Source organism: Nocardia sp. NPDC005745, from assembly GCF_040630775.1.
GTDB lineage: Bacteria > Actinomycetota > Actinomycetes > Mycobacteriales > Mycobacteriaceae > Nocardia.
In genome coordinates this window covers 1-40373 of record NZ_JBEXYF010000048.1, presented here as the reverse complement: position 1 = coordinate 40373, position 40373 = coordinate 1, and the positions used below count along the sequence as shown (strand labels likewise).

The 40373-nt window shown below is 68.8% G+C and carries 34 protein-coding genes and 1 pseudogene; 8 read left to right on the top strand and 27 right to left on the bottom strand.

Annotated features, from left to right (window positions below):
- Positions 1–562 precede the first annotated feature (562 nt).
- Complete coding sequence (locus tag ABZ420_RS33195; RefSeq protein ID WP_357131305.1) at positions 563–3556, top strand: hypothetical protein; 2994 nt, start codon at positions 563–565, stop codon at positions 3554–3556.
- A 154-nt stretch (positions 3557–3710) separates the two neighbouring features.
- Here ABZ420_RS33195 and ABZ420_RS33190 read toward each other — a convergent pair whose 3' ends face one another.
- The 3 genes from ABZ420_RS33190 to ABZ420_RS33180 form a co-directional block, all read right to left on the bottom strand.
- Positions 3711–5864 carry an MMPL family transporter gene (locus tag ABZ420_RS33190; protein ID WP_357131302.1) on the bottom strand — a complete coding sequence of 718 codons (2154 nt, stop codon included), beginning with the start codon at positions 5862–5864 and terminating at the stop codon, positions 3711–3713.
- 43 nt (positions 5865–5907) lie between these two features.
- Positions 5908–6378 carry an EXLDI protein gene (locus ABZ420_RS33185; RefSeq protein WP_357131299.1) on the bottom strand — a complete coding sequence of 157 codons (471 nt, stop codon included), beginning with the start codon at positions 6376–6378 and terminating at the stop codon, positions 5908–5910.
- Between the two features lie 187 nt (positions 6379–6565).
- A complete protein-coding gene (locus tag ABZ420_RS33180; protein ID WP_357131296.1) occupies positions 6566–7021 on the bottom strand; it encodes an NUDIX hydrolase in 456 nt (151 codons plus the stop codon).
- Positions 7022–7225: 204 nt separating this feature from the next.
- On the opposite strand from ABZ420_RS33180, the gene ABZ420_RS33175 reads away from it, so the two are divergent.
- Positions 7226–8119, top strand: coding sequence for an IS5 family transposase (locus ABZ420_RS33175; protein WP_357131293.1), 894 nt, complete (start codon positions 7226–7228; stop codon positions 8117–8119).
- A gap of 26 nt (positions 8120–8145) precedes the next feature.
- Here ABZ420_RS33175 and ABZ420_RS33170 read toward each other — a convergent pair whose 3' ends face one another.
- Together ABZ420_RS33170 and ABZ420_RS33165 are read right to left on the bottom strand one after the other, a co-directional pair.
- Positions 8146–8592, bottom strand: a complete 447-nt coding sequence (locus tag ABZ420_RS33170; RefSeq protein ID WP_357131290.1) for a PIN domain-containing protein — start codon at positions 8590–8592, stop codon at positions 8146–8148.
- Entirely contained in the window at positions 8589–8813 is a 225-nt protein-coding gene (locus ABZ420_RS33165; protein ID WP_357131287.1) for a CopG family transcriptional regulator, read from the bottom strand. Before ABZ420_RS33165 ends, ABZ420_RS33170 begins: the two co-directional genes overlap by 4 nt.
- 88 nt (positions 8814–8901) lie before the next feature.
- Here ABZ420_RS33165 and ABZ420_RS33160 point away from each other — a divergent pair, with 88 nt between their 5' ends.
- Positions 8902–9807, top strand: a complete 906-nt coding sequence (locus tag ABZ420_RS33160) for an NAD-dependent epimerase/dehydratase family protein (protein WP_357131284.1) — start codon at positions 8902–8904, stop codon at positions 9805–9807.
- Positions 9808–9809: 2 nt separating this feature from the next.
- Here the strand turns inward: ABZ420_RS33160 and ABZ420_RS33155 are convergent, their stop codons facing one another.
- The 12 genes and pseudogenes from ABZ420_RS33155 to rpsJ all read right to left on the bottom strand — a co-directional run bounded on the left by ABZ420_RS33155 (position 9810) and on the right by rpsJ (position 16093).
- Positions 9810–10631 carry a phosphatase gene (locus tag ABZ420_RS33155; protein ID WP_357131281.1) on the bottom strand — a complete coding sequence of 274 codons (822 nt, stop codon included), beginning with the start codon at positions 10629–10631 and terminating at the stop codon, positions 9810–9812.
- Positions 10632–10843: 212 nt separating this feature from the next.
- Positions 10844–11092: pseudogene (gene rpsQ, locus ABZ420_RS33150) on the bottom strand (30S ribosomal protein S17); the annotation flags it as partial.
- A gap of 20 nt (positions 11093–11112) precedes the next feature.
- Complete coding sequence (gene rpmC, locus ABZ420_RS33145; protein ID WP_040864843.1) at positions 11113–11352, bottom strand: 50S ribosomal protein L29; 240 nt, start codon at positions 11350–11352, stop codon at positions 11113–11115.
- Positions 11352–11768 carry a 50S ribosomal protein L16 gene (rplP, locus tag ABZ420_RS33140; protein ID WP_040864842.1) on the bottom strand — a complete coding sequence of 139 codons (417 nt, stop codon included), beginning with the start codon at positions 11766–11768 and terminating at the stop codon, positions 11352–11354. Before rplP ends, rpmC begins: the two co-directional genes overlap by 1 nt.
- Before the next feature lie 3 nt (positions 11769–11771).
- Entirely contained in the window at positions 11772–12566 is a 795-nt protein-coding gene (rpsC, locus tag ABZ420_RS33135; RefSeq protein WP_040774085.1) for a 30S ribosomal protein S3, read from the bottom strand.
- Positions 12567–12971 carry a 50S ribosomal protein L22 gene (rplV, locus tag ABZ420_RS33130; RefSeq protein WP_040864841.1) on the bottom strand — a complete coding sequence of 135 codons (405 nt, stop codon included), beginning with the start codon at positions 12969–12971 and terminating at the stop codon, positions 12567–12569. It abuts the gene before it with no gap.
- Positions 12968–13249, bottom strand: coding sequence for a 30S ribosomal protein S19 (rpsS, locus tag ABZ420_RS33125; protein WP_039795442.1), 282 nt, complete (start codon positions 13247–13249; stop codon positions 12968–12970). The genes rplV and rpsS overlap by 4 nt, the downstream gene beginning before the upstream one ends.
- A gap of 15 nt (positions 13250–13264) precedes the next feature.
- Entirely contained in the window at positions 13265–14101 is an 837-nt protein-coding gene (rplB, locus tag ABZ420_RS33120) for a 50S ribosomal protein L2 (protein WP_040864840.1), read from the bottom strand.
- A gap of 33 nt (positions 14102–14134) precedes the next feature.
- Positions 14135–14440: a 50S ribosomal protein L23 gene (rplW, locus tag ABZ420_RS33115; protein ID WP_029923608.1), complete on the bottom strand. Its 306-nt coding sequence runs from the start codon at positions 14438–14440 to the stop codon at positions 14135–14137.
- A complete protein-coding gene (rplD, locus tag ABZ420_RS33110) occupies positions 14437–15111 on the bottom strand; it encodes a 50S ribosomal protein L4 (protein WP_357131278.1) in 675 nt (224 codons plus the stop codon). The genes rplW and rplD overlap by 4 nt, the downstream gene beginning before the upstream one ends.
- Complete coding sequence (rplC, locus tag ABZ420_RS33105; protein ID WP_062971941.1) at positions 15108–15773, bottom strand: 50S ribosomal protein L3; 666 nt, start codon at positions 15771–15773, stop codon at positions 15108–15110. The genes rplD and rplC overlap by 4 nt, the downstream gene beginning before the upstream one ends.
- A 14-nt stretch (positions 15774–15787) precedes the next feature.
- Positions 15788–16093, bottom strand: a complete 306-nt coding sequence (rpsJ, locus tag ABZ420_RS33100; RefSeq protein ID WP_003938093.1) for a 30S ribosomal protein S10 — start codon at positions 16091–16093, stop codon at positions 15788–15790.
- Positions 16094–16525: 432 nt separating this feature from the next.
- On the opposite strand from rpsJ, the gene ABZ420_RS33095 reads away from it, so the two are divergent.
- On the top strand, positions 16526–17002 hold the full coding sequence (locus ABZ420_RS33095; protein ID WP_357131276.1) for a hotdog fold domain-containing protein: 477 nt from the start codon (positions 16526–16528) through the stop codon (positions 17000–17002).
- Between the two features lie 53 nt (positions 17003–17055).
- Here the strand turns inward: ABZ420_RS33095 and ABZ420_RS33090 are convergent, their stop codons facing one another.
- Genes ABZ420_RS33090 through ABZ420_RS33080 form a run of 3 tightly spaced genes read right to left on the bottom strand, consistent with a single transcriptional unit; the run spans position 17056 to position 19717 of the window.
- On the bottom strand, positions 17056–17709 hold the full coding sequence (locus ABZ420_RS33090) for an ABC transporter ATP-binding protein (RefSeq protein WP_357131274.1): 654 nt from the start codon (positions 17707–17709) through the stop codon (positions 17056–17058).
- Positions 17710–17759: 50 nt separating this feature from the next.
- Complete coding sequence (locus tag ABZ420_RS33085; protein WP_357131271.1) at positions 17760–18695, bottom strand: alpha/beta fold hydrolase; 936 nt, start codon at positions 18693–18695, stop codon at positions 17760–17762.
- A 17-nt stretch (positions 18696–18712) separates the two neighbouring features.
- Complete coding sequence (locus ABZ420_RS33080) at positions 18713–19717, bottom strand: alpha/beta hydrolase family protein (RefSeq protein WP_357131268.1); 1005 nt, start codon at positions 19715–19717, stop codon at positions 18713–18715.
- A gap of 228 nt (positions 19718–19945) precedes the next feature.
- On the opposite strand from ABZ420_RS33080, the gene ABZ420_RS33075 reads away from it, so the two are divergent.
- Entirely contained in the window at positions 19946–21172 is a 1227-nt protein-coding gene (locus ABZ420_RS33075) for a lycopene cyclase family protein (protein WP_357131265.1), read from the top strand.
- Here the strand turns inward: ABZ420_RS33075 and ABZ420_RS33070 are convergent.
- Genes ABZ420_RS33070 through ABZ420_RS33060 form a run of 3 tightly spaced genes read right to left on the bottom strand, consistent with a single transcriptional unit; the run spans position 21169 to position 23848 of the window.
- Positions 21169–22047 carry an ABC transporter permease gene (locus ABZ420_RS33070; protein WP_357131262.1) on the bottom strand — a complete coding sequence of 293 codons (879 nt, stop codon included), beginning with the start codon at positions 22045–22047 and terminating at the stop codon, positions 21169–21171. The two genes, ABZ420_RS33075 and ABZ420_RS33070, sit on opposite strands and share 4 nt — an antisense overlap.
- A complete protein-coding gene (locus ABZ420_RS33065) occupies positions 22044–22826 on the bottom strand; it encodes an ABC transporter permease (RefSeq protein ID WP_357044570.1) in 783 nt (260 codons plus the stop codon). The genes ABZ420_RS33070 and ABZ420_RS33065 overlap by 4 nt, the downstream gene beginning before the upstream one ends.
- Positions 22827–22864: 38 nt before the next feature.
- Positions 22865–23848 (bottom strand): ATP-binding cassette domain-containing protein, encoded by a 984-nt coding sequence (locus ABZ420_RS33060; RefSeq protein WP_357131259.1) that lies wholly within the window; start codon positions 23846–23848, stop codon positions 22865–22867.
- A gap of 364 nt (positions 23849–24212) precedes the next feature.
- On the opposite strand from ABZ420_RS33060, the gene ABZ420_RS33055 reads away from it, so the two are divergent.
- Entirely contained in the window at positions 24213–25739 is a 1527-nt protein-coding gene (locus ABZ420_RS33055; RefSeq protein WP_357131311.1) for an aldehyde dehydrogenase family protein, read from the top strand.
- A gap of 9 nt (positions 25740–25748) precedes the next feature.
- Here the strand turns inward: ABZ420_RS33055 and ABZ420_RS33050 are convergent, their stop codons facing one another.
- Positions 25749–26987: a helix-turn-helix domain-containing protein gene (locus ABZ420_RS33050; RefSeq protein WP_357131256.1), complete on the bottom strand. Its 1239-nt coding sequence runs from the start codon at positions 26985–26987 to the stop codon at positions 25749–25751.
- Between the two features lie 127 nt (positions 26988–27114).
- On the opposite strand from ABZ420_RS33050, the gene ABZ420_RS33045 reads away from it, so the two are divergent.
- The gene (locus ABZ420_RS33045; protein WP_357131253.1) at positions 27115–27930 is read left to right on the top strand and encodes an enoyl-CoA hydratase; all 816 of its coding nucleotides are present in this window, start codon (positions 27115–27117) and stop codon (positions 27928–27930) included.
- A gap of 48 nt (positions 27931–27978) precedes the next feature.
- Positions 27979–29004, top strand: coding sequence for an SDR family oxidoreductase (locus ABZ420_RS33040; RefSeq protein ID WP_357131250.1), 1026 nt, complete (start codon positions 27979–27981; stop codon positions 29002–29004).
- 22 nt (positions 29005–29026) lie between these two features.
- Here ABZ420_RS33040 and ABZ420_RS33035 read toward each other — a convergent pair whose 3' ends face one another.
- The 3 genes from ABZ420_RS33035 to ABZ420_RS33025 all read right to left on the bottom strand — a co-directional run bounded on the left by ABZ420_RS33035 (position 29027) and on the right by ABZ420_RS33025 (position 40349).
- Entirely contained in the window at positions 29027–30268 is a 1242-nt protein-coding gene (locus ABZ420_RS33035) for an Nramp family divalent metal transporter (RefSeq protein ID WP_357131308.1), read from the bottom strand.
- Positions 30269–30415: 147 nt separating this feature from the next.
- On the bottom strand, positions 30416–31405 hold the full coding sequence (locus ABZ420_RS33030; RefSeq protein ID WP_040870159.1) for an alpha/beta hydrolase family protein: 990 nt from the start codon (positions 31403–31405) through the stop codon (positions 30416–30418).
- A 238-nt stretch (positions 31406–31643) separates the two neighbouring features.
- Complete coding sequence (locus ABZ420_RS33025; protein WP_357131247.1) at positions 31644–40349, bottom strand: amino acid adenylation domain-containing protein; 8706 nt, start codon at positions 40347–40349, stop codon at positions 31644–31646.
- Positions 40350–40373 lie beyond the last annotated feature (24 nt).

Sequence of the window (40373 nt, the reverse complement as noted above, 5' to 3'; positions counted from 1 at the left end):
GGACGCGGGGGAAGCGTCGGCGGACGCGGCGGCCGCGCAAACGCGAGCCGGGCCGCGAACGGCGGATGCTCGGTCTCGCTTCGCTCGGAACCGGGAGTTGCGGTGCGCTGGGCGCGGGAGTGTGGAAGATACGGACAGTGGCTTGCGCAGGATCAGGTGATCGGTTCAGGCACGTTCGGTACGAGCACGGCAACCATTTCGGACGCGAACGACGCGGGCTTGGTGTCGCTACGTTTCCACGACGCGGGCGCGGCTGGCGGGGTGGGTCGGCGTTCGGCTGAGGCATAGGTGTGCGGGAACGTTGTAGCGGAGAATTTCACGCGTTTGTCATGCGAGGATTCGAACGGAGTTTCGACACGCGGACAGTACCGATGAAAGCGCCGCTCATCCGGATTTTCGAGCCGGGCCACGAATTTCGCCTGTTCGGCGTGTCGCCTTCGGCCCGCAGACCGCCACATTGACCACGAGCAGAGGTCGGTTTAGTCTCACTCCGATCACACATATGTTCGAGCACTCATGTCTCCACCACCCGACATGACACCTGCTCTTGGGAAGGCTCGCGATGCCCGACGAACCCTCGAACGGTAGTTCCGAGATTGCCGCGCTGGCACAGCAAGTCGAGACCGCGCGCGGCAAATTGCCCCTGCAATTGGATCCGGCACTGTTGGAAGTGCTGTCCGAACGCGAGATCACCGCGGAGCGCGAACTCGCGGAATGGATTCGTGCGCAGCGACGCAAGCAGCGGCGCCGGGAAATCGAGGCGGAGCTGGCCGCCGAGCAGCGTGATCGGAAGTCGGCGGCGGCGTTGCGCCGCTCGGAGGAAGCGGACGACCGCTGGCACCGGCGCGCGCTGGCGGCGCGGCGGCGGGCCTCCAGCGAGGACGCGCGCCTGGCGCAGCTCTACCGGCGGGCGGAGTGGTCGTCGCGCGCCTTGATCGCGGTCGTCGTCCTCGGCATGGTGTGGGCCGGGGTCAACGTGCAGCACAATCTGGTGCCCAGTGGCGACATGTCCGATCCGCTGTACTGGTTGAGCTACGGCATCGAGGCGATGATCTCGATCCCGATCATCACCATCATGGTCGCGGCCACGACCGCGGCGCGGTGGGGCCGCGAGCTGGCGCGCGGCAAGGTGCTCTTCTTCGAGGCGGCGCTGCTCGGCACCACCGTCGCGCTCAACACCGGACCACACCTCGCCGCGGGCGACCTCGGCCGCGCCGCCGAGTACGCGATCGCGCCGGTGATGGTCGGCGTCGTGATCTGGCTGCACGCCTGGGTGGCCGCGCGGTACGCGGTGCTGATCGACGGCGCGCCGGTGATCGAGCGCGACCGGCAGATGATCCGGATCGACGCGCAACCTGCCACGGGCATGCCGGATGGTGGCTTCCACACGCTCGACGCAGCGGCGAACGGCGGCCGACTTCCGTGGGAAGAGACCAGCACCACCCGCGTGAACAGCGGCCACGGTGAACACGACGCGGTGCTTGGAGTTCGAGCGGACCGGCTGGGCGACCCCGATGTCCATCATCGTGGACTAGACGCTCACCCGCGCTCCGCTCCAGTCGACCCGACCGCTGGTGACCGTGAGGTCCGGCGCGACGAGTCCACCGGTTCGGACATCCCTGTCAGCCCAACCCATGGTCACCCCGTCGATTCGCCGCACAACGGCCGCTCGATCGCCCAATCGGCCAGTGGTCACCAATTCGAGCAGCAGCCCGTGGCCGACCGCACGCCGGTCGCGGCGGCGAACCCCAGGAACGGCGAAGCGCGCATGCCCTCTCCCGCTTCCGCGGCCGACGAGCGTTCCACCAACGACTATGCGGTAGACCCCAGCCCGAACGGTGCCACAGTTCCGCAGGCCCCGACCGGCCACCCGCTCCAGACCACAGTCAACGGCCACACTCCCGACCTCTCGGTGAACGGCCACACCGTCCGGCCGGTCGATGCGAAGACCAGCGACTCCCCCGTCAACGGCAACGCGCACCACCCGCGCATCAACGGACAGACCGTCCATCCGGCCACGAACGGCCACACCACCGACGGCAACGCCCAATCCCCGCAGATCAACGGACACACACTCCACCCGAACACCAACGGCCACACCATCGCGACCCCGGCCGACGGCAACGACCATCCTCCGCAGATCAACGGGCAGACATTCCACCCGACCACCAACAGCCACACCGTCGGGTTCCCCGCCAGCACCGGCAAAGCTGCTCCCGAGCAGGTCCCCAGCACTTCAAAGGCCAACGGCCGCAACGTCGAGCGCGCCGGCGACAGCAACGCACACCCCTCGCAGATCAACGGATACACCGTTCGACCGGCCGCCGACATCGCTGCTGCCCCTGCCAACGGCAATGCACACCCCGCGCAGGCCGACGACAACCACACCGCCGGCGCCCCGGCCGAGACCAACGTGCAGCACTTGCGGGCCAACGGTTATCCGGCTCGGCCCACCCCCAACGGCCACACAGCCGAGTTCCTCGCGAACGGCGATGCTCCCCACGGGCGGATCACCGGCGTCCACGGGATAAACGGCCATACGGTTGCCGCTCCCGCAGGCAATGGGCACAACGTTGGTCCGATCACCAACGGTCACACCGCCGACATCGGTCCGCACCCTCTTCCGGTCGACAAGCACACCGCTTCCATCACCGCGGAAGACCACCTGGGCACCCACGCTGCCGACGAGAGTGCGACGGCGTCTGTTGTCAGCGGCCAAGAGGCGCCGTCATCCGAGCCGGTCGCGTCGATCGACGATCGCGTCTCGGATGTCCGCACCGACGGACACCTGAGCCGAGCGGCCCGCCCGGAAGCGGCACAGTCCTTCCCGGTCGATGCCGAGCACGCCGCGATCAGCGGAGCAGACGCGTCTGCGCCCGTCAGCCGGAAGCCGCGTCTCGAACCCGCGCAGCCCGGTGCCGCCCAGCAGATCTCGCTCGCCGACCTGCACGACGGATTCGGTTTCGACGAGCGGTCGGCACGGGCGAATACCGCGACACCACCGCATGCGAACCAACATCCGAGCGAACATTCGATCGAGCGCGCACTTCGTGGCGACGACGTGGCCCGGCACCCGGGCTCCACCGAACCCATCCGCACGCCGACCGCCGCGACCGCCGACACTGCCGCACAGGTGCACCCGAACGCCACCGCTCCGCGCGCGGCGAAGCGCGGAAAGTCGACGTCCGCCGAGCAGAACGACCGCTCCGCCGACGCGGAGAGCGAACAACTGGCCCTCGAGGAAACCCCCCAGCCCACGCACCCGCGCGTCGAACCGATGCCGATCCTCGATGCCGACGACGAGGACGACGAATTCCCCACCGAGCCGGAGGAAGCCGACACCGACGACGACGAGATCTCCGCGATCGCGCGGGCCATCACCGACCGGCGCCTGTCCGCCCTGCCGATCGAGGAGGTCAGGGAGATCCTGACGCTCGCCGATCAGGGCGGTTCGACCCCCGCCATCGCGAACGAACTCGGCGTCTCCCGCTCCGCGGTCACTCGCGTGCTGGACTCGGCGCTCAAAGTCCACCGCCCCTACGCGGCCATCGGCTGAGCGCCCGCCCGGACGGCCGGTCGCTTCCGGCTCGCCGGAGTCGCGGGCGAGTTCCTCCGACGACGTAGCACCGTTCGCCGCCCGAAAAGCTGTGCACCCGGTGGATCCGGGTGCACAGCTCTGTTCCGGGTCGATCACCCGTGCCCAGCGGCTCCTATTCCGATCGGCTCACACCGACGGCGGGTTCCACGACGCGAGCGCCGGTTCCCGAACCTTCGGGCTTCTGATCACCATGACCCGGCCACCACGCCTTGTGCCCGATGATCGCCGTGAGCGCGGGCGTGAAGAACATGGCCATGACGAAGGCCGCGATCGCGATACCCACCGAGATGGCGAAGCCCATCTGCGCGAGGACGTTGTTACCCGCAAGCATCATCGACGCGAACGTTCCCGCCAGGATCACGCCGGCCGCCGCGATGGTGGGTCCGGTGTGCCGCAGAGCCAGTGCCGCGGCCTGTTTCGGCTCGTTGCCCTCGCGGGCCTCTTCCCGCAGCCGGGCGACCATGAGGATGTTGTAGTCGGTGCCCAGCGCGACGACGAACAGGTACATGATCACCGGCAGCGTGAAGATCAGGCCGGTCTCGCCCCGGAAGTGCTGGAACACCAGCACCGCGGCGCCGAGCGTGGCGGCGAAGCCGAGGAATACCGAGGCCATCAGATACCACGGCGCAACCAGACTGCGGAGCAACAACCCGAGCACGATCATGATCAGGATCGCCGCCACCGGGAAGACGATCGCGTAGTCCCGCGCCATCGCGTCCTGGAAATCGACGAACACCGAGGTCAAACCGCCGACCGCGGCGGTCGTACCCGCGGGCGCCGCGGAGTGCGCGGTGTCGCGCAGCGGCCCCTTGACGGTGTCCAGGGCGGCATCCGACTCCGGCGCGGCATTCAGCGTCACCGCGAAGTCGGCGATCGTCTTGTCGGCGGACAACTTCGGCTCGGCCACCTGTCCCACACCGGGCACACCGGCCAACTCGTTGCGGTAGGCGGTGAGCTGCTCGGCGGTCAACGCACCGTCGGATCGCAACAGGACATCCGAAGGCTGGGTGGTCCCGGCGGGCAATCCCTTGACCAATTCCTTGCTGTAGACGACGGATTCCGACGCCTCCGAGGTCGACCCGGAGCTGAGATCGAAGGTCGGGTGAAAGCCGAGGGCGAAGAGCCCCAGCACCACCAGCACACCGCCGGAGGCCGCGGCGAACACACCGGGCCGACGACCGAGCGCGTTGCCGAGGGCGGTGAACCGCGCGCCCTTCGGTTCGGTGCGCCACGCCTTGGACGGCCAGAACACCTTGGTGCCCAGCAGCGAGACCACCGCGGGCACCAGCGTCAGCCCCGCCGCGAGCGCGATCGCCACCGCGATCGCCAGTGCCGGGCCCATGGCGCGGAACATGCCGAGCGTGGACAGCACCAGCGCCATGAACGCGATGATCACCGCGCCCGCCGCGGACGTGATCGCCTCGCCCACCCGGGTGACGGCGCTGACCATGGCGGTCTTCGGATCCTCGCCCGCACGCAGCCGTTCGCGGTAACGGAACATCAGGAACAGGATGTAGTCGGTGCCGACACCGAACAGCACGACCACCAGGATGGCACTGATCGATGCGTCGATCTCCAAGTCGAAGGCCTTGGCCACCACGGCGATCAATCCGTTGACCATGCTGGAGATCGCCCCGATCACGACGATCGGCAGCAACGCGATCACCGGGCTGCGGAAGATGATCAGCAACAGCACCAGGATCAGCACCACGGTGGCGATGCCGATGATGGCCATGCCCTTGTCGCCGGATTCGCGCTGGTCCAGTACCTGCGCCGCCTGGCCGGTGATGCCCGCCTTCAGTTCGGTATCACCGACGCGCTCGGTCAGTTTCGCTCGCAGCGCCTTGACCGCTTCGCCTTGGGTGGTGTCGTTCGGATTGGTCACCTTCGTCATCTGCACCGCGATGATCTGGATCAGGCGATTCTCCGACGGCGGCGTCGGTTGCATGCCGATGACGTCCTTGATCTGCGCGTTACGCAGTTCGTTGCCGATCGACACGACCGAAGCCGCGTCCGCGTCGGTCAACGGCGTGCCGTCCTCGCGGGCGAACACGATGATCGCCGCGGGAGCTGAGCTGTCCGGGAAAGCTTTCTGCTGTAGCTCCAATGCCTGAATGGACTCGTAATGGGAAGGCAGGAAGGCGGATTGGTCTGTCGTTGATTTGAGTTCCGGCGCCGAGGCCACCACCGCGATGGTGAGCAGCAGCCACAGGCCGATCACCTTCCACGGATTGTGGACGACCACGGCCCCCAGTCGTGCGAACATCTGCGAAGAAATCCTTTCCGGATTCGCCGAAAGCGGCGGTGTCTCAGATCTGAAGGTCTTGCGAGGTCGGGTTCTCGGCGATATCGACGACCGTCCGGTAGATGTGCTCCGGAATCCGGCCGTCCAGTTCAGCGGGCGAGTCCACGATCTCCACCGTGTAGTCACCCCATTCGCGCTCACCGCCGCCGACCCCCAGCAGCTCGCGCCAATTCTTCCAGTCGGTCCAGTCGATCGCGCCGAACATTTCGCGCCAGTTCGATTCCCGCCGGTGCACCACGTACTTGCCTTTACGGCTCACGTAGACGCGCACCACGTTCATCCCGGCCTTGTCGTAGTCCCGCGACTCACCGAGCAGCCTGCCGACGAACCGCTGCCTGCGCCCGCCGCCCGGACCCACCCGCAACACGATCTGGCGGAGGTCACCCGGTTCGGCGGGCGCTTTCACGATGGTGACGCCGGATTCCCGCTCCTCGACAGTGCCGGCTCCGCTCAGGTCGTTCGGATCGGTCGTCATGATGTTCCCCGTTTCATAGATCAGTGCGCATCCAGGCATGCGTCTACCACAGACCGGCCCGTTCCGAATCCGCCTCTCCGAGCACGAAATCCATGTTTCCAGACAGGCCGAGCCGCCGTCTCACTATAAGTAGATGTATACGTATAGCGCAAGCCCTGACCCACCAGCTCGCCGAGGCCGCGCGCAGCTAATCGACCGGCCCGAGCGGACGGCCGTGTTCGAGGTAGCGAGGCAAGCCATCGATGTGCGCCAGGTGCGCCTGCCGCACGCGCCGGGCCAAGCGCGGGATCGCGACCTCACCGACGTCGGCGATCGCCACCCAGCGCCAGGCGTCGAGTTCCGATTCCCGCAAGCGGATCGCTCGCTCATCGGCGCCGAGTTCGCCGCAATCGAAGACGTACAGGACCTTGTCACCCTCACCAGGATTCGGCGCCCAAGCGTGTACCAGCAGCCGACGAGCGACCCGGTCGATCCCGAGTTCCTCACCGACCTCCCGCCGACAGGCCGCCGCCGGTGCCTCCCCCGGCTCCACATACCCGCCCGGCAGATCCCACCCATCGCCATACGTCTTGTGCACAAGCAGAATTTCGTCACCTCGAACGAACAAAGCCCCCGCAGCCAACCGCGCTCGCCCGACGTTCATTACCCGCGCAAATCGCCGAACCCGCGGTCAGGACGTTGTCCAGCACCGGGAGTCGCACTGTCGCCGAACATGTGGCACATCTAGGCAGTGTCTCGAAGTAGCGCTGCAGGTGTGAGACTGTTTGGCAGGCTGGGGGTTTGAGATATGGCGAGGTCTCCGGTAGTTGGTTGATCGACCAAGATTCAACTGAACACCGGAGACCTCGTGACCACCCTAGCGGTGACCGCGCGAGCGGACCTGTCCGATGCCCAATGGGCACGGCTGGAACCGCTGCTACCCACCCCGAAACGACCCGGCCGTCCCTCGAGATGGACCCGACGTCGCCTGCTCGACGGTATCCGCTGGCGGATCCGGGTCGGCTGCCCGTGGCGGGACATCCCACCGCAGTACGGATCCTGGCAGGCGATCTACGCACTGTTCCGCCGCTGGACCCGAGCTGGGGTGTGGGCACATGTGCTGCGGCAACTTCAGGCGATCGCCGACGCCGCCGAACAGATCGGATGGCTGGTCAGCGTGGACTCCACGATCATGCGCGCCCACTCCCACGCCGCCGGAGCCCGCCGCGACGGCGACCGCCAGGCCGAGCCACCCGGCGGCCACCGCAACGAACCGGCCGATCACGCACTCGGGCGGTCCCGGGGCGGATGGGGAACCAAACTTCATCTGGCCTGCGAACACCGCCTGCGTCCGTTGTCGCTGCTGCTCACCGCCGGTCAAGCCGGTGACAGCCCCCAGTTCGCCGGGGTCCTCGACGGCATCCGGGTCCCGCGCCGGGGTCGCGGCCGGGCACGCGTGCGTCCGGACCGGGTACTGGCGGACAAGGCGTATTCCTCGGCCGCCAACCGCGCTTACCTTCGCGAACGTGGTATCCCCGCCACGATCCCGGTCCCGGCAGATCAAGCAGGACACCGCCGCAATCGTGGCCGCGCGGGCGGGCGACCACCGGCGTTCGACCGTGAGATCTACCGGCACCGCAACACCATCGAGCGCGGCATCAACCGACTCAAACAACACCGCGCGGTCGCCACCCGCTACGAGAAACTCGCCACCCGCTACCTCGCCGTCATCCAGATCGCCGCCATCGACCAATGGCTGTGACCTCGACACCTACTTCGAAACACTGCCTAGGTAGCGGGCCGCCAATCGTCCGGCAATATCCGGAACGCCGAGTAGCGACCGAGCGGACGCAAGGTTCGGAAGTCGCGGCGGTCGAGCGTGAGGATGGTGTCGGTATCGAACTCGTCGGCCAGAGCCACACACACCGCATCCACCAGGTCGAGATTCAGGTTGCCGTATTTTCCACGGACATCGACCGCAGTATGCAACTGTGCCGCATCGACGCCTGAGATGACGATCCGCGTCGACGCCACTCGGTCAGCTATCAAACCGAGGATGCCATCGGCCACCTTGCGTCCGGCGCGAGCACTTGCAACATGATGCACCTCGGTCAGCGCCAGCGGAGTGACGACAATGGCGCTCGCTGAATCTGCGGCTCGGCGCACCGCGAAATGCTCAGGATCCGAACGATTGAAAAGCGCGAGGATGCCCGAGGTGTCTGCGATGACGATCATGCGGGCCGGTTCATCGCATTATGTATGTCATCCTTGCCGATGGGACCGCCTAGATCGAAGGTCTCGTCATCACCGAGCAACGGCGAATCCCACTTGCGATGGCGCATGAGGTACGCCCGGACCGCATCGCGAGTGATCTCATGTTTCGAGCGCCCCTCGGCATCCGCTTGCGCATTCAGGGCCGACTCTTCGTCTTCCGGCAATCGCATGGTCCAAGCCATATCACCATGGTATCAGCTCTGATATCAGAGGAGTCGTCTTCTTTCGCCCCCATCAATAGCTAGTTCTGCTAGATGACAAGATCGTGTGGTGCGCGTTCTCGTCACAGGAGCGAACGGCTATCTCGGCCGGGCGGTCGTTCACCTGCTGAGCAGAGCCGGGCACGAGCCGATCGCGATGGTTCGCAAGCGAATTTCGCCCTCGCAGACGGCGGCGCGAGTCGCCGACCTGCTGGATGACGCCGCGCTGCGCGAGGCGCTGGACGGCGCGGAGGCGGTGTGCCATCTTGCCGGGCTCACTCGCGCGCGCGAGTCGATGACCGAACCCTTGCGGTACTTTCGCGTCAATACGGGCGGGACCATCTCCTTGCTTGAGGCCATGGCCGCGGCCGGAGTGTCGCGGATCGTCTTCGCCTCGACCGGCTCGATATACGGGACGCCGGAGCGTCAGCCGATGACGGAAAGCCTGCCCGACGCACCGCCGCACCCGTACGCGGCAAGCAAACTGGCCGCAGAGTGGGCGCTCCACGCACAGGCGGGCACCGGACGCTTGTCGGTTGCCGTACTCCGTTTGATGAACGTGGCAGGCGGCGCCGACCCCGACCCCACACGCCTGATTCCCCGCACGTTCGCCGCCGCCATGAACGGTTCGGCATTGGAGGTGAACGGCGACGGCAGCGCGGTACGCGACTACCTGCACATCGACGATGCCGCAGCCGCTTTCGCCGCGTGCCTCGAGAAGACACCGCCGGGCGGGTTCTCGCGGTACCTCATCGGCAGTGGGCAGGGCAGCAGCGTCCTCGACGTCGTCGCCGCCGTCGAACAGCAGACCGGCCGTCGAATCCAGCTGATCCATCGTCCACCGGCGCCGGAACCGGCCGCATTGGTCAGCGACCCCGCCAAGGCTGCGGCCGAATTAGGTTGGTATCCGAGGCATTCCGAGCTCGAGAGCATAGTCCGCGACATCTCCGACGACGACCGGCGTAATTCGCGCTGACGTCATCGGCCCAGACCCGCCCGGTCGAGCAGGTAGGTGGTCAACGGCTGGTAGTGGTCGGGGCGGATGCCGTCGTCGAGGGGCACCGTGACGGCGATCTTTCCCTCGGCGTGGCCGGCGAACAGGGCGGGATCGTTGCTGTCCGCGAAACCGACGGTTTCGATGCCCGCTTCCCCCGCCGCACCGGCCCATCCGTGGTCGGCGACGACCAGGTCGGGCCAGTGGTCGGGCTCGGCATCGCGCAACTCCCGGAGCATCGCCCGCATCGGGTGCGGGTCATGCGTGTGTTCCAGCGTGTCGTCGGTGCCGAGCGCGGCAACACCCGAGGTATAGATGATTTCGCGATTCTGCGGTCCGAAACGGGTAGTCACCCGGTATGACCATCCGGCGGCGGGTGCGAGCACCACGCACCCCGCCGCACGCAACGCATCCTCGACGGCACGATAGACGCCCAAGAGCGTGTGGGGATGCCCGGTCGCCAGGATCACGGTCTCCTGACGGCGGGCCGCCTGGCCGATCCGCGCCCCCATCGCGTCGAGCGCGTCCAGGGTGAGGTCGACGTCGATGGTGTCGGGCCCCCGCCGATGATGTGGGTTCGGGTCGACACCGCACAGACGCGCCATCATCTCCAGGGTTTCGGCGAACGTCCAATCCTTCAGCGTCAGGCCGAACTGGTACCCCGGATCTTTGTCCACCATCTTGCGATAATTCGAGAGATTCCCCTCCCGAGGCGTCGCGACATCCCCCGCGATCCGCGTCCTCAGCAGATGCTCCCGCAGCAGCGCTCGGTCATCGGGCCGGCCGGGTCGATTCCCATATGCCACCGCTCACACCTCCACATCGGCCTTCGCTCGCCGTATCGGTCAGGCCACGAGCCTGCTTGCGGCGTGCTCGATCGGTGCACGCAACACAACCACGACAGTACCCATAGAGGGGTACTCCACCGCGATTCCGTGATTCGGACATGCCCGGATACGGCGAAGGCCCGCCTCCCGGAACGGGAAGCGGGCCTTCGGGTTTCATGCCGTGGAAGGGCTTACTTGGCCCTCTCCAGGACCTCGACCAGACGCCAGCGCTTGGTGGCCGACAGCGGACGGGTCTCCATCAGCTGAACGCGGTCGCCGATGCCGGCGATCTCGTTCTCGTCGTGCGCCTTCACCTTCGAGGTGGTGCGAATGATCTTGCCGTAGAGCGGGTGCCGGTGGCGGTCTTCCAGCTCGACGACGATCGTCTTGTTCATCTTGTCCGAGACAACGTAACCGACACGCACCTTGCGGGTGCCGCGCTGCCCTTCTACTTTGTCGCTCATGCGGCATCTCCCTTGCCAGCGGGTCCGGTGGCCAGACCGAGCTCGCGCTCACGCATGACCGTGTAGATGCGCGCGATCTCGTGACGGACGACGCGCAGACGACGGTTGTTGTCCAGCTGACCCGTCGCCATCTGGAAGCGCAGGTTGAACAGCTCTTCCTTGGAGTCGCGCAGCTTGGCCACCAACTCCTCTTCGGTGAGCTCGCGGAGCTCTGCGGCCGGTGTTCCGGTAGCCATCAGAACTGCTCCTCCCTGGTCACGATCCTGCACTTCATCGGGAGCTTGTGCATCGCGCGGCGCAGGGCCTCACGAGCGGTCTCCTCGTTCGGGTAGCTCATCTCGAACATCACGCGACCGGGCTTGACGTTCGCGACCCACCACTCCGGCGAACCCTTACCGGAACCCATGCGGGTCTCGGCGGGCTTCTTGGTCAGCGGGCGATCCGGGTAGATGTTGATCCAGATCTTGCCGCCACGGCGGATGTGGCGAGTCATCGCGATACGCGCCGACTCGATCTGCCGGTTGGTGACGTACGCCGGCTCCAGCGCCTGGATGCCGAACTCGCCGAACGCCACCGAGGTGCCGCCCTTGGCCATGCCGGAACGACCCGGGTGATGCTGCTTGCGGTGCTTCACCTTGCGAGGCATCAGCATGCGTCAGCCCTCCTGTGTCTCTGCCGGCGCGTCGGCCACCGCGGTGGCGGCGCGCCCGGCCTCGGTGCTGGTCGCGGTGGTGCCTGCGGAACCGGAACGACGCGGACGGCTCGGCCGCTCCCGGCGCGGACGCTCGGGCGCGGCGGCAGCGGCGGCGAGCTCACGCTTGCCACCGACGATGTCGCCCTTGTAGATCCAGACCTTCACGCCGATGCGACCGAAGGTGGTCTTGGCCTCGTAGAGGCCGTAGTCGATGTCGGCGCGCAGCGTGTGCAGCGGCACCCGACCCTCGCGGTAGAACTCCGAGCGCGACATCTCGGCGCCACCGAGGCGGCCCGAGCACTGCACACGGATGCCCTTGACGTTCGGCGAACGCATGGCCGACTGGATGGCCTTGCGCATCGCGCGACGGAACGCCACACGGTTGGACAGCTGCTCCGCGACGGCCTGGGCGACCAGCTGCGCATCCGACTCGGGGTTCTTCACCTCGAGGATGTTCAGCTGCACCTGCTTGCCGGTGAGCTTCTCCAGCTCGGCGCGGATGCGGTCGGCCTCGGCGCCGCGGCGGCCGATCACGATGCCGGGACGCGCGGTGTGGATGTCCACCCGAACGCGGTCACGGGTGCGCTCGATCTCGACCTTGGAGATGCCCGCCCGCTCCATGCCGGTGGCCAGGAGCTTGCGGATCGCGACGTCTTCCTTCACGTAGTCCGCGTACTGCTTGTCCGCGTACCAGCGCGACTTCCAGTCGGTGGTGATACCGAGGCGGAAGCCATGGGGATTGATCTTCTGTCCCATTTACTTTGCCCCTCCCTTCCGGCGGTTACGAGTGGATCCACCGGCGGTGGGGATGCTCTCGACCTCGATGGTGATGTGGCTGGTGCGCTTGCGGATGCGGAACGCACGGCCCTGGGCACGCGGCTGGAACCGCTTCAGGGTCGTACCCTCATCGACGTAGGCGGTCGAGATGACCAGCGTGGCCGGGTTCAGGCCGAGGTTGTTCTCGGCGTTGGCGGCGGCACTGGCGACGACCTTGGCGACCGGCTCGCTCGCGGCCTGGGGCGCGAACTTCAGCAGGGCGAGGGCGTCCTCGACGCGCTTGCCGCGGACCAGGTCCACGACACGGCGTGCCTTCATCGGGGTCACGCGAACGTGCTTGGCGGTCGCGCGCGCAGTCGGGTTCTGAGTCTCGGTCGTCGTCATCGCCGCTTGCTCTTCCGGTCTTCCTTGACGTGGCTCTTGAACGTCCTGGTCGGCGCGAACTCACCGAGCTTGTGCCCGACCATGTTGTCCGAGACGAACACCGGCACGTGCTTGCGGCCGTCGTGCACCGCGAACGTGTGTCCGATGAAATCGGGGATGATGGTCGAACGACGCGACCAGGTCTTGATGACCTGCTTGGTGCCCTTCTCGTTCTGCACGTCCACCTTCGCGAGGAGGTGGTCGTCGACAAACGGGCCTTTCTTGAGGCTGCGTGGCATTTCTTACCTCCTCCTTCAGCGCTTCTTGCCGGTCTTGCGACGGCGGACGATGAGCTTGTCGCTCGGACGGTTGGGCTTGCGGGTGCGGCCTTCCGGCTGACCCCACGGCGAGACCGGGTGGCGACCACCGGAGGTCTTGCCCTCACCACCACCATGCGGGTGGTCGACCGGGTTCATGACGACACCACGGACCGTGGGGCGGCGACCCTTCCAGCGCATACGGCCGGCCTTACCCCAGTTGATGTTCGACTGCTCGGCATTGCCGACCTCGCCGACGGTGGCGCGGCAGCGCACGTCGACGCGGCGGATCTCACCGGAGGGCATACGCAGCGTGGCGTAGGGGCCTTCCTTACCGAGGAGCTGGATGCTCATGCCGGCCGAGCGGGCCAGCTTGGCGCCGCCGCCCGGACGCAGCTCCACCGCGTGGATGGTGGTACCGGTCGGGATGTTGCGCAGCGGCAGGTTGTTGCCCGGCTTGATGTCGGCCGTCGGGCCGGACTCGATGCGGGTGCCCTGCGTCACGCCCTTGGGGGCGATGATGTAGCGCTTCTCGCCGTCCACGAAGTGCAGCAGCGCGATGTTCGCGGTGCGGTTCGGGTCGTACTCGATGTGCGCGACCTTGGCCGGGATGCCGTCCTTGTCCAAACGACGGAAGTCGATCAGACGGTAGGCGCGCTTGTGCCCGCCACCGCGGTGCCGGGTGGTGATCCGGCCGTGAGCGTTGCGGCCGCCGGACTTGGACAGCGGGCGCAGCAGCGACTTCTCCGGGGTCGACCGGGTGATCTCGGCGAAGTCCGAGACGCTGGCGCCACGACGGCCCGGCGTAGTCGGCTTGTACTTACGGATTGCCATGAGTTCTTCTCTACTTTCTGGATTCCCGAGCGCTTACGCGACCGGGCCTCCGAAGATCTCGATGGGCTTGCTGTCGGCCGAGATGGTCACGAGCGCGCGCTTGGTGCTCTTGCGCTTGCCGTAACCGAAGCGGGTCCGCTTGCGCTTGCCCTGACGGTTGGCGGTGTTGACGCTGGTCACCTTCACACCGAAGACCTTCTCCACGGCGATCTTGATCTGCGTCTTGTTCGAGTCCGGGTGCACCAGGAAGGTGTAGGTGCCTTCCTCGATCAGTCCGTAGGACTTCTCGGAGATGACCGGCGCCAGCAGAATGTCGCGGGGGTCGGCGATGGTGGTCACTTGCTCTCCTCCTGTGCAGCCTCGGCCGGGCCGTGCACGAACGCGTTGAGCGCCTCGACGCTGAACACCACGTCGTCACTGTTGAGGACGTCGTAGGTGTTGAGCTGGTCGGGGGCGATCGGGTGCACGTTCTGCAGGTTCGCCAGGCTCTTCCACGCGGCGACGTCCTCGCGGCCCACCACGACCAGGAACTTCTTGCGGTCCGACAACTCGGCCAGGAAGCTCTTGGCGGTCTTGGTGGACGGGGTCTGGCCGGCCACCAGTTCGGTGATCACGTGGATGCGCTCGTTGCGAGCCCGGTCGGACAGGGCGCCACGCAGGGCGGCGGCCTTCATCTTCTTGGGCAGGCGCTGGGTGTAGTCGCGCGGCTGCGGGCCGTGCACGGTGCCACCACCGGCGAACTGCGGCGCGCGGGTCGAACCCTGGCGGGCGCGGCCGGTGCCCTTCTGCCGGTACGGCTTCTTGCCGCCACCGGAGACCTGGCCACGCGTCTTGGTCGCATGCGTGCCCTGGCGGGCCGCGGCCTGCTGGGCCACGACGACCTGGTGCATCAACGCGATGTTGGCGGTCACGTCGAAGATCTCCGCGGGGAGATCGACGGTGCCGTTGGTCTTGCCGCCGATCTCCTTGACCGGCAGCGTCAGGTTGGCCTTCTTCTCGAGGCTGGTCATGCGTGCGCACCACCCTTCACGGCGCTCTTGACGATCACGACGCCGCCCTTGCGACCCGGGATCGCTCCCTTGATCAGCAGCAGGCCGTTCTCGGCGTCGACCTTGTGCACCGAGAGGTTCTGCGTGGTGACGCGGTCGTTACCCATCCGGCCCGACATGCGCATGCCCTTGAACACGCGGCCGGGGGTGGCACAGCCACCGATCGAACCCGGACGACGGTGCACGGCCTGCGCACCGTGCGAGGCACCCTGGCCACGGAAGCCGTGGCGCTTCATGGTGCCCGCGAAGCCCTTGCCCTTGCTGGTGCCGGTGACGTCGACGTAGCTGCCCTCTTCGAACACGTCGGCGCTGATCTCCTGGCCGACCTCGAAGGTGGAGGCGTCCGCGACGCGGATCTCGGCGACATGGCGGCGCGGGGTGACACCGGCCTTGGCGAACTGGCCGGAGACCGGCTTGTTCACCTTGCGCGGGTCGATGGCGCCGAAAGCGACCTGGACGGCGCTGTAGCCGTCGCGCTCCTCGGTGCGGATCTGGGTGACGACGTTCGGCCCGGCCTTGATGACGGTCACGGGAACGACGCGGTTCTTGTCGTCGAAGACCTGGGTCATGCCGAGCTTGGTGCCCAGGATGCCGGCGGCCGGCCTGTTCTTGTTGTCAGTCATGTCTCGAGTCCCCGTCACTGAATGTTGACGTCGACGCTGGCCGGCAGGTCGATGCGCATGAGCGCGTCCACCGTCTTCGGCGTCGGGTCGAGGATGTCGATGAGGCGCTTGTGCGTACGCATCTCGAAGTGCTCGCGCGAGTCCTTGTACTTGTGCGGCGAACGGATGACGCAGTACACGTTCTTCTCGGTCGGCAACGGCACCGGGCCGACGACGCGTGCCCCGGTGCGGGTCACCGTCTCCACGATCTTGCGCGCCGATGCGTCGATCGCCTCGTGGTCATAGGCCTTGAGCCTGATGCGGATCTTTTGTCCCGCCACGCTAAGTGTCCTTTTCTCCGCTTTCCTTCGTGATCCGGAAGCCGGCTACGCCGGTCCGCTGGACCACCCTCATTTGCACAGCCCGAACACACGAAGACGTCTCAGTGGAGACTCATGACCGGGCATGCCCGATCTCGCCGCTGTTCATCTGTCATGGTTCTCCGGTCCACGCGGTCGGGCGTGTCGCCCGTCCGCTCATTCCTCGGCCTCGGATCGCACTGCGCCTCAGACCTGGAACACTGTCCCGGACGTACCCACGCCGGAAACCCGGCGAGGTACTTGATGGGGTACTGCTCGCCCCGCCCGACCGCCCGTTTCACTGGGAAACAGACGTGGCCCGGTGCAGGGCAACCCGAACAGTATGCACGACCCCCGGGAGTCACTTCAAATCGGTGGGGTGTCGAGAAACTTACTTTTGAGTAAGATGCGCGTATGGCGAAAGAGACCGCGACCTACCGCGGGTGGAAGAAGCTGCCCGACAACCGGCTGGGGCACGCCCTGTTCTCGCTCGGGATGGTGGCTCGGGTGCCCTACTTCGGCACCGTGTTGCCGAACGTGGTCCGGCTCGAACCGGGGCTGTGCGAGGTGACCTCGCCGAAGTGGTTCGGAATCCACAATCATCTGGGCACTTTCCACGCCATCGCGGCGTGCAATCTGGCCGAGGTCGCCATGGGCATGCTCAGCGAGGCGACGGTGCCTTCGACGCACCGGTGGATTCCCAAGGCGATGAACGTGCGGTACCTGGCCAAAGCCGAGACCGCGCTGCGGGCCGTCGCGAAGCTGCCGGAACTCCCGGATTTCGCGACTGTCACCGAGGGCCGCGAGATCGTGGTGCCGGTGTCGATCTACGACAAGCACGGCCTGGAGGTCGTGCACGCCGATATCACCACCTGGGTCACGCCCAAGTAGTCACGAGCCCGCGGTCGGCGCGCGAAAGCCGCGGATGCGGCGAGATCGAGCCGTCACGCGGTAGCGACGACTCGACCGTGATCGATGCGCAGAATCTCCTCCGCGCATCCGGCGAGGTCCTCTTCGGCACAAGCCGAAACGACGATCGTCATACCCTGCTGGGCGAGGGCCCGCAGCATTCCGGACAGATAGCGCCGGCCTTCGTCGTCCAAATCGGCCGTCGGGTTGTCCAGCACGAGCGCGGCGGTACCGGCGGCCAGCGCCGCGGCCAGCCCCAGCCACTTCTTCTCGCTCCGGGAGAGGCGGAGAACGGGCGTCGAAGACGAATCGGTCAAACGAGCGAGATGCAATGCCCGATCGACGAGTTCGGCGGCCGCGGCTCCGGTGTGACCGGCGATTTTCGCCGAATACTCCACCACTTCCCGGATCGACCAGGTCTCGGCGCCTTCGTAGACGTCGGGAACCCAGCCGACCCTGGATCGGACCACCCAAGGTTCGACGCTCGGATCAGCGTCCTCCACGCGCAAATGTCCTCGGTGCGGCCGCAATCGACCGGCGAGCATCGACAACAGGGTCGTCTTTCCCGCGCCGTTCGGTCCGACCACGCCGGTGACTCGGCCCGCGGGAGCACGGAATGTCACGTCGTCGACCACGACGACTCCCGCGAATTCGCGGCGCAGGCCCCTACAGGTGATGCCGAGACCCACCGCGGTTCTCCATCTTCGTCTCGAATGATCGTGTCCGGCCCGGGTCCGGATCAGCAGGGCAACGCTCGCTGGTCTCCGGCGAGCGCGGAGAGCACGGCGGCGGCGGCGCGCGGGTCTTCCAGCATGCCGCTGTGGTCGGCGGTGTTGCCGGGGCATCCGTCCTGTAGCCAGACGTTGCGGTCGGCGGCGCCGGGCGCGGCGAGCACGGCGGTGTCCTGCGGCGTGATCACCCGGTCGGCGCGGGAGGCGATGGCCGTGTACCGGACACCGGGCACGGTCTCGCCTCCCGCGTTCAGCCGGTTCAGCAGCGGTGACCCGACCACCTGCTGTTGCCCCGGAGTTCCGAAGACCTGGGCCGCGATCTGCGCGTTGCCCAGGCCGAGTGCGGCCAGATCCGGGTAGCCCGCGCGCAAACCGTCCCAGGTCGTGCCCCGGTACGGGGTGCCGAGCGTCACCACCCGGGACACCGCCTCCGCGCCGCGAGCGCGCAGGTACTGCCGGATCACGGTGCCGCCGGTGGAGTGGCCGACCAGCGCCACCCGGCTCGCACCCGTGGTCTCCCGCACCGACCGCACGACTTCGGCGAGTTCGCCCGCCATCCGATCGATGTCGGCCACGCCGTAGACCGCGCGACCCAGCAATGCCGCGCCGATCGGCCCGATGCCGGTGGAACTGGAGCCGGTCTGCCCGCTCACCGCGTCGACCACACCCGGAGCGGCACCGAGATTCGCGGCGAATACGCAATGCCCCTCGGCCCGGATGGCGGGCGCGAGCAGGGGGAAACTGCGGCCGATATCGGTACCCGAGCCGTGCACGAGCACCACCGGCTCCGGCCGTGCCCCGGTGGGCCTGCACGACCGATCGTTGGCGCCGTCCAGCGCCGGTGTCTCTGGGGCGGCGCCCGCGCTCGGCGCGTGCGACAGTGCCGCGCAGGCCGCGACCAACAGCAGACCGACGACTCGCGCGGCCCGGGAGCGAATAAGCATCTCTTTTTCCCGACGAATCAGATTCCCAATGGACCGGCGAGAGTCGGCCACGAGTCCTTCAGCGCGTCCTCCCAATAACCCCAGGAATGAGTGCCTTCCGGGCGGAAGTTGTATCGCGCCGGAATGCCGAGGCTGTCCAGCCGGTCTTTCATGTTGTGCGAGCAGTAATTGGTGGCCGCCTCGATGACGCCGCCGACCACCAGTTGATTGGCGAAACCCCACGGACCGTTCAGCGAGTATTTTCCGCCGTACTGGTCGTAGACACCGGGCATGCCATTCCCACTGGCGATGTAGATGGATTTTCCGCGCAGTCCCTCGGCCTGCACGTATGGATCGTTGGCCACCCATTGCTGGTCGCCCGCGGGCCCCCACATGTTGTCCATTTCCGCGAGACCCCATTCCTCGACCGTCAGCCGGACGAACTCGCGGCCGACCGGATCGCTGGTCTGCGCGCAACCGCTGTAGGCGGCCACGCTGGAGAACAGATCACCCGTGGTCGCGGCGAGCGCGAGGGTCGTGGTCCCCGACATCGAGAACCCCGCGAGGGCATTGCGCCCGCTGGTCCCGAGGTACGAGTCGATCAGCGGAGGCAGTTCGCTGCTCAGGAAGGTTCTCCACTTCTGGCGTCCCAGCCTGGCGTCGTCCTTCTGCCAGTCCGCGTAATAACTGAACATGCCGCCGATCGGCGTGACCGCGTGCACGTTCTTGTCCGCGAGGAATTGCATCGCATCGGTCTTCGTGGCCCAGGTGGAGCCGTCGACGCCACCGGCCGCACCGAGCAGCAGATACAACACGGGCCGGGGAACGCTCGTGTCCGCGGCGCGCTGCACTTCCACCGGGATATCGAGATCCATGGCGGCGGAATGCACCGTCAATGTCAGGTTCCGCGCATCGTGCTCCTGCACGGAAACGATGGAAGACTCCGCGGGCGTCGCTTGCGCCGACACCGAACCCATTGCCGATGCGACGGCGCCGACGACGGCCGCCGACAACGCCAGCCGGCGGAGGTGGCTTCCTCTCATGATTCCCCTTATCCCGAATCCCGGAACGCGTCGCGTTCCGAGCCCAGGCTATGGTGCGCGTCGAGCCGATTCACGACTGAAGTTGCTGGGCCACCGATTCTGGGGGCATGCGCGAAAACGTGATTCCCACCGGCTCGGCTCTATCCGGAAAATGCGAGACCCGAATTCCTCGGTCTCGCACGCCGCGAATAGTTGCGCTCGCATCGGCCGAGCGGATTGAATGCCGGTATGGGTGGCAGCGCGGGCCGGGAAGTCGATGTGTGCGTGGTCGGGCTCGGCCCCACCGGGCGAGCGCTCGCGCACCGCGCCATGCGCGCCGGATTGTCGGTGACCGCGATCGACCCCCGCCCCGAGCGGCTGTGGCCGCCCACGTTCTCCTGTTGGGTCGACGAGCTGGCGGGGTGGCTGCCGTCCACGGTCATCGCGACCACCATCCCCGCGCCCACGGTCTGGACGAAGACCGAGCATCGCATCGACCGGCCCTACTGCGTGCTGTCCAAGCCGGGCCTGCACGCGGCGCTGCCGCTCGACGACGCGAAGGTCGTCGCGGGCCGCGCCACCCGGGTGGACGCGCGCGAGGTCGAGCTCGCCGACGGCACGGTGCACCGGGCGAGCGCGGTGTTCGACACCCGTGGGCTGCCCACGCTCGGCCGCCGCCGGGCCGCGAGCGCGCACGGCATCTTCGTCGACGCCGAGACGGCCGCGCCGATGATCGGCGAGGGCGAGGGCTTGCTGCTGGACTGGCGGCCGGAGAACGGCGCGGGGCCGCAGGAGCCGCCGTCGTTCCTCTACTCGGTGCCGCTCGGCGACGGAACGGTGATCTTCGAGGAGACCAGCCTCGGCCTGCGGGGCGGCATGCCGCAGCACGAACTGCGCAAACGCACGCTGCACCGGCTCGCCGCGCACGGCATCCGGCTCACCGGCGCCGAACCCAGCGAGGCGGCGCACTATCCCCTCGACCAGCCGCCGCCACGGCGCGGCGTGGCGCGCGCGATCCCGTTCGGTTCACGCGGCGGCATGATGCACCCGTGCACGGGCTACAGCGTCGCCGACTCACTGGCGCTGGTCGACACCGCGATCACCGCGCTGTGCCAGGGCCGCGACCCGATCGCCGCGCTCTGGCCGCCGCGCGCGCGATTGGTGTATTGGATGCGGACGCGCGGCCTCTACGGCCTCGGCCGCCTCACCACCGAACAGTCCATCGCCATGTTCGACGCGTTCTTCAGCGCCTCCCCGCGCGGTCAGCGCGCCCTGCTGACCGCGCACGACGACTACGCCGCCCTGGGCGCGGTGCTGTTCGGCACGGTCGCGCACACCTGGCCGTTCCGTTGGCGCTACGACCTGGTCGGCTGGCGGAATCGGGACCGCTGGCTGGACTACGACTTCGCCGAACCGCGCGAAGAGGCCGAGCGCCGGCCCGGTGACCGGGCCGACGGGCGGCACACAGGTGGCTAGGGCCCCGTCTCCGCGGCCCGCCGGTATCCCCTGACCGCGGGGTAGGCGAAGACGACGATCATCCCGATCGTCCAGGCGAGCGTCTCGAGCAGCGGCTCGGCCACCGCCCCGCCGTAGGACAACCCGCGCATCGCGTCGATCGCGCAACTCATCGGCTGATTCGCCACCACGTCCTGCAACCAGACCGGGTAGGCGAAGACCGGGACGAACCCCGAGTTGAAGAACATCAGCAGCGTGCTGATCATGCCGATGATGTTCACCAGCATCACGCCCTCGGACACGGTGGCCAGCGCGGTGACCAGGACGGCGAACGCGACTCCGAACAGCACCGGGATGCCGATCAGCGCCAGCGCCGCGACCGGTCCCTGACCGAACCGGAAACCGAGCAGCAGGCCGACCGCCACGACGAACCCCGTGGTCACCAGGACGCGGATGGCCTCGGCGAGCAGGCGTCCGGTGAATCCGGCCGCACGATGCACCGGCATCGTCCAGAATCGGCCGAGCAGCCCGGTCATCTTCTCGGTCTTGAAGCCGAGGGCGCTGACCACCGCACCGGACATCGCCGCGACCAAGGTCAACAGCGGGACCGTGCCGTACACGGCGGGCATGCCGGTGGCTCCGGAGACGGGCTTGTTCAACACGATGTAGAACATCACCAGGGTCAGCGCGGGATACACCAGCGTCTGGATGGTCGTCGCCGGATCACGCGCCCAGACCAGCAGCAGTCGCTTGCACTGGATCAGGCTCTGCGCCACCCAGGTGACCAGCGACCCTTCCGGCCGCGCCCGGACGACGGGCAGCGGTTCGGTCGCGCGGGACTCGGGCTCCTCGGCCCGGTCGGCGGTGCGCTCCACGGTCGATTCCACCGAACTCATGACCGCCTCACACTCGCCCAGATCGCCAGCGGGACGAACGCCGCCGCCAGCCCGATCACCCACACCAGCGGAACCCACAGCACCTGCCAGGTCACCCCGTCGGCCGCCATATCGCGCAAGGCGAAGGAGAACTGGGAGATCGGCTGATTGCGCACGAACGGGCGAATCCACTCCGGGAAGTTGCGTTCCGGCACGAACCCGCAGGAGAGCATGCCGAAGATCAGCGTCGGCAGGGTCAGCGCCTGGCTCAGCGATTCCGGACTCTTGGTCAGACTGCCGAGCCCGTCGGCGCCGATCGCGAGCACCGTGCCGACCGCGAGGGAGAACGCGCAGAACAGCACGGCCTGGCCGACGCCCGCGACGAAGCGGAAGCCGATCAGGTGCCCGAACAGCACCGCCGCGGTGAGCGAGGTGACCGACCGGACCAAACCGGCGCAGATGCGTGAGGTGAAGGGCACCAGGATCCCGATCGGCATGGTCTGCAGGCGGGTGCTCAAGCCGGTCATCGCCTCGAAGGCGGCCAGTTGCGCGTTGGACATCATGGTGAAGGCCATGGTCTGCAACACGATGATCGGCATCACGTACTGGGCATAGTCGACGCCCTGGATCTTCATCACGTAGCGCAGCGGCAGGTAGAAACCGAGGGTGAAGATCAGCGGCGTGACCATCGCGACGATCAGCTCGCCCTTGGTCGCCATGGTGCGGACGATACGGCCGGTCAGCGCGCGCCACTGGGCGAACGACGACAGCCGCGCCGCGGGGAGTTCGGCGAACAACATCACATCGGCCTGGACGTGCTCCGGGGCTGTCGCAGCGGTCACGCGTGGCCGCCCGAATGACCGGTGATGGACAGGAACACGTCGTCGAGCGAGGGGCGGCGCAGCGCGATGTCGGCCAGGTCGACGCCGGCGCTGTCGAGCCTGCGCAGCGCCTCGGTCAGCGTGGCGGCGCCCTCCGGCGCCGGGATGGACAGGCGGTCGCCGCCGTTCAGGTCGGCCAGCACCGCGGACGGCACCAGATCGCCCAGCGCGTACGCGGCGGTGCGCAGCTTCTTCGGATCCAGCGGAACGACCTCGCAGTAACTGCCGCCGGTCTTCTCCTTGAGTTCGTCGGCGGTGCCCTCGGCGATGACCGTGCCCTTGTCGATCACGATGATGTTGTCGCTGAGGACGTCGGCCTCCTCCAGGTACTGCGTGGTCAGCAGCACCGTGATGCCCTGCGTCTTCAGCGCGGTCACCAGGTCCCAGACGCCCTGCCTGCTGCGCGGGTCGAGGCCGGTGGTCGGCTCGTCCAGGAACACCACCTCGGGGCGCACCACCAGTCCGCACGCGATGTCGACGCGGCGGCGCATGCCGCCCGAGTAGTGGCGCACGGCGCGGCGGCCCGCGCTCACCAAGTCGAATTCCTCCAGCAAGGTGTCGGCACGCTTGCGCGCCGCGGCCTTGCCCAAGCCCATCAGCCTGCCGAACAGCTCGAGGTTCTCCCGCCCGGAGAGGTTCTCGTCCAGCGCCGCGTACTGACCGGTCATCATGATCGAGCGGCGCACGCCGGCCGGGTCCTTCAGCACGTCGTACCCGGCGACGACGGCGGTGCCGGAGTCGGGGCGCAGCAGCGTGGAGAGCACCTTCACCATGGTCGTCTTGCCCGCGCCGTTGGGCCCGAGGATGCCGAGGACGGAGGCGCGTTCGGCGACGAAGCTGACGCCTTGCAGTGCATGCACATCGCCGAACGACTTGCGGACGTCCGTTGCCCGGACCGCTGGGTCACCCGCATGCGAATCTGCTTGGTTGGAACTCGGCATCAACTCTCCACTATCGGCCGGTGCGGCGACCAGGTCGCCCGAGCGCAGGCGCACGCTCGGATTGGTGATCCGTCGCGCTCGGCGTGATGTTACCGGCCCGATCGCGCGGGGCTTCGCGTCGCGCGTGGTACCCGCAGCAGCGTGCGCCCAATGTGTCCTTACTCACATTTCTCGCTGCCCGTCGGCCGCGCAAGGGATCCACGCTGGTGAGCGCGATCCGGTGCGGCCGCGAGCCGACGGCCGAGCCTTGTCGGCCCGCCGCGCCAGACCATAGTCTGCTTTGCGGGGGAAAACACTCACTCGTCCGCGGCTGTGGGCCCGTTCAGTGGTCCGGACGCCGGTTTCGACACTGCGAGAGGTGATCATGGCCGAGTCCGCGCAGCCACGATTGGCGGCGCGTCCGGGAGGAACGGGCCGAACGAACGTGCTGACGTCCTATGATCCGCGCACCGGCGAGGTCGTGGGCAACTACGCCGTAATGGGTGCCGCCGAGCTGAATCGCGCGGTGCGCGCGGCTCGCTCGGCCGAAAAATGGTGGACGGAGCTGGGTTTCAGCAACCGGAAGCGGTGGCTGCTGGACTGGAAACGCGAAATCGCCCGGCGCTCCAGCGAATTGGTCTCCCTACTGTGCGAGGAAACCGGGAAGCCGGAGGCCGACGCCGCGATCGAGGTGATGCTCGCGGTGGAGAACCTGGACTGGGCCGCGCGCAACGCCGGTCGCGCGCTGGACCGGCGGCGCATCGGTTCCAGCTGGCTCACCCGCAACCAGCGGGCCTCGGTAGGCTATCTGCCGCTCGGCGTGGTCGGCGTGCTCGGCCCGTGGAACAACCCCGTGTTCACCCCGATGGGCTCGATCGCCTACGCGATGGCGGCGGGCAACGCCGTGGTGTTCAAGCCGCACGAACTGACCACCGGCGTCGGCGTGTGGCTGGCCGACAGCTGGTCCCGGCTCGCGCCGAACCAACCGGTGCTGCAAGTGGTCACGGGAGACAAGGCCACTGGTACGGCGCTGTGCCGGGCGAAGCTCGACAAGATCGCCTACGCCGGTTCCGAGGCGGACGCGCGCGAGGTGATCTCGGTGTGCGCGCAGACCATGACGCCGGTCGTGGTGGAGCGCAGCGGCAAGGGAAGCATGGTCGTGCACGTCGACGCCAAACTGGACGACGCCGCCGAGGCCGCCGTATTCGGTGCGATGGCAAACGCCGGGCAGAACGCCACCGGCATCCAGCGGGCCTACGTCGCCCAGTCGGTATACGACCGCTTCCTCGACCTGGTCGCGGAGCAGGCCCGCAGGCTGCGGCCGGGCGCGGACCGGAAGGCGTCCTACGGCCCGATGATCATGGAGTCGCAGGTCGACGTGGTGCGCAGGCAGGTGCGCGACGCGGTGGCCCGCGGTGGCCGCGCGGTGGTCGGCGGGCTCGACTCCATCCGCGACCCCTACGTCGAGCCGATCGTGCTGGCCGAGGTGCCGGAGGAGAGCATCGCGATCACGGGCGAGGGCATCGGCCCTGTGCTCATCGTGAACAAGGTGGCGAGCATGGACGAAGCCGCCGAGCGGATCAACGCGGTCGGCACCGATGTCGCGGTGTCGGTGTTCACCAGGGACGTGCACGAGATCGAGGCGTTCGCCGAGCAACTGCGCGCCGGGGTGGTGACCATCAACTCCTCGACCGCCTACGCGGGCATTCCCGCACTGCCCTTCGGCGGAGTGGGCGAATACGGCCAGGGCCACAGCCACGGCGACCAGGGATTGCGGGAGTTCAGCCGGACCCTGGCCATCACCCGCAAGCGGTACCAGGCGCCGGTGAACCTGTCCACGTTCGATCGGCATCCGCGCCATCTCCGCGTGGCCAGGGCGATCTTCCGGATCCGGCACGGCCGCCGTCCCTGACGCGGACGGCTAGTCGAGCAGCACCGCGTCCATGAGCGCGGTGACCCGGGCCAATTGCGCGGGGCGGGAATCGAATCGGATCAGCCTGCCCACATCGATCACCTGACTGATGGCGGCGTGCACACGGAAGCGCGCCTCCACCGAGTCGCCGTCCAGCAGATTGGCCCACTCCAGCACGTTCTGCCGCTGAATGGCGCGCAGCTTGTGCTGCTCGGACTGCGGCAGGTTGCCGAACTCGGCGTAGTAGACCGCCATGATCTCCGGCATGGCGAAACTCAATCTGGCGTAGCGGTCGGCCACGCGCCGCGCGGCGTCGGGCCTGCTCGTCGCCTCGGCCAGCGCCTCGGTGATCGCGATGGCCAGCCGATCGCCTGTGCGATGGAACGCCGCGGCGAGCAGGTCGGCCTTGCTCGCGAAGTACCGGTACACGCTGGAGGCGTTGATGCCGACGGCGGCGCCGATCTCCTCGATGCTCGCCTCGTGGTAGCCCTGCCTGCCGAAGATCCGGATGGCCTCGGTGAGCAGCTGTTCGCGCTTGGAGGTGACCGGGATGCCGCGCACGGGCGGGCCGGGATCCGGTTCGGCCGGGGCGGGAGGCAGTTCGGTGCGCAGGATGGCCCAGGACATCTGGCGCAGCAGCGGAAGCAGCCGAGCGCTCGACAGCGCGGTGCGATGCGCGGCGATGCTGGCGATCGCGCTGAGCACGCCCGCGGCCAGCATCGCCACGTCCGCGGGCGGGGCCTCGGGTCGCAGCAGCGCGATCGGCGCCGCGAGGGTGTTGTTCAGGTCGTCGTAGATCTTCCTGATCCGGATCCGGTCATCGCGCTCGAGATAGCGCCGTTCCCAGCGGTAGAGGCCGGCCTCGCGGCGGATCTCGATGGTGTGCTCGCTGATCGCGCGGATCAGCGCGTCCGCGCGGCGCACCGGGTCCAGCCGGATGTCGTCGGCCGACTCGGCGACGGTCAGCAGATGCCGCGCGCCCTCCTCGGCGGCGGCGACCAACAGCGCGTACTTGTTCGTGAAGTGCCGGTAGAGGGCGGGACCGGAGATGCCGACCTCCGCGGCGATCTCGTCCACGCCCACCGGGTAGTACCCGCGTTCGCTGAACGCGCGCGCGGCCGCCCGGATGATCTGGACCTTGCGGTCCTTCGGACGCCGGCGTACCGACGGCGCGCCCTCGGCGCCCGTCCTGCTGCCCGGTTCGGGCCGCGCGGGAGCGAGGTCGACCTCGCTGCGATCCGCGACCATGCACCTCTCCGTTCTCCGGCGGCGCTGGTTGACAGCGCCCGACACTGGAACCTAAGTTAACCACAATTCGCAAAGTTAACCACTATTCACGGCCTGGCGTCCGCCGAATTGCAGCGTAGGAGCGAACATGAGCAACAACAATTCCGCGGTCCCCGCCGCCCCCGCCGCCGCCAAGTTCACGGCGGTCCAGGACGGCAAGGTGCTCCGGGTCACGATCACCAACCCGAAGCGGAAGAACGCCATCGACTACGACACCATGGTCGCGCTCGGCGATACCTTCCGCGCGGCGGCCGAGGACCGCGCGGTGCGGGCGATCGTACTCACCGGCGAGGGCGGCGATTTCTGCACCGGCGCCGATCTGTCGGCGAGCGCGGACGAGGCGCGGCGGGGCATCACCTCGGACATGGTCATGGACGCGGCGAACCGGCTGGTGCGCGCCATCGTGGACGCGCCGGTGCCGGTGATCACGCGCATCCGGGGCGCCGCGGCGGGCGTCGGCGTCGGCATCGCGCTGGCCGCCGACCTGGTCTACGCGAGCGAGGACTCCTATCTGCTGCTGGCCTTCATCAACATCGGCTTGATGCCCGACGGCGGCGCGGCCGCGCTGGTCGCGGCCGCGGCGGGCCGCCCGCTGGCGGCGCGGATGGCACTACTCGGCGAGCGGCTGCCCGCCCGGGAAGCCGCGACCGCCGGGCTGTTCACCGCGGTCGTGCCCGACGCCGAACTCGATGCCGCGGTGGAGGCCGGGGTCGAGAAGATCGCGACCGGTCCGCGCCGCGCGCTGGAGCTCACCAAGCAGGCGCTGAACCAGGCCACGCTGGCCGCGCTGGACACGGCCCTGGCCGCGGAGAAGGCGGGCCAGACCGAGCTGCTGCGCTCCCCCGATTTCATGGAGGGCGCCACCGCGATGCTCACCAAGCGCAAGCCCGTCTTCGCCGACTGATCGGCCCGCCGGAACGTACCGCCCGGCAGGCGACTATGTTCATCGGCTATGACTTACCTGGTTACCGGGGCAACTGGGTTCATCGGTCGGTTCCTCATCCCCGAGCTGCTGAAACGCGAGGGTGACATCCATGTACTGGTCCGGCCGGGCGACGCCTCGGCCGACCGGTTCGCCTGCTGCGCGCAGGAATGGGCGGGCGGCGACCGCGTCCGTCCGGTGCGCGGCGATCTCGGCGCCCCGGGGTTGGGCATCGACCCGACCTGGCTGGCGCGGCATCGCGGCGCCATCGAGCACGTCTTCCATCTGGCCGCCGGCTACGACCTGACCGAGCGCGGCGGCGGCACCAGGCACCTGGTCGACGTCGCCGAGGAGCTGCGGGCCGATCTGCTGCACCACGTCTCGACCGTGGAGGTGGCCGGGTCCAGCGAGGGCCTGTTCACCGAGGACATGTTCGATCACGGCCAAGTGCTCGCCACACCCGCGCAACGAGCGCGGTTCGAGGCCGAGCGAATCGTGCGCGACTCGTCGCTGCGCTGGCGCATCTACCGGCCCTCGATCGTGATCGGGCATTCCAGGACCGGCGAGATCGACCGCATCGACGGCCCGTACTACTTCTTCCGGCTGCTGCGCATGGCCGCGCAGTTGCCCCGGCTGCTGCCGGTGCTGGTGCCCGAGCTGGGCGAGACCAACATGGTTCCGGTGGATTTCGTCGCCCGCGCCCTCGACCACATCGCGCACCGCTCCGGCTCGGACAAGACCACCTACCACCTGGTGGATCCGCGCAGGCGGAGCGCGGTGGACGCACTGAACCTGTTCGCCGACGAGGCGGGCGCGCCGCACCTGGTGGAGGTCGTGCCCAAGCGCACGCTGAACATGATGTTGCGCGTCCCCGGCGCGAACTGGCTGCTGCCCCGGGTGGGCGTGCCGCTGGACGTGCTGGAGCACAGCGAATTCACCTGCTGGTTCGACTGCAGGCACACCAGCGCGGCGCTGGCGGGCACCGACATCCGGGTGCCGCCGCTGGACGCCTACGCACCGCGGATCTGGAAGTACTGGATCGAGAACTGGGTCTGATCGGCGCGCCGCACCGTGCGGGCTACCGCCCGGTGACGGTGAGATAGATCAGGGCGGCGTTGAGAACGGAGATGATCGCGGCGACCGCCCAGGCCAGCCCGGTGGTCAGCCTGCGGTTGACGTCCTCGCCCATCAGCTCGGGGTCGCTCGTGAAGCGCACCAGCGGGATCAGCGCGAAGGGTATGCCGAACGACAGCACCACCTGGGAGATGATCAGCGCGCGCGTCGGGTCGATCCCCGTGGCCAGGACCGCGACGGCCGGGATCAACGTGATCAGCCTGCGCGTCAGCAGCGGGATCCGCTTGCGCAACAGGCCCTGCATGATCATCGCGCCCGCGTAGGCGCCGACCGAGGTGGAGGCCAGGCCGGAGGCGAGCAGGCCGATCGCGATCAGCAGCGCGGCGGCCGGGCCGAGGACGTCGCCGACGGCGGCGTGCGCGTCCTCGATGGTCTCGACGTCCCGCCCGCGCAGGGTGCCCGCCGCCATCAGCAGCATGGCCAGGTTCACCGTGCCCGCCAGCACCATGGCCAGGCCGACGTCGATCTTGGTGACCCGTAGCAGCCGGGTGCGCAGCGGCCCCGCCGCCGGATGCCCGTGCCGGTCGCGGGCCAGGCCGGAATGCAGGTAGACCGCGTGCGGCATGACCGTCGCACCGATCATGGCGGCGGCGAGCAGGACGCTCTCGGTGCCCTGGAAGCGCGGCAGCAGACCGCCGACCGTGCCCGTGACCGACGGCGGGGAGATCACCACGCTCGCCAGGAAGCCGATCGCGATGATCGCGAGCATCCCGGTGATCACCCGCTCGAACGGCTGCTGGCCGCGCCGGTCCTGCACCAGCAGCAGGCCCATCGACACGGCGCCGGTGATCACGCCACCGACCAGCATGGGCAAGCCGAACAGCAGGTGCAGCGCGATCGCGCCGCCGACCACCTCGGCCAGGTCGGTGGCCATCGCGACCGTCTCGGCCTGACCCCAGTACGCCAGCCGGACCGGGCCGCTCGCCTTCTCGCGCACCGCCTCCGGCAGCGACCAGCCGGTCACCAGCCCGAGCTTGGCCGACAGGAACTGGACCAGCCCCGCCATCACGTTGGCCAGGACGATGACCCAGACCAACAGGTAGCCGAATTGCGCGCCGGCACTGATATTCGAGGCGACGTTGCCGGGATCGACATAGGCGATGGCCGCGACGAACGCGGGCCCCAGCAGGACCGTCACGGCACGTGCTCGCCCGGTGACGGACCTGGTCGACTCGACCAACGTTATTCCCACGAAAAGAATTTTACGGGTACCCGAACTTTTCGTTGCCGTTCGGCCTACAAAAACCGACCGCCTGGTTGCCGCAGCGCGGCGACCAGGCGGTCGGGGGTGTTCAGCCGGGCGTCCCGGCTTCGCGCATCAGCGCGGTGGCGATCAGATGCCGAGACCCTTCGCGAGCACGGGCCACGACAGCAGGAACTCGTCGCGCCAGTAGCCCCAGGAGTGGGTGCCGGAGTTACGGAAGTTGTAGGTGGCCGGGATGCCCAGCTCGTTCAGCCGGTTCTGCAGGTTGTGCGTGCAGTAGTTGGTGCCCGCCTCGATCACGCCGCCGATGACGATCTGGTTGGCCAGACCGTACGCGCCGGGAAGGGCGTACTGGCCGTTGAGCGTGTCGTACTGGCCGGGCAGGCCGTTGCCGGTGGAGATGTACAGGTCGAGCCCGCGCAGCCCCTCGGCGTTCACGTACGGGTCGTTGGCCACCCAGTCGGGGGAGCCTTCCGGACCCCACATGTTGTCGGTGTTGCCGCCGCCCCAGGTCTCGACGGTCAGCTTGACGAACTCCGAGCCCACCGGGTCACTGGTCTGCGCGCAGCCGCTGTAGGCCGCGGCGGCCTTGTACAGGCCCGGCTTGGAGATCGGCAGCGCCAGCACGGTGGTGCCCGAGGTGGACAGGCCCGCGATGGCGTTCACGCCGTTGGTGCCCAGCGCGCCGTCCACCAGCGGGGGCAGCTCCTCGGTGAAGAAGGTCTTCCACTTGTTGCGGCCGAGTACCGGGTCGTCCTTGATCCAGTCGGTGTAGTAGCTCCACTTGCCGCCGATCGGCTGGATCACGTTGACGTTCTTGTCCGACAGGAACTGCAGCGCGTCGGTCTTCGCCTGCCACGAGGCCTCGTCCTCGCCGCCGCCCGCGCCGTTGAGCAGGTACAGCGTGGGACGCGGCACGGAGGCGTCGGCCGGGCGCTGGACGTCGATGATGATCTTCTCGTCCATCGCCGCCGAGTACACGTACAAGCGGATGCTGCGCTCGTCCTTGTACTCGGCTTTGGTGATACGCGAACCGTCCGGGGCGACCGGGTTGCCCAGCAGGCTCTTGGAATCGATGATCGGATCAGCTGTCGCGCTGGACGCGCCGAGACCGGTCATCACTCCCGCGAGCACCGCGGTTGCCGCGATCGCGGCCGCGACCCGCAGGCCACCGCGCCGGCTCTGTCGACGTATCAATTTCGCACCTTCGCTTCGTCTCGAGATTCGCTCTGCATGCCCCACGCGCCGGGGTGGGTGCCCACGCACCACGCCCGACCATACGGCCTATGTAGTCGTCACGACAGGGGACTTCGTTACCGCACCGTTGCCCCATCATGCCCGAACGGTGTCGGTTCGATCATGACCGCCCCACGTTCCGTGTCGCTTCCCACCGCGGGGGATCCAGCAATTCGGACAATCGGGGACCGATCTGCGCAAGCGCTTCCGGTGCCGTCATCTGATCGTGCGGGACGCCGACGGGATGATCGTCGACCCGGCCGTCGACATAAGGTTGCCAGCCGTCCGCCGCGGTCTCGTGACCGGCCGCGCTGAAGTAGTCCAGCCTGCCGCGGAAGACCGCAGGCCGGTGCTCGGCGATCAGCTCGGCCGAGCGCACCGCGCTGCGGTAGATCCGGCGCACCCGGTCCGGTGTGAGCACCGCCATGTCCGGCGGGATGGTGGCGTGCAGCGCGGCCAGCGCCTCTTCGCTCAGGTCGTGGATGTCGCCGTCGCCGGGCAGCAGGGCGTCCGCGCCGATGCCCAATTCGGCCAGCGCCTCCCGGATCGCCGCACGGAAGTCGGTGACGTCGATGTCGGGATGGCTGTCGAGCATGGTCAGCAGGCCGATCTCCTCCCCCGCGGACTGCAACCGGGTCGCCACCGCGTGCGCCAGCACACCGCCGAGCGACCAGCCGAGCAGCCGGTAGGGCCCGTGCGGCTGCACCGCGCGGATCTCGGCCACATAGCGGTGCGCCATCTCGGCCAGTGACTCGGGCAGGTAACCCTCTTCGGTCAGCGCGGGCGACTGGAGACCGAAGATCGGCGTGCTCGCGGGCACATAGCGGGCGAGACCCGCGTAGCACCAGGACAATCCGTACATCGGATGCAGGCAGAACAGCGGCTGGGCGGCGGCCACGTCGTGCGGCACCATGGTCCGGATCGGCAGCAGCACACCGAGCGCCGCGTTCGAATCCTGGTCGTAGTCGTGGTCGTCGGCCAGCGCGGCCTGGATCCGGGCCGCCAGCGCCGCCGGAGTGGGATCGGTGAAGAACCACTGCACCCGCACCTCGGCGCCGGTGAGCGCGCGCAGCCTGCTGACCGCGCGGGTGGCGACCAGCGAGGTGCCGCCCAGATCGAAGAAGTCGTCGTCCATGCCGACCCGCTGTCCGGCGCCCGACGCGAGCACCTCGTCGAACACCTCGAGCACGGTCCGCTCCAGCGGCGTGCCGGGCGCCCGGTACGGACGGGTCACCAGCCGCGGCTCGGGCAGCGCCTTGCGGTCGAGTTTGCCGCTGGCGTTGAGCGGAAGCCCGGCGAGCGCGACGACAGCCGAGGGCACCATGTACGACGGCAGGGCGGCGCGGGCGTGTGTCAGCACCGCGGCCTCGTCGACGGTCTCCCCCGGCGCGGCGACCACATGGGCGACCAGCCGGTCACCGGTCGCGCCACGCACCACCGAGACCGCGGCCTGCCGCACCTGGGGATGACCGGTCAGCACCGCCTCGATCTCACCGAGTTCCACGCGCTGGCCGCGCAGCTTGACCTGGAAGTCGCCGCGGCCCAGATATTCCAGCGCGCCGTCGCGCCAGCGCACGATGTCGCCGGTGCGATAGAGCCTGTCGCCGCCCGTATGGGCGACGAAACGCTCGGCGGTGAGGGCCGGGGCGCCGAGATAGCCGCGCGCCAACTGCACACCCGCGACGTACAACTCGCCCGCCGCGCCCGGCGGCACCGGCCGCAAGTGCCGGTCGAGTACGTGCACGCGAGTGTTGGCCACCGGAACGCCGATCGGAACCGCCGCGGCGCCGTCGCGCACGGGATGGCCGGTGACCACGGTGGCCTCGGCCGGGCCGTACCAGTTGACCAGCGCGGCGCCGGGCACGGCCGCGGCGAAAGCCGCAGCGGTCTCCCCGGACAACGCCTCGCCCGCGGCGAACACCCGACGCAGCGACGGGTACTCCACGGCCGGATTCGCGGCCGGGTCCAGGAAAGCGTCCAGCATCGACGGCACGAAATGCACCGTCGTGACGGCGTTGTCGATGATGAGGCGGGCCAGGTATGCGGGGTCGCGATGGCCGTCGGGCGCGGCGATCACGATCGACGCGCCGGTCTGCAACGGCCAGAACAACTCCCAGGCGGAGATGTCGAAGGTGATGGGCGTCTTGTGCAGCACCACGTCGCCGCCGTCGTGTGGATAGGCCGCCTGCGCCCAGCGGAATTGGTTGATCATCTGCCGGTGCGTGATCATCACGCCCTTCGGCCGACCGGTCGAGCCGGAGGTGTAGACGACATAGGCGACGGTGTCCGGATACCCGTGCTCCCGCGGCCACGGGCCTTCGTACGGAGCCAGATACAGCGTGTCCACCGCGACCACCGGCACATCGGTCGCGGTGTCGAACGCGTCGGCGGTGGTGGTCAGCACACAGATCGGAGCGGCGCTGCCGAGGACGTAGTCGCTGCGCTCGGCCGGGTGGTCCGGATCGATCGGGACGTAGCCGCCGCCGGCCCGCAACACCGCGTAGATCGCGACGACCAGATCGATGCCGCGCCGCATGGCCACGGCGACCAGCGTCTCCGGGCCGACTCCCCAGCGCATCAGCTCCACGGCCAGGGACCGGACGCGCGAGTCGAGTTCGGCGTAACTGAGCACGGTCTCGCCGAAGCGCAACGCCGGCGCGTCCGGCGTGCGCGCCACCTGTGCGTCGAACAGCGTCAGCAATGTCGCGTCGTCGAGGAACTCCGGCACACCGGTGGCGTTGCGCGCGACCAGTTCGGCGCGCTCGTCGTCCAGCAGCGCGTCGACCTCGCCGACGCGCGCCTGCGGGGTGGTCACGAAACGGTCGATCAGCGCCGCGAGCCGCTGCGCGAGAGCACGCGCCGCCGGTTCGCCGGTCACGTCGCGCAGGTACTTCACCGAGACGCGCAACCGGCTGTCCAGCACCACCATCACTGTGAACGGATAGTGGGTGCCGTTGACCGCGCCGACACCGGTGACGTTCATGCCGTCGATGGCGCCGGCCTGGTCCAGCCCCTCCCGGTCCACCGGGAACGACTCGAACACGACCAGCGAGTCGAACAACCCCTCCACGCCGACGGCTTCCTGGATGTCGCTCAGGCCCAGGTAGTGGTAGTCCAGCAGCGCGGCCTGCTCGGCTTGCAACCGGCGCAGCACCCCGCTCAGCGTGCTGGTCGCGTCCAGGCGCACCCGCACCGGGATCGCGTTGAGGAACAGACCGACCATCGCCTCGACGCCGTCGAGTTCGGGCGGCCTGCCCGACACGGTGGCGCCGAAGACGACGTCGTCGCGGTCGACGGTGCGTCCGATCAGCAGACCCCAGGCCGCCTGCACCACGGTGTTCACCGTGACGCCGAGCCCCGAGGCGAGCCGGGTCAGCGCGGTGGTGTCGGCCTGCGACAGCTCGAACCCGACTTCGCCGACGCCCGCGGAGATCTCGCGGCCCGGGTCGACCGGCGCCAACGGCGTCGGCTCGGTGATACCGGCCAGCGCGCCGCGCCACGCGGCACGGGCCGCTTCGGTGTCCTGCGCGACCAACCATGCCAGGTAGTCGCGGTAGGGCGGCACCGCGGGCAGATGCCGCGAGTTACCGCCGAACGCGTACAGCGTGAGCAGATCCTTCATCAGCAGCGGCATGGACCAGCCGTCGATGAGAATGTGGTGACTGGTCACCAGCAGGTGGTAGCGGGCGGCGGCGGAACGGATCAGCGCGAAACGCAGCAGCGGCGCGGTCCGCATGTCGAAGTGGTCGGCCAGATCGGCCGCCTCGATCCGCTCCAGCTCGGCGGCGGCCGCGGCCGGTTCCAGGTGGCACAGGTCGATCACCCGCCACGGCACCTCCAGCGCATCGTGCACGATCTGCACGGGCTTGCCCTCGCTGTCGTCGGCGAAGGCGACCCGCAGGTTGTCGTGCCGGTCCAGCACCGCCTGCGCGGCCGCCCGCATCCGGTGGGCGTCCACCGCGCCGCCGAGATCGAGCACGAACTGAGTGGTGTAGACGTCCACCGAGTGCTCCGCGAGCAGGGCGTGGAACAGCATGCCCGATTGCAGGGGCGTGAGCGGCCAGGCGTCGGACAGGTCCGGGTAGGCGCGCGCGAAGCGATCGATATCGGGCTGCTTGAGCCGCACCAGCGGGAAGTCCGACGGCGTGAAGCCGCCCGCGTCCGGGCGCAGGCCGTGCTCGGCCAGGCCGCCGAGTGCGCGAATCCAGTGCTCGGCGAAGGTTTTCGCGTCCTCGCCGCGGAATGCCGCGGCGGCGAAGTCGAACCGGGCGAGCAAGCCGTCGTCCGTGGCGTCGACCGTGAGCACGAGCAGCAGATCGTCGGACGGGAGGTCGGTGTGCACCCGCGCCGGGCGCAGATCCCGGTAGCGCAGCGCGAACCGGCCGCGCCCGAGACCGCGCAGTTCGGCGGCGGTCTCGGCGTTGAGATGGCGCAACAGGCCGTAACCGACACCGTGCGAGGGCACCGAGCGCCGCAGTTCCTTGATCTGCGCGATCGCCGTGCCGGCCGCCGGGCCGCCGATCAGGGCGTCATCGATGTCGATCCTGGTCAGCCGCAATGGCAGCGGGAATTCGGTGACGAAGCCGCCCACCGTGCTCTCCGCGTCGGCCCCGGTGGCCGCGCGACCGTCGGCGGGCAACCGGACGACCGAACCGATGGCGCGGGTGACGGCCTCTCCCGCGGAGGTCCGCAGGGCCAGCGCCAGTGCGGTGAGCAGGATGTCGTCCACCCCGGCGTGGTACGCCTCGGCGGCCGCGGCGACGGCCGCCGCGCCCTCCGCGGTGATCGTCAGCGACACCCGGCTGCGTACGCGCAGATCTCGGCCGTCGGTGCCTGCGCCCTCCGGGACCGTGCCCAGGGCCCGTCGCCACCAATCCATTTCGGCTACGGTGCCCGGATCACGCGCCGCGGCCGACAGGGTTCGGACGAGCGTGCCGAGACCGGATTCGGGGCCGGCGGGCGCGGCGTGGCGTGCCCGGTTCCAGCGAGCGGTGAGCTGGTCGACGATGGCCCGCCAGGAGACGTCGTCCACCACGAGGCTGCTGGCAACGACGATGAGCGTGGAGCGGCCCTCCGGACCGCCGGTGAGCACGAAGTAGATATTGCGGCCCTGCTCGGGATCGAGCGCGGCCGCGACCGCCTGCACCACGTCGTCGATGGGCAGCGACGTCTCGCCACGCTGCGGGTCCAGCCTGCGGAACGCCTCGCCGGTACGTTCGGCGGCCGGGGGAATGCGCAGTGACGCAGCGCCTTCGTCGTTGTGGCGCACCTGCACCCACAGCATGGGGTGCTGGTCGAGCACGGCGGTCACCGCGCCGTGCACCGTCTCCACGGGGCAGGTCTCGGGGACGTCGAGTGCGACGGCTCGCACCTCGATGCCCTCGTCCAGCATGCGCGCCGCGTGCGGCGTGAGCGGTAGTTCGCCCGCCTCGTCGCCGGGGCCGCCCGCGACGGCGGCGGCGCGGGCCAGTGCGGCGACGGTCCGATGTTCGAAGACGTCACGCGGCGAGAAACTCACCCCGCGTGCGCGGGCCCGGGAGACCACCTGAATGGACACGATGCTGTCGCCGCCGAGGGCGAAGAAGTCGTCGTCCAGGCCGACCCGGTCGACGCCGAGCACCTCGCCGATCACCTCGGCGATCACGAGTTCGGCCGGCGTGCGCGGGGCACGATGGGCACGCGCCTCCAACTCGGGTTCCGGCAGGGCCTTGCGATCCAGCTTGCCCACCGGCGTCAGCGGGATCGCGTCGAGCACGACGATCGCCGTCGGAACCATGTACTCCGGCAGCGTTCGCCCGACCCGCTCGGTCAGTACAGCCGGGTCCACCGTGGCATCCCCGGCCGGCAGCACGTAGGAGACGAGCATCGTCGCGCCGGATGGGGTCGCACGGCCGAGGGTCACCGCGAAGCCGACCTCGGGCTGCGCCGCCAGCGCGGCATCGATCTCACCGAGTTCGATGCGGAAGCCGCGCACCTTCACCTGGAAGTCGTTGCGGCCCGCGTATTCCACGACCGGCACGGTCCCGGCGCGACGCCGGCGCACCAAGTCGCCGGTGCGGTAGAGGCGCTCACCGGGTGCGCCGTACGGGTCGGCCACGAACCGGGCGGCGGTGAGCGCGGGACGTGCGTGGTAGCCGCGCGCGAGCTGGATGCCGCCCAGATACAACTCGCCCGTGACGCCTTCGGGCACCGGACGCAGCCTGCTGTCGAGCACCAGCGACCGCATGCCGCGGATCGGACCGCCGATCGTGACCGGTTCGCCGGGCCGCAGCGGATCGCTGATGTTGGTCATGATGGTGGTCTCGGTCGGCCCGTAGCCGTTGTGGAAATCGCGCTCCGGCACGGTGGTCCACCTGGCCGCCAGATCGGCGGGCACCGCTTCACCGCCCGCCACGACGGTCCGCATCCCCGGCAGCGCGTCCGGGTCGAGCGAGGCGAGCACAGAGGGGGTGAGGAAGGCGTGCGTGACGCGCTCGGCGCGGATCAGTTCGGCCAGCTCCTCGCCACCGAAGGTCAGCGGCGGCGCTACCACGAGCCCGCCCGCGCTGCCGAGCGCGAGCAGTAGTTCCAGCATCGACGCGTCGAACGAGGGCGACGCGAACGCCAGAGCGCGGGCGGACGGATCGAGCCGGTAGCGCTCCACCTGCTCCGCGCTGAAATTCGCCAGGCCGGCATGGGTGATCACGACGCCCTTCGGCAGACCGGTCGAGCCGGAGGTGTAGATCACGTACGCGGCGTTGCCCGCGCGCAGCGCTCCGCGCACTTCGGCGGGCCGCAACGGCTGGTCGGAGCGCACGGCGACGTCGTGGGTGAAGTCGGGATCGTCCAGGGCGACCCACGTGCCGTCCGAGAGGACGGGCAGATTCTCCAGCTCGGCGGTGAGCGTCACGCCGAGCGCCACGCCGGAATCGGCGACCATGTGCGCGATGCGGTCGGCCGGATAGGCCGGGTCGATCGGGACGAACGCCGCCCCGGTCTTGGCCACCGCCCACAGGGCCAGCACGGCTTCCACCGAACGACGGAGCGCGATGGCGACCGGTACTTCCGGCCCCGCGCCGCGGTCGATCAGCGCGCGCGCCAATTGCGCGGAAGCCGCGTCGAGTTCGGCGTAGCTGAAGGTGCGGTCGTCGGCGACCACGGCGACACCGGCCGGGTTCGCGGCGACGGCGGCGGCCATCAGGTCCGGCAGAGTGCGCGGCGGCACGGCGGGTGCGCCGGTACGGGCGATCAGGTCGGCGCGCTCCGCGTCGTCCAGGATCTCCAGATCGCCGACCGGGGTGCCGGGATGCCGGACGATCGCGGACAGGACGCGACGGAACCTGCGGCCGAATTCGACGACGGTCCGATCGTCGAACAGGTCGCGGGCGTAAGTGAATTCGGCGGCGATACCGGCTTCCGCGCCCGACTCGGTGCGCTGCTCGCGCATGGTCAGCAGCAGGTCGAACTCGGCGGCGTCGGCGGCCGGGTCGAGCGCCGTGAAGCTCAGACCGGGTAGTTCGAAGCTGGTCGCGGATAGGTTCTCGAACGACAGAGCCACCTGGAACAGCGGGTGGCGACCGGCCGAGCGTTCCGGGTCGAGCGCCTCGACCAACCGCTCGAACGGGATGTCGGCGTTTGCGAAGGCGCGCAGATCCGTTTCCCTGGTGCGGGCCAGCAGCTCGGTGAAGCCGAGATCGGGCGCGACCCGGGTGCGCAGCACCAAGGTGTTGACGAACATGCCGATCAAGTCGTCGAGTTCGGGTTCGCCGCGACCCGCGACGGGCGTGCCGATGGCGATGTCATCGGTGCCGGACATTCGAGCCACGAACACCGCGAACGCGGTGTGCATCACCATGAACAACGTGGCGTTGTGCTGGCGCGCGAGGTCGGCCAGCGCCGCGTGCACGTCGGCGTCGACGACGAAATCGGTACGGCCGCCCGCGAAGGATTGGGCGGGCGGGCGCGGGCGGTCCGCGGGCAGGTTCAGCTCGTCGGGCAGGTCGGCGAGTTCGGTTGTCCAGTAGGCCAGTTGCGCGCCCGCCGGCGACTCGGGGTCGCTGTCCGCGCCGAGCGCCTCGCGCTGCCACAGCGCGTAGTCGGCGTACTGGACCGGCAGCGGCGCCCAGGACGGCTCGCGGCCGCCGCTGCGCGCCACGTATGCCAGCATCAGGTCCCTGGTCAGCGGGCCCATCGACCAGCCGTCGGCGCTGATGTGGTGCGCGACGAAGACCAGCACGTACTCCGTACCGGCGAGCTGGAACAACCGCGTGCGGAACGGCACCTCGGTGGTCACGTCGAAGCCGGCGGCGACGATCCGCTGTGCCTCGAGCGCGAGGTGCTCGTCATCGAGTTGCACGGGCGCCAGATCCACCGGCACCTCGTGCGGAGCGAGGATTCGCTGCACCGGGCCGTCCGGCGTCTGCGGGTAGATCGTGCGCAGGATCTCGTGACGCGCGACGATGTCGGCTACGGCGTCCTGCAACGCGGCCACGTCCAGGTCGCCGGACAAGCGGATCGCGGCCGGGATGTTGTAGACCGAGGCCGAGGTGTCGAACTGGTTGAGGAACCACATGCGCTGCTGGGCGAACGACAGCGGGACGCGGTCCGGACGCGGTCCGGCGATCAATGGGGTGCGCTTGCCCGCACCGAAGCCCCGTTCGACCTTCGTGGCGAGTCCGGCCACGGTCGCCGCTTCGAAAATCACCCGCACCGGAACACGCGCATCCAACGCCGCACCGATACGCGCCGCGACCTGCGTCGCCAGCAGCGAGTTACCGCCCAGTGCGAAGAAATCGTCATCCGCACCGACACGCTCGACACCGAGCACCTCGGCGTACACCGACGCCACGATCTCCTCGATCGGAGTCGACGG

Excerpts from the sequence above, each read along its gene's own strand:
- ABZ420_RS33195 (WP_357131305.1), top strand. The coding sequence starts at position 563 with ATGCCCGACGAACCCTCGAACGGTAGTTCCGAGATTGCCGCGCTGGCA.
- ABZ420_RS33190 (WP_357131302.1), bottom strand. The coding sequence starts at position 5,864 with ATGTTCGCACGACTGGGGGCCGTGGTCGTCCACAATCCGTGGAAGGTG.
- ABZ420_RS33185 (WP_357131299.1), bottom strand. The coding sequence starts at position 6,378 with ATGACGACCGATCCGAACGACCTGAGCGGAGCCGGCACTGTCGAGGAG.
- ABZ420_RS33180 (WP_357131296.1), bottom strand. The coding sequence starts at position 7,021 with ATGAACGTCGGGCGAGCGCGGTTGGCTGCGGGGGCTTTGTTCGTTCGA.
- ABZ420_RS33170 (WP_357131290.1), bottom strand. The coding sequence starts at position 8,592 with ATGATCGTCATCGCAGACACCTCGGGCATCCTCGCGCTTTTCAATCGT.
- ABZ420_RS33165 (WP_357131287.1), bottom strand. The coding sequence starts at position 8,813 with ATGGCTTGGACCATGCGATTGCCGGAAGACGAAGAGTCGGCCCTGAAT.
- rpmC (WP_040864843.1), bottom strand. The coding sequence starts at position 11,352 with ATGGCTACCGGAACACCGGCCGCAGAGCTCCGCGAGCTCACCGAAGAG.
- rplP (WP_040864842.1), bottom strand. The coding sequence starts at position 11,768 with ATGCTGATGCCTCGCAAGGTGAAGCACCGCAAGCAGCATCACCCGGGT.
- rpsC (WP_040774085.1), bottom strand. The coding sequence starts at position 12,566 with ATGGGACAGAAGATCAATCCCCATGGCTTCCGCCTCGGTATCACCACC.
- rplV (WP_040864841.1), bottom strand. The coding sequence starts at position 12,971 with ATGACGACGACCGAGACTCAGAACCCGACTGCGCGCGCGACCGCCAAG.
- rpsS (WP_039795442.1), bottom strand. The coding sequence starts at position 13,249 with ATGCCACGCAGCCTCAAGAAAGGCCCGTTTGTCGACGACCACCTCCTC.
- rplB (WP_040864840.1), bottom strand. The coding sequence starts at position 14,101 with ATGGCAATCCGTAAGTACAAGCCGACTACGCCGGGCCGTCGTGGCGCC.
- rplD (WP_357131278.1), bottom strand. The coding sequence starts at position 15,111 with ATGACCAGCCTCGAGAAGAAGGCCAACCTGACGCTGCCGGTCAAGGAG.
- rplC (WP_062971941.1), bottom strand. The coding sequence starts at position 15,773 with ATGACTGACAACAAGAACAGGCCGGCCGCCGGCATCCTGGGCACCAAG.
- ABZ420_RS33095 (WP_357131276.1), top strand. The coding sequence starts at position 16,526 with ATGGCGAAAGAGACCGCGACCTACCGCGGGTGGAAGAAGCTGCCCGAC.
- ABZ420_RS33085 (WP_357131271.1), bottom strand. The coding sequence starts at position 18,695 with ATGCTTATTCGCTCCCGGGCCGCGCGAGTCGTCGGTCTGCTGTTGGTC.
- ABZ420_RS33080 (WP_357131268.1), bottom strand. The coding sequence starts at position 19,717 with ATGAGAGGAAGCCACCTCCGCCGGCTGGCGTTGTCGGCGGCCGTCGTC.
- ABZ420_RS33075 (WP_357131265.1), top strand. The coding sequence starts at position 19,946 with ATGGGTGGCAGCGCGGGCCGGGAAGTCGATGTGTGCGTGGTCGGGCTC.
- ABZ420_RS33070 (WP_357131262.1), bottom strand. The coding sequence starts at position 22,047 with ATGAGTTCGGTGGAATCGACCGTGGAGCGCACCGCCGACCGGGCCGAG.
- ABZ420_RS33065 (WP_357044570.1), bottom strand. The coding sequence starts at position 22,826 with ATGTTGTTCGCCGAACTCCCCGCGGCGCGGCTGTCGTCGTTCGCCCAG.
- ABZ420_RS33060 (WP_357131259.1), bottom strand. The coding sequence starts at position 23,848 with ATGCCGAGTTCCAACCAAGCAGATTCGCATGCGGGTGACCCAGCGGTC.
- ABZ420_RS33055 (WP_357131311.1), top strand. The coding sequence starts at position 24,213 with ATGGCCGAGTCCGCGCAGCCACGATTGGCGGCGCGTCCGGGAGGAACG.
- ABZ420_RS33050 (WP_357131256.1), bottom strand. The coding sequence starts at position 26,987 with ATGGTCGCGGATCGCAGCGAGGTCGACCTCGCTCCCGCGCGGCCCGAA.
- ABZ420_RS33045 (WP_357131253.1), top strand. The coding sequence starts at position 27,115 with ATGAGCAACAACAATTCCGCGGTCCCCGCCGCCCCCGCCGCCGCCAAG.
- ABZ420_RS33040 (WP_357131250.1), top strand. The coding sequence starts at position 27,979 with ATGACTTACCTGGTTACCGGGGCAACTGGGTTCATCGGTCGGTTCCTC.
- ABZ420_RS33030 (WP_040870159.1), bottom strand. The coding sequence starts at position 31,405 with ATGACCGGTCTCGGCGCGTCCAGCGCGACAGCTGATCCGATCATCGAT.